53 protein-coding genes, 2 tRNA genes, 2 pseudogenes and 2 riboswitches are annotated in these 57,671 nt (G+C 33.3%); of the genes and pseudogenes, 22 read left to right on the plus strand and 35 right to left on the minus strand.

Going from position 1 to position 57,671, the window contains the following annotated elements:
• Positions 1-186: 186 nt before the first annotated feature.
• Together ETI37_RS00810 and htpX are read left to right on the plus strand one after the other, a co-directional pair.
• Entirely contained in the window at positions 187-747 is a 561-nt protein-coding gene (locus ETI37_RS00810; protein WP_006586123.1) for a LemA family protein, read from the plus strand.
• A 3-nt stretch (positions 748-750) separates the two neighbouring features.
• On the plus strand, positions 751-1,647 hold the full coding sequence (htpX, locus tag ETI37_RS00815; protein ID WP_006586122.1) for a zinc metalloprotease HtpX: 897 nt from the start codon (positions 751-753) through the stop codon (positions 1,645-1,647).
• Positions 1,648-1,689: 42 nt separating this feature from the next.
• Here the strand turns inward: htpX and ETI37_RS00820 are convergent, their stop codons facing one another.
• The 6 genes and pseudogenes from ETI37_RS00820 to ETI37_RS00845 form a co-directional block, all read right to left on the minus strand.
• The gene (locus ETI37_RS00820) at positions 1,690-2,004 is read right to left on the minus strand and encodes a metal-sulfur cluster assembly factor (RefSeq protein WP_006586121.1); all 315 of its coding nucleotides are present in this window, start codon (positions 2,002-2,004) and stop codon (positions 1,690-1,692) included.
• A gap of 9 nt (positions 2,005-2,013) precedes the next feature.
• Positions 2,014-2,900 (minus strand): annotated as a pseudogene (gene sdaAA, locus ETI37_RS00825) (L-serine ammonia-lyase, iron-sulfur-dependent, subunit alpha).
• A gap of 8 nt (positions 2,901-2,908) precedes the next feature.
• A complete protein-coding gene (gene sdaAB, locus ETI37_RS00830) occupies positions 2,909-3,571 on the minus strand; it encodes an L-serine ammonia-lyase, iron-sulfur-dependent subunit beta (RefSeq protein ID WP_006586119.1) in 663 nt (220 codons plus the stop codon).
• A gap of 185 nt (positions 3,572-3,756) precedes the next feature.
• Entirely contained in the window at positions 3,757-5,559 is a 1,803-nt protein-coding gene (locus tag ETI37_RS00835; protein WP_006586118.1) for a DUF2207 domain-containing protein, read from the minus strand.
• Positions 5,560-5,577: 18 nt separating this feature from the next.
• The gene (locus tag ETI37_RS00840; protein WP_006586117.1) at positions 5,578-6,519 is read right to left on the minus strand and encodes an AraC family transcriptional regulator; all 942 of its coding nucleotides are present in this window, start codon (positions 6,517-6,519) and stop codon (positions 5,578-5,580) included.
• Between the two features lie 41 nt (positions 6,520-6,560).
• A complete protein-coding gene (locus ETI37_RS00845; protein ID WP_006586116.1) occupies positions 6,561-8,033 on the minus strand; it encodes an MFS transporter in 1,473 nt (490 codons plus the stop codon).
• Positions 8,034-8,119: 86 nt separating this feature from the next.
• Positions 8,120-8,209: riboswitch (TPP riboswitch) on the plus strand.
• Between the two features lie 31 nt (positions 8,210-8,240).
• Between ETI37_RS00845 and ETI37_RS00850 the strand changes: the two genes are divergently transcribed.
• Both ETI37_RS00850 and ETI37_RS00855 read left to right on the plus strand, forming a co-directional pair.
• Positions 8,241-9,617, plus strand: coding sequence for an ATP-binding cassette domain-containing protein (locus tag ETI37_RS00850; protein WP_167494281.1), 1,377 nt, complete (start codon positions 8,241-8,243; stop codon positions 9,615-9,617).
• Positions 9,607-10,263 (plus strand): energy-coupling factor transporter transmembrane component T family protein, encoded by a 657-nt coding sequence (locus ETI37_RS00855; RefSeq protein ID WP_006587547.1) that lies wholly within the window; start codon positions 9,607-9,609, stop codon positions 10,261-10,263. Before ETI37_RS00850 ends, ETI37_RS00855 begins: the two co-directional genes overlap by 11 nt.
• 54 nt (positions 10,264-10,317) lie before the next feature.
• Here ETI37_RS00855 and ETI37_RS00860 read toward each other — a convergent pair whose 3' ends face one another.
• The 13 genes and pseudogenes from ETI37_RS00860 to yycF all read right to left on the minus strand — a co-directional run bounded on the left by ETI37_RS00860 (position 10,318) and on the right by yycF (position 23,925).
• A complete protein-coding gene (locus ETI37_RS00860; protein ID WP_006586113.1) occupies positions 10,318-10,860 on the minus strand; it encodes a hypothetical protein in 543 nt (180 codons plus the stop codon).
• A gap of 117 nt (positions 10,861-10,977) precedes the next feature.
• Positions 10,978-11,823, minus strand: a pseudogene (locus tag ETI37_RS00865) (Rpn family recombination-promoting nuclease/putative transposase).
• Between the two features lie 136 nt (positions 11,824-11,959).
• Positions 11,960-13,531, minus strand: coding sequence for an ATP-binding cassette domain-containing protein (locus ETI37_RS00870; protein WP_143458356.1), 1,572 nt, complete (start codon positions 13,529-13,531; stop codon positions 11,960-11,962).
• Positions 13,532-13,636: 105 nt separating this feature from the next.
• Positions 13,637-14,353 carry an ABC transporter permease gene (locus ETI37_RS00875; protein WP_006586109.1) on the minus strand — a complete coding sequence of 239 codons (717 nt, stop codon included), beginning with the start codon at positions 14,351-14,353 and terminating at the stop codon, positions 13,637-13,639.
• A complete protein-coding gene (locus ETI37_RS00880) occupies positions 14,353-15,090 on the minus strand; it encodes an ABC transporter permease (protein WP_006586108.1) in 738 nt (245 codons plus the stop codon). Before ETI37_RS00880 ends, ETI37_RS00875 begins: the two co-directional genes overlap by 1 nt.
• Positions 15,091-15,092: 2 nt before the next feature.
• Positions 15,093-15,863 (minus strand): ABC transporter ATP-binding protein, encoded by a 771-nt coding sequence (locus tag ETI37_RS00885; protein WP_006586107.1) that lies wholly within the window; start codon positions 15,861-15,863, stop codon positions 15,093-15,095.
• A 179-nt stretch (positions 15,864-16,042) separates the two neighbouring features.
• A complete protein-coding gene (gene rlmH, locus ETI37_RS00890) occupies positions 16,043-16,522 on the minus strand; it encodes a 23S rRNA (pseudouridine(1915)-N(3))-methyltransferase RlmH (protein WP_006587545.1) in 480 nt (159 codons plus the stop codon).
• Between the two features lie 466 nt (positions 16,523-16,988).
• Positions 16,989-18,269, minus strand: a complete 1,281-nt coding sequence (locus ETI37_RS00895) for a S1C family serine protease (protein ID WP_006587544.1) — start codon at positions 18,267-18,269, stop codon at positions 16,989-16,991.
• Between the two features lie 78 nt (positions 18,270-18,347).
• Positions 18,348-19,145: an MBL fold metallo-hydrolase gene (locus ETI37_RS00900; protein WP_006586103.1), complete on the minus strand. Its 798-nt coding sequence runs from the start codon at positions 19,143-19,145 to the stop codon at positions 18,348-18,350.
• 10 nt (positions 19,146-19,155) lie between these two features.
• Entirely contained in the window at positions 19,156-19,968 is an 813-nt protein-coding gene (locus ETI37_RS00905) for a two-component system regulatory protein YycI (protein WP_006586102.1), read from the minus strand.
• A gap of 3 nt (positions 19,969-19,971) precedes the next feature.
• Positions 19,972-21,324, minus strand: a complete 1,353-nt coding sequence (locus ETI37_RS00910) for a hypothetical protein (protein WP_006586101.1) — start codon at positions 21,322-21,324, stop codon at positions 19,972-19,974.
• A complete protein-coding gene (walK, locus tag ETI37_RS00915) occupies positions 21,314-23,167 on the minus strand; it encodes a cell wall metabolism sensor histidine kinase WalK (protein ID WP_006587542.1) in 1,854 nt (617 codons plus the stop codon). The genes ETI37_RS00910 and walK overlap by 11 nt, the downstream gene beginning before the upstream one ends.
• 44 nt (positions 23,168-23,211) lie before the next feature.
• On the minus strand, positions 23,212-23,925 hold the full coding sequence (yycF, locus tag ETI37_RS00920) for a response regulator YycF (RefSeq protein WP_006586099.1): 714 nt from the start codon (positions 23,923-23,925) through the stop codon (positions 23,212-23,214).
• A gap of 134 nt (positions 23,926-24,059) precedes the next feature.
• On the opposite strand from yycF, the gene ETI37_RS00925 reads away from it, so the two are divergent.
• The 5 genes from ETI37_RS00925 (at position 24,060) to ETI37_RS00945 (ending at position 27,478) form a co-directional block, all read left to right on the plus strand.
• Positions 24,060-24,132, plus strand: a tRNA-Lys gene (locus ETI37_RS00925).
• A 183-nt stretch (positions 24,133-24,315) separates the two neighbouring features.
• Positions 24,316-25,530: an ammonium transporter gene (locus tag ETI37_RS00930; protein ID WP_006586098.1), complete on the plus strand. Its 1,215-nt coding sequence runs from the start codon at positions 24,316-24,318 to the stop codon at positions 25,528-25,530.
• Positions 25,531-25,783: 253 nt separating this feature from the next.
• On the plus strand, positions 25,784-26,983 hold the full coding sequence (locus ETI37_RS00935) for a CPBP family intramembrane glutamic endopeptidase (protein ID WP_143458357.1): 1,200 nt from the start codon (positions 25,784-25,786) through the stop codon (positions 26,981-26,983).
• 73 nt (positions 26,984-27,056) lie between these two features.
• Positions 27,057-27,129 (plus strand) — tRNA-Lys (locus ETI37_RS00940).
• Between the two features lie 118 nt (positions 27,130-27,247).
• A complete protein-coding gene (locus ETI37_RS00945; protein WP_006586096.1) occupies positions 27,248-27,478 on the plus strand; it encodes a cytochrome b5 domain-containing protein in 231 nt (76 codons plus the stop codon).
• Positions 27,479-27,523: 45 nt separating this feature from the next.
• On the opposite strand, the gene ETI37_RS00950 is transcribed toward ETI37_RS00945, so the two are convergent.
• Complete coding sequence (locus ETI37_RS00950) at positions 27,524-29,371, minus strand: flavocytochrome c (RefSeq protein ID WP_006586095.1); 1,848 nt, start codon at positions 29,369-29,371, stop codon at positions 27,524-27,526.
• Between the two features lie 132 nt (positions 29,372-29,503).
• Here ETI37_RS00950 and ETI37_RS00955 point away from each other — a divergent pair, with 132 nt between their 5' ends.
• Positions 29,504-30,427 carry a LysR family transcriptional regulator gene (locus ETI37_RS00955; protein WP_143458358.1) on the plus strand — a complete coding sequence of 308 codons (924 nt, stop codon included), beginning with the start codon at positions 29,504-29,506 and terminating at the stop codon, positions 30,425-30,427.
• A gap of 51 nt (positions 30,428-30,478) precedes the next feature.
• Here ETI37_RS00955 and brnQ read toward each other — a convergent pair whose 3' ends face one another.
• A complete protein-coding gene (gene brnQ, locus ETI37_RS00960) occupies positions 30,479-31,858 on the minus strand; it encodes a branched-chain amino acid transport system II carrier protein (RefSeq protein WP_006586093.1) in 1,380 nt (459 codons plus the stop codon).
• Between the two features lie 155 nt (positions 31,859-32,013).
• Positions 32,014-32,130: riboswitch (FMN riboswitch) on the plus strand.
• A 119-nt stretch (positions 32,131-32,249) separates the two neighbouring features.
• Between brnQ and ribD the strand changes: the two genes are divergently transcribed.
• The 9 genes from ribD to ETI37_RS01005 all read left to right on the plus strand — a co-directional run bounded on the left by ribD (position 32,250) and on the right by ETI37_RS01005 (position 41,849).
• Complete coding sequence (ribD, locus tag ETI37_RS00965) at positions 32,250-33,308, plus strand: bifunctional diaminohydroxyphosphoribosylaminopyrimidine deaminase/5-amino-6-(5-phosphoribosylamino)uracil reductase RibD (RefSeq protein ID WP_006587539.1); 1,059 nt, start codon at positions 32,250-32,252, stop codon at positions 33,306-33,308.
• Positions 33,301-33,906: a riboflavin synthase gene (locus ETI37_RS00970; protein ID WP_006586091.1), complete on the plus strand. Its 606-nt coding sequence runs from the start codon at positions 33,301-33,303 to the stop codon at positions 33,904-33,906. The genes ribD and ETI37_RS00970 overlap by 8 nt, the downstream gene beginning before the upstream one ends.
• A gap of 2 nt (positions 33,907-33,908) precedes the next feature.
• Positions 33,909-35,084, plus strand: coding sequence for a bifunctional 3,4-dihydroxy-2-butanone-4-phosphate synthase/GTP cyclohydrolase II (locus ETI37_RS00975; protein WP_006586090.1), 1,176 nt, complete (start codon positions 33,909-33,911; stop codon positions 35,082-35,084).
• Positions 35,085-35,102: 18 nt separating this feature from the next.
• Positions 35,103-35,567, plus strand: coding sequence for a 6,7-dimethyl-8-ribityllumazine synthase (gene ribH, locus ETI37_RS00980; RefSeq protein WP_034535734.1), 465 nt, complete (start codon positions 35,103-35,105; stop codon positions 35,565-35,567).
• 167 nt (positions 35,568-35,734) lie between these two features.
• Positions 35,735-36,736, plus strand: coding sequence for a D-2-hydroxyacid dehydrogenase (locus ETI37_RS00985; RefSeq protein WP_006586088.1), 1,002 nt, complete (start codon positions 35,735-35,737; stop codon positions 36,734-36,736).
• 351 nt (positions 36,737-37,087) lie between these two features.
• On the plus strand, positions 37,088-37,807 hold the full coding sequence (locus ETI37_RS00990; RefSeq protein WP_006586087.1) for an MIP/aquaporin family protein: 720 nt from the start codon (positions 37,088-37,090) through the stop codon (positions 37,805-37,807).
• Positions 37,808-38,059: 252 nt separating this feature from the next.
• The gene (locus ETI37_RS00995; RefSeq protein ID WP_006586086.1) at positions 38,060-38,908 is read left to right on the plus strand and encodes a helix-turn-helix domain-containing protein; all 849 of its coding nucleotides are present in this window, start codon (positions 38,060-38,062) and stop codon (positions 38,906-38,908) included.
• A 204-nt stretch (positions 38,909-39,112) separates the two neighbouring features.
• A complete protein-coding gene (locus tag ETI37_RS01000) occupies positions 39,113-41,197 on the plus strand; it encodes a hypothetical protein (RefSeq protein ID WP_224783247.1) in 2,085 nt (694 codons plus the stop codon).
• The gene (locus ETI37_RS01005) at positions 41,190-41,849 is read left to right on the plus strand and encodes an ATP-binding cassette domain-containing protein (protein WP_006586083.1); all 660 of its coding nucleotides are present in this window, start codon (positions 41,190-41,192) and stop codon (positions 41,847-41,849) included. The genes ETI37_RS01000 and ETI37_RS01005 overlap by 8 nt, the downstream gene beginning before the upstream one ends.
• Here ETI37_RS01005 and ETI37_RS01010 read toward each other — a convergent pair.
• The gene (locus ETI37_RS01010; protein WP_006586082.1) at positions 41,834-42,706 is read right to left on the minus strand and encodes a helix-turn-helix domain-containing protein; all 873 of its coding nucleotides are present in this window, start codon (positions 42,704-42,706) and stop codon (positions 41,834-41,836) included. The genes ETI37_RS01005 and ETI37_RS01010 overlap by 16 nt on opposite strands.
• A 103-nt stretch (positions 42,707-42,809) precedes the next feature.
• On the opposite strand from ETI37_RS01010, the gene ETI37_RS01015 reads away from it, so the two are divergent.
• Entirely contained in the window at positions 42,810-44,066 is a 1,257-nt protein-coding gene (locus ETI37_RS01015) for an MFS transporter (RefSeq protein ID WP_006586081.1), read from the plus strand.
• A 95-nt stretch (positions 44,067-44,161) separates the two neighbouring features.
• Here the strand turns inward: ETI37_RS01015 and ETI37_RS01020 are convergent, their stop codons facing one another.
• The 8 genes from ETI37_RS01020 to ETI37_RS01055 form a co-directional block, all read right to left on the minus strand.
• Positions 44,162-44,488, minus strand: coding sequence for a hypothetical protein (locus ETI37_RS01020; RefSeq protein WP_006587536.1), 327 nt, complete (start codon positions 44,486-44,488; stop codon positions 44,162-44,164).
• A gap of 106 nt (positions 44,489-44,594) precedes the next feature.
• Positions 44,595-45,308, minus strand: coding sequence for a DUF975 family protein (locus ETI37_RS01025; protein ID WP_006586079.1), 714 nt, complete (start codon positions 45,306-45,308; stop codon positions 44,595-44,597).
• Between the two features lie 82 nt (positions 45,309-45,390).
• Positions 45,391-46,248: an aldo/keto reductase gene (locus tag ETI37_RS01030; protein WP_006586078.1), complete on the minus strand. Its 858-nt coding sequence runs from the start codon at positions 46,246-46,248 to the stop codon at positions 45,391-45,393.
• A 49-nt stretch (positions 46,249-46,297) separates the two neighbouring features.
• Positions 46,298-49,108: a DUF3427 domain-containing protein gene (locus tag ETI37_RS01035; protein WP_006586077.1), complete on the minus strand. Its 2,811-nt coding sequence runs from the start codon at positions 49,106-49,108 to the stop codon at positions 46,298-46,300.
• A 46-nt stretch (positions 49,109-49,154) separates the two neighbouring features.
• Positions 49,155-49,982 (minus strand): exodeoxyribonuclease III, encoded by an 828-nt coding sequence (locus tag ETI37_RS01040; RefSeq protein ID WP_006587534.1) that lies wholly within the window; start codon positions 49,980-49,982, stop codon positions 49,155-49,157.
• 68 nt (positions 49,983-50,050) lie between these two features.
• A complete protein-coding gene (locus tag ETI37_RS01045) occupies positions 50,051-51,193 on the minus strand; it encodes a trans-sulfuration enzyme family protein (RefSeq protein ID WP_006586075.1) in 1,143 nt (380 codons plus the stop codon).
• A gap of 239 nt (positions 51,194-51,432) precedes the next feature.
• Complete coding sequence (locus ETI37_RS01050) at positions 51,433-52,239, minus strand: GDSL-type esterase/lipase family protein (RefSeq protein ID WP_006586074.1); 807 nt, start codon at positions 52,237-52,239, stop codon at positions 51,433-51,435.
• 79 nt (positions 52,240-52,318) lie between these two features.
• Positions 52,319-53,059: a LysR family transcriptional regulator gene (locus ETI37_RS01055; protein ID WP_006586073.1), complete on the minus strand. Its 741-nt coding sequence runs from the start codon at positions 53,057-53,059 to the stop codon at positions 52,319-52,321.
• Between the two features lie 102 nt (positions 53,060-53,161).
• On the opposite strand from ETI37_RS01055, the gene ETI37_RS01060 reads away from it, so the two are divergent.
• Positions 53,162-53,560, plus strand: coding sequence for a tautomerase family protein (locus ETI37_RS01060; protein ID WP_006586072.1), 399 nt, complete (start codon positions 53,162-53,164; stop codon positions 53,558-53,560).
• Positions 53,561-53,576: 16 nt separating this feature from the next.
• On the opposite strand, the gene ETI37_RS01065 is transcribed toward ETI37_RS01060, so the two are convergent.
• The 5 genes from ETI37_RS01065 to ETI37_RS01085 all read right to left on the minus strand — a co-directional run bounded on the left by ETI37_RS01065 (position 53,577) and on the right by ETI37_RS01085 (position 56,781).
• Positions 53,577-54,209 (minus strand): DUF1129 domain-containing protein, encoded by a 633-nt coding sequence (locus ETI37_RS01065; RefSeq protein ID WP_006587531.1) that lies wholly within the window; start codon positions 54,207-54,209, stop codon positions 53,577-53,579.
• Between the two features lies 1 nt (position 54,210).
• Positions 54,211-54,540, minus strand: coding sequence for a PadR family transcriptional regulator (locus ETI37_RS01070; protein WP_006586069.1), 330 nt, complete (start codon positions 54,538-54,540; stop codon positions 54,211-54,213).
• A 136-nt stretch (positions 54,541-54,676) separates the two neighbouring features.
• On the minus strand, positions 54,677-56,038 hold the full coding sequence (gene celB, locus ETI37_RS01075; RefSeq protein WP_006587530.1) for a PTS cellobiose transporter subunit IIC: 1,362 nt from the start codon (positions 56,036-56,038) through the stop codon (positions 54,677-54,679).
• Between the two features lie 26 nt (positions 56,039-56,064).
• Complete coding sequence (locus ETI37_RS01080) at positions 56,065-56,451, minus strand: PTS lactose/cellobiose transporter subunit IIA (RefSeq protein ID WP_006586067.1); 387 nt, start codon at positions 56,449-56,451, stop codon at positions 56,065-56,067.
• A gap of 12 nt (positions 56,452-56,463) precedes the next feature.
• Entirely contained in the window at positions 56,464-56,781 is a 318-nt protein-coding gene (locus ETI37_RS01085) for a PTS sugar transporter subunit IIB (protein WP_006586066.1), read from the minus strand.
• A gap of 146 nt (positions 56,782-56,927) precedes the next feature.
• Here ETI37_RS01085 and ETI37_RS01090 point away from each other — a divergent pair, with 146 nt between their 5' ends.
• Positions 56,928-57,659 (plus strand): GntR family transcriptional regulator, encoded by a 732-nt coding sequence (locus tag ETI37_RS01090; protein ID WP_006586065.1) that lies wholly within the window; start codon positions 56,928-56,930, stop codon positions 57,657-57,659.
• The last annotated feature ends 12 nt before the right edge of the window (positions 57,660-57,671 follow it).

Here is a 57,671-nt window from a genome sequence, read left to right on the forward strand (position 1 = left end):
AGCCGGTTGGAAATTGCAATTTTAGCTTATAATTTGGCTTATTGTCTAGAAAGATTTAACTAGCACCACGCGTATTTCAATATTTAATTTAAAGAAGACATAATTGTCTTCTTTTTTCTTGTAAAAAAAATCCTATTCTATACAATTATCTTAAGGACTAAATTAGTTAATTAAGGAGAAATTACTATGACTATTTGGATTATTTTAGCAATTGTAATTATCTTGGCAATTGTTTATATTACAACTTATAACGGCTTACAGAATGCCAAAGTTTACACTGAAGAATCATGGAGTCAAATCGATGTACAATTAAAACGAAGAAATGATTTAATTCCTAATTTGGTAGAAACTGTTAAAGGTTATGCCGCTCATGAAAAAGAAACTTTAAGTCAAATCGTTGAATTAAGAAACCAATTAACTCAAGTTCCAGCAGATGATCACGAAGAAAAGATGAAAGTTTCTAATCAAATTACCGATTCTTTAAAGACTATCTTTGCTTTAAGCGAAGCTTATCCTGATTTAAAGGCAAATCAAGAATTTGGCAAATTAATGGAAGAACTTACTAATACCGAAAACAAGATTGCATATTCACGTCAACTTTACAACTCAAGTGCTGCTCTTTATGACAGAAAACTATTAACTTTCCCTTCAAATATTGTCGCTAACATCCATCATTTCACTAAGGTTGAATATCTAGTAACCCCAGAAGCTGAAAAGGAAGCTCCTAAAGTTTCATTTAAGGACTAATCTATGCTATTTGAGCAAATATCAAAAAACAAACGCAAAACTGTCTTAATTTTAACGATTTTCGTTTTAATATTGGCATTAGTTGGGGCAGCTGTAGGTTACTTCGTTGCCAGCAGTATGGTAACAGGGATAATTATTGCTCTAATTGGAACAGGTATTTATTTAGCAATTGTTTTACATGATCCTGCACAACTAGTCATGAGCATGAATAATGCAGAAGAAATTCATGAACAAGACAATCCAGAACTTTGGCACATAGTTGAAGATATGGCGATGGTGGCACGTGTTCCAATGCCTCGCGTTTACATTATTGATGATGATAGTCCCAATGCCTTTGCGACAGGACGAGATCCAGAACATGCTAGTGTTGCTGTGACTCATGGTTTACTTGAAATGATGAATCGTGAAGAGCTTGAAGGAGTCCTAGGTCACGAACTCTCTCACGTCCGCAATTATGATATCTTGGTATCAACTATTGCGATTGCAATGTTAACAGTTATTACATTATTAACCGACTTTACCTCCCGCTATTTATTCTGGTTTGGGGGAAGTAGGCGTGAACGCGATGATGACGATAATGACAACAAGAACTTAGAAATTTTAAAGGTGGTACTCTTCGTAATTACTATTTTGCTAGCACCTTTAGCTGCAACTTTAATCAATTTGGCATTATCACGAAATCGAGAATATTTAGCTGATGCTGGAAGTGTTGAATTAACTAGAAATCCTCATGGTTTAATTTCAGCTTTAAAAAAGATTGAAAGCAGTCAACCAATGGAAAATGTTAGTTCTAGTAGCCGGGCTCTTTATATTGAAGACCCTGTAAAGAAAGAACATGGTAGTTTATTTGACACTCACCCACCTACAAGTGAACGAATCAAGCGTCTTGAAAACATGTAAAAAGCGAATCCAGTTGGATTCGCTTTTTTACGTACTATTTTATTAACTTACTCCCAAGGCAAATTTAGCATAATCTGACATCCGTTCTTTAGTCCATCTAGGCTCCGTCCTAAATTCAACGTCAACGTTTTTAACTTCAGGAACCTTTACTAGTACTTCTTTAATCATTTTTGCTAAAACAAACTCTAATGGGCAGCCTAAAATTTCTAATGTTAATTCAACTAAACAAATACCATCTTCGTCTAAATCAATACTATAGACAAATCCCATATTAACGATATCTATTCCTAATTCAGGATCCACAACAGTTGCTAGTTGTTTGATAATTTCATCTTTAATAACTTCTGGTGTTCTCATTTTTCACCGCTATGCATCTTTACCAAAAATCTTAGCCTTAATTGCTTGACCGGTAGGAGTTCCGGCTAAACCGCCAATCCCAGTTTCACGTAAAGCTGCTGGCATTGATTTTCCTACCTTATCAAGGGCCATAATACATTCATCTGCTGGAATTACACTTGCACATCCTGCTAAAGCCAAATCAGCAGAAACTAATGCATTCGCTGCTCCAATGGCGTTACGCTTAACACAAGGAACTTCTACTAACCCAGCAATCGGATCACAAACTAAGCCTAATAAATTACTAATTGCAATTGATAAAGCTTCGGCACATTGCTGCGGTGTTCCACCAGCTGCTTCAACTGCCGCCCCGCCGCTGCTCCCATTGCAGAAGCACTTCCCCCTTCTGCCTGACAACCTCCAGTTGCCCCAGCGATTCCTGCGTGATTAGCAATTACCCAACCAAAACCTGCAGCTGTAAATAAAAAACGTACTAAAGCATCTTCATCTAAATTAAGTCGCTTTTCTAACGAAGCAATTACACCTGGTAAAGTTCCAGAAGAACCAGCTGTTGGCGTAGCACAAATAATCCCTAAGGCAGCATTAACTTCATTAGTTGCCATTGCTGCTTGAACAGCCCCCATCATAGTATCGCCTGACAAGGTCCTGTGCGTTTGCCGATATTTTGCAACTTTTACAGCTTCACCACCCGTTAAGCCAGTTGAAGAAAGTACTCCTTTACCAGATTCACCTCTTTTTACAGCATTTTGCATGGTTTGCAGATTAAAGCGCATTTTTTTCCAAATTTCTTCCCGACTCAAACCAGAAGTTTTGATTTCTTCTTCAATTATTAATTCTGAAATGGGCTTACCAGTATTGTTAGCTGCTTCAACAATTTCTTTAACACTATCAAACATAATTTTTCCTACTTCAAATAAATAATACCCTTAAACTTTTCTTGTAGTTCTGAAAAGCGTTTAGGTGATAAATATTTAGCAATATCAAATTCAAATAATTCACTATCACCTATCGGCCATTTTTGGACCTTTTGTAAACTTGCTTCTTGTTCTAATATCTCATTTAATTCATTAACCAGTGGATTATTTTTTCCATGAACTAAATATAAAATCATTGGCAAGGGGCCTGTTAAGTTCATCTTATTACCTTGAAATTCAATTAATCGAATTTCAATTATTCCACCACCAATTGAACAACCACCAACTGTAATTTGCTTCTCATCATCTGACATAGAGATAATTGCAGTATTAGGGTGATTAATCGGACTTGGTCCATCTTCTTCAACAAAACGCAATTTAATACCTGCTTCAGCTAATAATTTAGGAGCATTGGGTATTCGCTCATCATCTGGAGTCATACCTAATAATCCACCTGCAATAGCAAAATCAGTTCCGTGACCACGATGCGTTTTAGCAAAAGATTCATAATAATGAACTACTACTTTTTTAGGAGTTTTTTGAAAAATTAAGCGCGCAGCATTTCCAATTGCAACTGCTCCAGCTGTGTGCGAGCTTGAAGGGCCTACCATAACTGGCCCAATGATATCAAAAACACTGCGATAGTTTGCCATACCTTTTCTCCTTTAGATACTTTACTATTTTAAGTGTAAATATATTTAGGAAAAAAATGAAGCAATATAGGAAATTTATAACTTTTATATTACAACCAAGAAAAACCATATTCCGAAATCTTATCGAAATATGGTTTTTCCTTTTTCATTATTGTTGACTACTATTTTTGGACTAGTAAACAGCGTTAAAAGGCGCCTCCACCACTTCCACCACCAAAGCCACCAGATGAACCACTTGAAAAACCACCTGATGAGCCTGAATCAGAACTAATACTTGAGCCTGCATTAAAAGCAGAAGTAAAACTATGTTCAAAATTATTGCTACTACTATTATTTAAATATAGAGCTTGATAAACAACTAAATCACTAGTTGCTAATTCACTTTCGCTAAATTCCAATCGGAGTTGTTTTAAAACTTTCTCAGATAGACCTAATGCTACTGCATAAGGCATAATATCTTCCCAAAGAATAAGCTCGCCAATATCTCTCATTTTAAAATTACCAATATTTTCAAGCATCTTCTTAAAACTACGTACTTGGTTTGTAATTTCGGCACCTTTTTCTGTATAAATGCCTAACCGACTAGCAGCTACCAACCACGAAATACCATTTAAAATTGCTAAAATAATTGCTAATACTAATAATTGCCATGAAATTATACTTAACATACATGATAAGAAAATAATTATTGCATTGATAGCAACCAATATTCCAGCTAAAGCTACTATATTTTGCTTCTTTTCTCGGATTTTATTTGAGAAATAATTTCTTTGATAAGCTTGCTTGTAATATTGATTTCTCCAAGCTTGATACTTCTCACTTAATTCTTTAGGATCATCAAATTTCTTTAATTCATATGTAGAAAAACTTGCACCGTTTCCTACTTCATCAAATAAAAATCTTAATAGTGGTTGCTGACTTAAAGCAGTTTGATCTTTCAAAAAAATTCGATAGCTCGACTTTTTTATAATCTTGCCAATTTTTTCTTCTCTAATTTCTAACTTATGCTTTCCGGTCAATTCAGTAATTAAAGCCATCAATGCTTGAGTATCTGGCTTGGAAGTATTATCAAGAATTTGAGCCATAATAGGACTTACTTCAGGAATTTCATAACTATGAGCCAAGGCAGACATTTTCTTAGGTTTTGATCCTTGTTTCTTTACGAATAAACTAGCAATTATCGCCAAAATAGAAACAATGACGCTAAAAATTAAAATATATCCCGCTCTTTTTCTTCTTCGGTTAGCTTCTTCTGCAAGTTGTTTTTCTTGTTTTAAAATAAATTGCTTACGCTTTTCATTTGAGACATTTTTATTATCTGCAGTAACACTTGTTGGAAAAATTGCATGGACCTCAATTCCAGTATTTCCAGCTACATTATCAGCAGTCATAATGATTCGTCCCTTATCTGGCAATACTTGAATACGACCTGATAAGTCACCGTGTGCCCAAGCTTTTAACATCGAGACCTTACTTGGAAATACAACCTCAGCTTCAACATGATCTAAATCAGTTTCCCAACCATTACCAATAATTTTAAAATTAAGCTCAGCTGTATCCTGCCAATTTTTTATAGCATTTGTTATCTTGTAACGATATACAATTGTAAAACGATTACCTGCTTTTACTTTGTGAAATACTTTAAATTGATAGCCGTTTTTATAACTAAGTTGATAAGTATCATTGCTTCCACTGGAATTATTAATTATTGTCTTTGTTACACCTTGATTGATTATCTTTACTTGAGGATTAAGCAACTTTTGATTTTTTAACAAATTCTGCCGATAATAAACCCCACGAGCAGAACTATCAAACTTATAAGTAATCTTTCGTTCAATTGTTAAACTGCCATCAGCTTGAATATGACTTGCTACTTTTACATTAGTAATATCATAACTAGGACTATCTGCTAATACTCTTTGTCCCGTTATAGAAAACAAAAGCGTTATAACACCCAACATCAATAAAAGATTGATAATTTTTTTCATTCTTATACCTTATTAGCCCTATTTCAAGTTAATATTTGCCTGTCTAAATAATTCTTCTCTCATCAATGCCGGAGTAGTACCATAATATTCACTAAATTTTTTATAAAAGAATGACTTACTTGAATATCCTACTCGGCTAATAATTTCTTTCAATGACAAATTAGGCTGTGCCAATAACTCACGCGCTTCCTGCATTCTTCGTTCATCAACATGTTCAACAAAACTTTTACCAGTTTTTTGTTTAACTAAATTAGAGAAATAATTTTGATTAAATCCAAAATATTCCGCTGCTTCTGCTAATTTAATATCAGCAAAGTGCAAATCTATATACCTATCTAGGTCACTACCTATAAAATTGACCTTTTTAGTCTTTCCTGCCGTGCGATTAAATGTTTGCATTCTAAGTGATAAAGCAAGTAATTGACTAAAAGTTCCAGCCATCATTGGCGCCATAAATAAGTCACCATTTAAATATTCGTTGATAATATTTTCAATCAACTGGCTTTGTTTCATCAATCGACTGGTCTTAATAAAAAGATAGCCTTCTTCAGCTAATAAATTTTTAACTGTCACTAAAATTTCATTTTCTTTATCATCTAAACTTAGATAATTTTGAAGTTCTTTTTCAAAATTATAAATCGCTTTAACACGCATCTTAACAACTACTGTTTCGGAAGTTTGCTCTTTAATTTCAAACGCTTGTCCTGCTTTAATCAGAACTAAATTTCCAGCTGTTAAATCAAGTATTTGATTATGGAATTTAATAGAACATGTCCCATTTTCTACAAAAAGCCATTCTTCTTGTGAATGATAGCGGTGAATACCGCCATTATGATTTTCAACATAAATGGCAAAATCTTTTTGATCTTTATTTTTGGAGTCTAATTTTAAATCATTAGTATTTTGTTTAGTATTTTTAATAACTCCCTTTAAGTATTGGTCTAATGTAAAAATTGCCACTTAAATCACCGCCTTAATATCATTATACAATTAATGGTTTCTTATTTGCTGATGGAATGCTTTTCTTTTTGCCGAGCGTAATATCCAATAAAGAATGAAGCAATAATTAATATTGTTGCGACAATCATAATATTGTGAATTCCACTATAAAGAATCTGCCTCATTTGTGGTAATAATGCTTGTGGCAATAACTTACTTGTTTCAGCATCAGATAAATGATTGAGCATATTTATCGTTATACTACCTCTACTTTCCCTAACACCTTTAAAAAGTGAGGCATTCATAATCAACCCAAAAACACTAGCCGCCACGGCAGAAGCAATCATTCTAATCAAAAATGAAAACGAAGTTGCTACTGGGACATCTTGTTTCTCAACATCTTGTTGGACCTTAACTTGTAATTCATTAAAGACAATCCCATTACCAACACCTTGAAACATCCCCGCTAAAATAATTAAAAAATAAGGCATTGTAATAGGTCCAAACATCATTATGAAATAACCTATTAGCAGTGAACCAATCCCAATTAATACCACTTGACCTGCCGACCAATGTTCTCGCATTTTAGCAACTGATAAAGAAGCGCATAAATCAGTAAATGCACCCGGAATTTGTGTAGCTCCACCAATAAAGGCACTAGTAGCTAGTAATCCTTGAGCCCACATTGGTGCATAAACACTAAATGCCATCATTGCTGCCCAAATTAAAACAAACAAAGCAAAATCAATATTTAAATCTGAGTTTTTAAATAAACGTCCTGGAATAACTGGATCTTCAGCTCTTTTTTCAATAATGATTAACATTCCAAAGAATATCAAAGCTGCCGCAAATAATATTAATAAAGTACCAAGTTGTGTTTCACCAATTAAATCCACACCAATTAACATAATAATTAAACCCAAAGTTAAAGTGATTGCTCCACCTAAATCAACCTTTTTCTTTGGTCGCTCAACTTTTTCATCGATAAAGTAGATTTGCACAAGAATAATTGATATCAAAGCAACTGGAATATTAAGGTAAAATACCCAGCGCCACGACAAAGTATCAACTATCCAGCCCCCTAGCATCGGTCCCATGATGGTTGCTGAAGAATAAAAAGCACTAACTAAACCCAGAGTTCTCATTCTTTTAGCTGGATTAGGATACAAGTCTGAATAAATAATATAAGGAATCGAAACCATTCCCCCATTTCCTAATCCACAAATTAATCTCGCCAGCAACAAGATAAACATATTAGGAGCCATCCCTTGAAATAATGCTCCTAATAAAAAAGTTAATGCCGCTAGCTGATACGCTAGCTTATTACTAGTACGTTCACCTAGCTTACTCCATAATGGCGTTGCAACAGCTGTTCCTAATAAAAATACACTAACCATCCACCCCATATATTCAATCCCTTTAAGATCTGCAATAATTCTAGGAAGGGCGGTATTAATAATTGTATTGTCTAATCCAGACATTGCATTAGATAGTAACAAAGCCATCGTAACAATAGTTATTCTCTTTTTATTCATACTTGCTCTCTTTTCAACTTATTTTAATTAACTATACAACGTCTGAAAGCAATTGAATAGACAATGACAGCGTTTTTATATATAATCAAGACGTTTAGGGGTGCCGTTAGGCTGAGATGATACCCATTGAACCTGGTCTAGGTAATGCTAGTGAAGGGAAAATGACTTTTGATTACTTAATGCCACCTCATGAAAGGTGGTTTTATTTTGACTTCGATTATGTTATCTCATGTAAATTTTGCTTACGATAAGCAATCCATTATCCAAAATTTATCTATTAACTTTGCACCTGGTAAAATTCATCTCTTAATTGGAGAAAATGGTGCTGGTAAATCTACTTTACTTAAAATCATGGCCGGTTTATTACCAAAATTCGGTGGCAAGCTAACTGGTAAAATTTCAATTGATGCAAAAACAAATATGATGTTCCAAGATCCAGAACTTCAATTTGCTTTACCTACTGCTTATAATGAATTAATTTTCACGATGGAAAATCTAAAAGTTTCACGTGAAACTTATAAAGATAAAATAAACCATGTAGCTAAATTTCCTGGAATTAGTCACTTATTAAAGCAACCAATTGCTCAACTCTCTGGCGGAGAAAAACAAAAAGTTGCTTTAGCTATTTTATTGGCTATGGATAGCGACTTACTTTTACTTGATGAACCATTTGCAAATTGTGATTTAGCTAGTAGAAGAAATATTTTAATTAAACTAAAACAATTAGTTAAAGCTGGTAAAACTGTGATTATTGTTGACCATGATTTACCAGATTATGAAACTCTAGCAGACGAAATTTGGCTGTTTAAAGACAAACAACTCCATCCGCTAACTAATGAGGAAAGAACCAAGCTATTTAAGCAACTAAAACAACCTTATAAGGTTAAATTTTCCTTACCTCAAAATCAAAAATCAATCTTTAACTTTTCAAATACAGTTATCAAGCAACACCTCCCTTTGATTGAAGTTTCCACGCAAAAAATTTATCAAGGGAAGATTACCTTGCTTACCGGCGAAAATGGAGCTGGCAAAACAACTTTATTTAAAACTTTAACTAAAATGCATCCCTATTATGGAAATCTAACTTATAAATCAAAAGAAATAAAAGGCTGGCACCTAAAACCTTATCTGGCGAGTGTTGCTCAAGTTTTTCAAGAAGCTAACAATCAATTCTTAGAAATCACTGTCCAAGAGGAATTAACACTAAGCCAAAAAAAGCAAGTAAATCCATATTTTACAAAAGAGAAATTAGCTAAAAGCTTAGAAAAATTAAGTCTAAACAAGCTGTTAGATCATAGCGTTTATACCTTATCTGGAGGTCAAAAAAAGAAACTCCAAATCTTATTAATGCTATTAAATAATCATGATGTATTACTACTAGATGAACCACTTGCTGGTCTTGATACAGCTTCAAGACAAATAATCATTAACCTGCTATCTGATATTCAAAAGCAAACTAATCAGACTTTTATTATCATCAGTCACCAAATTTGCGAACTTACACCAATTTGTGACTACCATTTAGTTCTAGCTAAAAAAGGCTTAACTTATGTTCAAAACGGAGGAGAAAATCTTGAATCCTAGTTTTAAATTTCTACTTTTATTAATCATTGCATTAGTTATATCCGCAACCAATTCTGTTGAACTGAACCTGATTGTTATCTTTGCCTGTTTTATCTATTTAATTAAATACCATTTAAAGCTAACGCAATTTTTCAAACTTTTACTTTATCCGGCCTTGGCAGCAATTTGCGCTTTCGTTACGATTGCTTACTTTAGTAAGAACTCAGTCTATGATGCCACAAGCTTAGCTAGCCGCATCTATGTCTATGTTTTTACTGGAGCATGTCTAACTTTAACAACTGATATGACCACTCTTGCCAGATCTTTTGAACAAAATCTCCATCTACCTGCCAAATTTGCTTATGGTTTTTTAGCCGCCGTCAACATTTTGCCTAAGATGAAACGACAAATTAAACAAATTAGATATGCAGGATTAATGCGGCAAACTCCACTTTCACTTTTTTCACCCAGACTCTATTTCAAAGCATTACTTGCGGCTTTAGCCAATTCAGAGTTACTTGCTCAAGCGATGACTTCTCATGGCTTTAACGAAGATAAAAAAAGAAGCGTCTTGCAAGTTGTGCAAGTCCGCTTCAGTGATTACCTCTGGTTCGGAGGGATTTTAGTGATTTTTATTGTATTAGTGTTTTTTAGTTATTTTCTTTAATCTACTAAATCAGAGAATTTCACTCCAGCATATTTCTTAGCTAGTTCAGGAGTCTTAAAAAAATACACACCGTTCTGATAATGGCCCATGAACCCAGACAATTACCTGATTTCCATCTTCATTATGCAGACGATAATTAAAGCTATCTGTACCTGATAAAAGCCAGTGAACTAAACTTATAACTTTATCCCCTTTATAATATACAAGCTTTGTATCGTACCAAGATTGAATATCGGACGGAAAATCTTTCACTCTTGGGTCATCTGAAGCAACTTGAAAATTAGGATCTTTTATAAATAGTAAATCTTCATTAATTGTATGTTCTGATATCCTTAAATCTATTATTTTTCCATTTTCCAGTGCCATATACCATGTTCCTTGAAACTCTTTAGGTACATCAAAAGAGCCTATTTTTCCATAATTAGTTTCTATATCATCACTCGAAGATGATTCAGAAATAGTTTCTTCAACATTTTCTGCCTTATAAACAGAACTGATTTCATATTGTTGCTTAGAGCTCTGACTATTTGTATGTTTATTTACTTTTAAGTTTCTTACATTTTCAGACTTAGTTTCATTATTCAGTCTAAAGAGCATAAAGCATAAAAATATAACTGTTACTATACAAAGTAGATATACTCCAACTTTATCATTAATATCCCTACTTTTTAATTATTAAATATAAAAACTATAAAAGATTTCTCCTTTTGGAGTTTATTTCATATTTTGGTGGATTATTGCTTTGATGTCTGAGTCACTTAAACTGAAGTTTGAACTCACAGAATCTTTGATTGCCGAAAATATTTCCTCCTCACTCATTTGAGCTTTACTCCGTTTAAAAAAGTTGACAAAAGATTGTACCGTATTCTTGTCGCCTTTTTCGCGACCTCTCTTTTCAGCTATTGCTGTTTCTTCTTTCATACGTAATTCTGCTGTTCTCATAAGATTTCTCCTTTTCGGATCATCATTGTATTCTTGGATTTTGTTCTGAATCTCTTTAAAGATTCCTTTTGATTCTATTTTATCATCGTTCATTAATCTTTGGAGATTTAACAAATCGACATCTTCACTGCCACTCCCTTTAGAGTTAATGATAATATTTTCGGCATTGTTCTTTAGCTGAATACTTTTATCTTCGTCATCTTACAAGTGAAAACTATAGCGTAATTTCCCTTTACCGAACGGGTCAAATGCACAAAGAAAAATTAGATAAGTTCTAGACAGCGAAGTATATGGTTCTCCCCGGTCCAAGGTATCCCTGTCCATCGACGATTGATAGTACCTCATTCGTGGCCCAATATCATGGTTGTTATTAACTTGCATTTCACAATCGTATAAGTTACCAGATTGGTCTTTAACCGCAATGTCTAAGCGAACGGACTTGCTTCTCTTATCACTTTTAGTCCCTAACTCTTTTTGCGCATCGATACTCTCAACTGAAACAACATTCACATCAGGTAGTGCCGCTTGAATAATCGCCTTACAAAATCGCTTATTTTGCATAATACTGCCAAAGATCTCATCATTTGTAAAGCCATAGTACTTATTATCTTCTAGCATTCATCTTCCTCCTATATTTTTGCGTACAAAATAAAATACGAAAAAACAGAGGATTTTATTCATGTAAATCAAAATAGCGGCGAGATTCATCTCAACCGCTATTTTTGACTCTATAATTTTTCTGTTGATAGTTTATTTAAGCTTTAGCTAATTCTACTACTTGAGTAAATTTGGCCTTTTCTTTTTCAGAAACTTTATGAGCAACTTCGATTACCGTACCTGGGAAATCTTCTAAAATAGTTTGATGAATCTTTTCAGATAAGTCTTGATCTAAAGCACTAGTAGCTTCATCAGCAATCAAAATTGGCCGATTGGCTATAATTGCCCGAGCAATTTCAACCCGTTGATTTTGACCACCAGACAGGTTCTTCCCATTTTTTCCAACTTGGTAATCTAATCCTTTATCTGCAACTAGCTCTTTTAATCCTGCTTTAGTAATTGCATTGTCTAAAACTTCAGCAGAAACTTTTCTTCCTAAAGTTATGTTAAAGCCTAAAGTATCATCTAAAATTATTGGCTTCTGATTAATAAAGCTAAAGTACTGGTGCAATTGATTCCAATTACCATTTTCTTCTTTACCATTAAACAGATAATCACCAGTAGTTAACTTATAATTACCAATTATCACATTTAATAAAGTCGATTTTCCCCAACCTGATGGCGCATCAAGTAAAATTTTTTCACCTGATTTAACATCTAAATTTACGTTAGAGAAAATTTGCTTATCATTAATTTTAATTGCAGCATTTTGGATTTTTAAGTTAGTAAATTTATTTGTAGCTGATTCTGTAGATTCTTCAGTAAGTTCCGGAATTGCTAAAAATTTATTCCAAATTGGATTTGTTGACTTAACATTATTAATATCACCAAAAATACCAACAATAGGATTAATAAAGTTATTTGCTAATTGGGCAATCATCATGATAGTACCCAAAGTTATTTGCCCATTAACTACCAAATATACCCCAATCGCAAAAGATAATAACATTGAACAAATAAATGCTAAAGTCATAGTTAATTCATTAGCAATCTGTTTAACACTATTGGTCTTTCTAAGGGCTAATTCCATGTTTTTAGCTGCTTTATACAAGCGATACATCAGTGAAGGTTCAACATCATAAAGCTGAGCCATAGGTGCGATAGTTAAAGAATCATCTACTGTATTAGTATATTTTCGATTTTCTTTTTCCCAGACATCGGAACTTTTTTCAATCATTGGTCCAAAGATATTCTGTAATAATGCTGGAGCAAAGGCAGCAAATAAGAATACTAATGATAAAATCCATGACCCTAATAAAGCTGAAACAAAAGCTGAAATAAATTGAATGGCATTCATGATAATATCTAGTTGTGCTTCAATGCGATTAGTTTCAAGTTGCTTTAAGTCATTAGTCATGAACGATACATCAATTTCAGAATTAGAATTTCTATTAACAAGTAAGTATTTTGCTGCTTTAGCCTTAATATTTAAATTAATCTCAGTCACAATATTGGCATACAGCAGTTGATATAGCACTCCCGCTATTCCCAATAGAACTAATACTCCAAAAGCAGCAAGTACAATATTTAGCAAACTACCCTTGGGTTTATTAGCATAATCAATAAACAGTTTAAAAGTATAAGCAACAAATACCATTTCAAACGACTTAATTATTGCCAAGATTAAGTACATAAATAGTTTGAAAGGATGAGCATATTTTAGGGTCATAGTTGTACCTCCAAGGTTATCTGTATTCAATATATTTCTTTTTAGTATCATATTGTTTCTTATTGCAAATATATTTTACTTAGTTTCTTATATTTGCTTAATTTGCTACCTATTTCTTACATACCAATTATGATAAAGTCGCATCCCACCAGCTAAAATAAACCAAAGTCCCAGCTTAAAAAGCGCAACTGCCAAAGCTTGATTAAAATAACTCCCAGCTAAAATCCAATCAAGTAAATCACTAACAGGAAAGACTTCTGCTACTACCCTTAGCCAAGTTGGATACTGACTCACAGGAATAATCACTCCAGCTACAAGTACCAAGCTAGCAGTTGCAATATTAGTTAGCCAATATGGATTTTCTCTTTGATCTCCCGCAAGCGCACATATATAAGCTAACAAACTAGCAAAAACAATCATAATTAAAAATCCACTAGCCAATTTTCCTGCATAAGCTAGCATCCCCATACTAGTTAAAGCAATCAAAGCCAATATCAACAATTCCAATGCTGCAGCTACACTAGCTATCACAATCTTGGGTAACCAATATTGGCTAAACTTGGGCTTAATGGAAATAATTTCTTCACTAGTGCCAACATTTTGGTCATAACAATATGATCCTGTAATAATCCCAATCATCGTAATGATTGCTGTTGTAACTAAACTTCCAATTAATACTCGACGAAAGTCTTGTTCAGTACCATAAATAATCAGCAAAAACATAACTAGTGATACAACTGGCAAAATCAAATAATTAACAATAATGGTTCGCAAATTTTCAAAATCACCAATTGTTGAAAAAGTAACTTTATAATTTTCCATTAGAATACCCCCAATCTATTTTCTTTGAAGGCTCGTTTAATAACGACTTCGGTTAGTATTTTGGAGATATAGACAAAAAATATAGTTACTAAAAGATAAGTAATAATAAGTTCTAAATTTAATTTTTCTTGATAAATCAGCTTAATTGGCAAAGTCAACGGGCTTAGTATTTGCACTGGTTTCAAATATGGCAAGGCAAAACTTGGAATTGTTAACAAGCCTGATAAAAGCAAGATGGGAGTTAAGACTAATTCTTCATAGGCCATCGCATTTCGAGTTAAGATGAAAAGCAAACTAATGAAATAGCTCAAAACTGTTGCAGTCAGCCATAAAATTACAATCCCTAGCCCAAGAGTCCAACTCAAATTAGCTACTGGCATCCCTAACACTAAAGCTAAAACACCAGCTAAGGGAAAAGCAACTAAGCCATAAATTGCTGCTGGAGATAAAGTCGCAAGTAAAACTAGCTCGCGGCTAATTCCTGAATTTAATAAATACGGCAAAGTTCCTTGCCATCTTTGATAAGCTAAAGCGCCAGCACTAGTCGTACAAGAAGCCCAGGTTCCCATAATTCCAGCAATCAGCCATTCCTGCCCAGTATAAGTTTGATTCACATAATGGGCTAAATACTGATATAGCTCCATTGTTGCTGTAGTTGTAATTACCAACATAACAAAATAACTATTTTTAACATACAGTTTGAGCTGGAATTTAACTAAATTAATGAAGCGAAGCATCTTTACAGCCTCCTCTTCAACTTTGGCGCAATTGCTAAGTAGGCTTTTTCTAAGCTAGTATTAGCATCCACTCCAGCAAGTTCTTTAATCTGATCAGTATTACCACTAAATACTAGTTTTCCCCCACCAATTAAATAAATTGTATCTGCTAAAGTTTCAATATCAGCCATATCATGACTAGTTAAAATAATTCCATGACCTGTTTCTTTTAAGTTTTTAATCAACTCTCTAACCGTATAAACAGATTCCACATCTAAACCAGCAGTCGGCTCATCTAACATTAGAATTTCAGGTTGATTAACTAATCCGCGAGCAATATGCAATCTTTGCATCATCCCTTTAGAAAAAGAACCAACGTACTTATCTTTAACATCAAGTAAGTTAACAATTTCTAAGGCATTCAAGACATTATTTTTAATGTCTTTTTCTTTAACGTTAAGTAGCCTTGCAAAAAATGCCAAATTATCATACGCAGAAGCTGAGTTATAAAATCCTCGATCCCCACCAAAGACAACCCCCATCTTTTGCCGCGCCTCTCGCAGTTTTTTAGCTAAATTTAAGCCCATAATTTCGATCTTGCCACTAGTAGGAACTAAATAACCTGAAATAGACCTAATTAGGGTCGTTTTCCCCGCTCCATTAGGCCCGACAAAGGAAATCACCTCACCTTTATGAAGGGTAAAGCTAATTCCATCAACAGCTTTGAAAGTAGTTTTATTCTTTCCTTTGAAGTAGCGTTTTATCGATTCTGTCCGCATTAAAATTTTGTTCATTATACTTCGCTTTCTCTAAATATCTTATCGTTACCATCTCTGTTCTCTGTAAATTTTTAAAAGCAATCATATGACATGTACCTCTATTAAATATAATTTTTAATCATTATAATATATTTTTCATTTTTAGCAAATAAAAAAGGAACTGAATGTCAAAATTCGGTTCCTTTTAGCTTTTTCTACTTATGGTATGGACTACCTGAATTAATCATAAATGCCCGATATATTTGCTCAGTGAGAACTAATCTCATTAACTGGTGGGGCATCGTCAATTTTCCAAAGCTTAATAAATCATCAGCTCTTTTATTCACAGCTGGACTCGTTCCTAAACTACCACCAATTACAAAGGTAATATCTGAATGTCCATAAGTACCTAAGTCTGCGATTTCTTTGGCCAATTCTTCACTAGCCCGCTCGCGCCCTTTAATAGCCGTTACAATCACATACTCCTTATCTTTAATCTTGCTAAGAATCTTTTCTCCTTCCACTTCCTTAACATGCTCTTGCTCAGCTTCACTCATATTTTCAGGAGCTTTTTCATCAGGTACTTCCACAATCTTAAACTTCGCAAATCGACTCAAACGTTTTGCATATTCTGCTATACCATCTTTAAAATACTTTTCTTTTAGTTTTCCAACGCATACTATCTTAATATTCATAATTATTAATTTTACCCCAGAATCTACAACTATTCCGCATATGTTATCCACAGCTGTGGAAATCCCATTTCTATATATTGTATTCTATCTCTAATATCCACTACTAATAGCGGGAACGCACTTTCTTAAAAAAATTTTGTACTTTTTTTCGACATTTTTCCTGTGTATATCCACATTCACAAACTTTGGGTCAAAATTGCTGTTATATCAATATTTATAGCCTTTTTTAAACTTACTAGCTAATTTTAATCCACTTATTATCCACACTTTATCCCCAAATATAAAGCGCTTTTTTGGTGACTTATACACAATCCACAGAGTTTTCCACATTTTCCCACAAGTTCCTTTCTTTTGCTTTCCCCTTGACATATTTAAAAAGCGAACTTAACTTAGTTTCACATCCTTTTTATTAAGAAAAAACTGCCAAAGTGCTTAACAATGCACCTTAGCAGTTTTTACATTATTCTTAATTTGATTTAAGTGTTACATCTAAATTAACAGTTTTACCATTTCTATCCACGGTAACCGTTACTTTGTCGCCAATCTTATGCTTGTATAAGATTTCATGGAGTGAAACAACATCAGAAACACTAGTACCATCTACTTTGGTAATAATATCTCCACTCTTCATCCCTGCCGCACTAGCTGCACTATTTTTAGTTACACTAGCTACATAAATTCCACTCTTCAAATTAGTTTTGATTCCTAATTGTTCTTTATATGCAGAACTTAATTCACTTAGTGAAATGACCTTAATACCTAATTGTGGCCGAGTTACTTTTCCATTTTTAACTAATTGATTAATGATAGTTACGACTTCATTAGAAGGAATTGCAAAGCCCATTCCTTCAACTGATGTACCATCTGTAGACTGTGACAACTTCATAGAATTAATTCCTATTACTTGCCCAGCAGAATTTACTAATGGCCCACCTGAATTTCCTGGATTAATAGCCGCATCTGTTTGAATAACTGTTTGTTGGTTAGACGAAGTTGTAATTGTTCTACTTGGCGCAGAAATTATTCCTTGCGTTACTGAAGAAGCATATTCACTTCCCATTGGTGATCCTACAGCAATTACAGTTTGACCAGTAATTAATGACTTGGAATCCCCAAAACTAGCAGTTTGTGTTACATATTTGGCATCAATTGATAAAACAGCTAAGTCACTAGTCGAATCCTTACCTACTACCTTAGCATCTACTGTTTTACCTGAAGCTAATACTACTTGTACTTTATCACTACCACTAATTACGTGATTATTGGTTACAATATAGCCTTTACCATTTGATTTTAGATAAATTACCCCAGAACCTTCAGAATAAGTTGTATATTTCGTAGTTGATGAGCTTGATGATGAACTTGAATCATCATCACTACCACCGAATAGATCATATATACTATTTGATTTACGAGTAGAGTTTTTCTTTAAATTGATTACCGAAACAACGGCTCCCTTAACCTTGTTATAAGCACTAGTCATAGTACCGGAATTTTTAGCACTAGTTTTGGAAATACTTGCACTAGAGCTAGAAATAGAAGTTTGGGCGGAACTAGAACCAGCATAATTAGAATACTGTTCAAGTCCAACATAAGAAACTCCACCACCTAATAGTCCTGCCACTACACCAACAATTGCAGCTTTCGTTAAAAGTTTATTTTGACTCTTATCGGCAGTATTTAAATTAGATCGAGAAGCTTGATTTTGTGACTTATTTTGAATATTTTGATTTTTATCTTCTGTCATATTCTCGCTCTCCTTATCTTCATAACTAAGCATACTCTCTAATTTTGAACATTATATGAATATTATTTGCTAAAAATTTTAAATTTTTATCAAGTCTGTGGGAATATCTGGATCAGTATCAATAATTTTTAATTGAGGATTATAATCCACCTCATCTCTTGCTAGATTATTTACCAATGTATCATGAGCTAAACGCAAAGTATTATTGTGCTGACTTCGATGAGTTAAAAATATATGCTTGGTTTTAGCTGTTAATACGTCTTCAAAAACTTCACTAGCTTGTTCATTAGACAAATGTCCATAATCTGACATAATTCGCTGTTTTAATTGCCAAGAATACGGGCCATTTCTTAATAATTCATTATCATAATTAAATTCCAACATATATGCGTCACTATCTTTGATAACATCACGCACTTTTTCTGAAACATAGCCCGTATCTGTCAAAAAAGCAATCCGCTTACCAGCACTTGAAAAAACATAATACTGAGGTTGAGCAGCGTCATGACTAGTCGCAAAAGCCTGAATTTCTAAATCATCAAAAGTTCTCACTTGTCCAGGTTCGATGGCATTAATCTGCTCAACTGGTAACTTACCAATTTTATTTTCATCAATCAAATACTTCCAAGTTCCGCTATTAGCAAAGGCGTTTATCTGTGGATATCTCCGCATCAAAACGCCTAATCCCTTAGAGTGATCACTATGATCATGACTTAAAAAAGCCATATCAATATCTTTAATATCTACTCCTACTTGTGCTAGTAAATCTTTGATTTTCTTGCCAGATAAACCCGCATCCATCAAAATTTTATGCTTCTTAGTTTCAATCAAACTTGTATTGCCAGTCGATCCACTAGCTAAAACAGAAACTCTCACATCAATCCCCTTAGTCTGTCACATTATTATTTTGAATCACTTGTCCGGTAAAGGCATTAACCCGTTTAATAGAACTCATTTTGGTTGTTTTATTTTCTATTTCTACAACCCAAGTTGGTAACAAAATAATACTATTTCTAACCTCAGTCAATTTAGAATATTCTAACTTTATCCAAAGAACCTTGGAATTATTGGTTAGTTCTCGATAAACATATAGATTCTGAATAGCCTTCCAAGATGAAATTGTTGATTGCAACTCACGAACCGCCGACAGTTTTCCTAAATAACCCTGTTGATAGCTAACTATTTGATGTTTCTGGACTTTAATAATTAACTCAGCTGACGCATCATAAACTTTTCCAAATTTTGAATTTTGAACAAATACATAGTTATTATCATCTGACAATTCATCAACATAGACATATTGCTTACCAAATGGAACGTAATGACTATTATTTTTAAATGCTTTAACTTGAGCCAATGCCTTGTTGCTATCGGTGCTTAAATTAACTGCTTTTTGTAACACTGCATAAAAAGTTTTATCCGTTGTGGAATAATTAGTGTTCACATTCCGAAGATTTTTCACGTTTTTAAAGTAATTCTGATCACTAGCAGCTAAATAATAACCCGAAGCTGTATCTTCTGAAAGAGAGGGTAAATCAATATTATCAGCCTTTATTTCATCACTAATATTGGTTGTTGTATTCGGATCAGAACTAGTTCCACTAAGCTGAATAGGTGTCCGCCATAACTCAATTCCAAGAAAAACACTAATCGCAAAGAAAATAACAAAAAATAACCATTCAATTCTGCGATGATCCATGGCTTACTCCTCTCTAGTAACATTTAATCCATTAGCACTGCTAGTAGTGCTAGTTCGATATTTAGCTAAGTTTGCATTTTGCCATTCAGATAATGACAACCAATGATTATATATCTTAATGTAGTATGTCGGTATTAAGTCTACCAAGCTATCGTGAGCACTATCACGTACTAATTCAAAACCAATAGTCATTCTTTGAATATCACTTTTAGCAATGCCTTTGGCCTGTAAAGTTTTAATTACAGTACTAGTTTTAGGAATTTTTACTGTTCTTCCATCAAATGGAACGGGAATTTGTAAGTTCGTACTATTAAATTTGATTGTTATATTATCCGTACTATATCTAATTTGAATTTGTGGTCCTTGCGTTTTAATAAATACTGGATAGCCTTCTATATAATTGGTATACACAACTGATGAACCCTCTGCATCAAAAAAGCGCAAATCTTGTTCTACTAAACCTAGCTTGTGAACATAAGTCACACTATCACTTAAACGAGTATTTGGATTAGGAATTGATGACTTTTGGTAATTAATATAAGTGTAGTTATGATAATCCTTACTATTAGATTTGGGTACTTCTAAGTGATTATATAAACCGGCAGTATAAGTTGTAACATTACCTGTAGTTTTTGAGGAAACACCAGAAGTTCCTAATAATCGCGAAACAAAGTAAGAATCACTTGGATTACTAATTAAGTAGCTATAAACATTTACTGTTAAATCATTCTTATATGAAACTTCATATCCTTCACTTAATCTAATTAGTGAAACAGCAGTCTTACTTTCTGCTTTTTGAGCATATTTTAGCAACTTAGCAAAATTACCATTTTTCAACGAAACTTCATAGATTCGAAAATTTAAATCATTACCTGCATATAATTTAAATTTTCCATCTTTTTGAGCAATAAAAATACGATTAAATTCAGAATTTTTATACTTAGAAACATTACTTGAAAAAATACCAAAAGTTATTTGATCTGGATAAGTTAGCTGCAAGTATGTCTTATTGGTCAAAAATTTCTGATAGTCTTTTTTGGTATTAAATATTGGCTTGATGCTTTCAATTTTTGCATTATTAAATTCTTTAGAAAATACCAATGGCAAGTTTTTATCAGAATCATACAGTTGATATAACTGATTATTGCGATAACCAAATACTTCGGTAGGTAAATATGCATCCTTAACAGATTTAGAATTTTTAACATGTGTAGTATCTGTATCAGTTGATTGATTTAATCCGCTAAACCTTTGATCACTTGTTAAGATAAAAATCCACAAAACGATTGAAGTTATGATTACTGCACCAGTCGCTATATGCAACGCTATATCAATTGCTCTATTTTTAGACTTCATCCCAGTCGTCCTCCTCACTCATTGGTTCAAACGGCAATGAAATGTAAAACGTTGAGCCTTTTCCTTCCTGACTATCAGCCCAGATCTTTCCTTTATGAGCCTCTACAATTTCTTTAGCAATCGCTAAACCTAACCCTGTACCTCCTTGTTCACGAGAGCGGGCTTTATCCACTCGATAAAAACGATCAAAAATTTTATTCAAATCTTTCTTAGGAATTCCAAGCCCTTGATCAGAAATACTCAAGATAATTTGGTTCTGCGATTGGGTTAAACCCACAGTAATTACACCACCATCAGGAGAGTATTTAATGGCATTATTCATAATATTATCAATAACTTGCATCATTTGGTCAGTATCAATTTCAACCCATAAGTCTTGATTGGTAATTTTTCTCTTAATCGAATATTTCTTTTGACCCGTCTGATCTTTTTCATCATTTTTGACTATCATATCAAAACGATTCAAAACATGACTCAAAAAATCGTTGAAATTAACCCATTCTAAGTCCATTTTTACAACTCCACGATCCATTCTTGATAATGACAAAAGATCGTTAATCATTCGAATCATTCGTTCAGTTTCTTCTTGAGTAACTTCTAAAAATTGCGGTGCTATTTCAGGATCTTTCCATGCACCGTCATTTAAGGCTTCGATATAAGCACGCAAACTAGTCAGAGGTGTACGTAATTCATGCGAAACATTAGAAACAAACTGCCGTTGTTCATTTTCATTTTTTTGTTGTTCGGTTACATCATGCAATACACATACAGCCCCTGAAACAAAGCCAGTTACTCGACGAATTAATGAGAAATTGGCATGCAATATCATTTCATCTGGTGTTCCTTCGTTGACTGTAATCATCATTTCCTGCTGATTACCAATCAATTCTTGCGCACTGACATCATCGTCTAAGCCTAAAATCTTTGTAATAGGCTTACTTACAGCATCTTTTTCTTTAATATCCAAAAAACTCAATGCCATTTGATTCAAAATAATAACATTTCCATGACGATCAGTCGCAATAACACCATCAGTCATATGTGACAAAACGCTATCTAATCTTCGTCGTTCACTTTCAGATTGTTCCTGTGAGCGTTCAACTCTAATAGATAAAGTATTAAATGCTTCAGCCAATTGTCCTAATTCATCATTAGAATAAATCTTTACCTGACCGGAATAATCGCCATCAGCTACTTGTAAAGCTTGCATTCGCATTTCTTCAATTGGCTTAGTTATTGCCCGGGAAATAAACAATGCCAAAATTGCACTTAAAATTGAAGCGGCAAAAGAAGCGGTTAAGAACATATAAGAAATGTTCCTCAAATTATCAAAAACTCCTTGCATATTAGCTCGGACATAAATAGCACCTAAAGTCGAGTTAGTCCCTGTTCCAATAGTTAATGGTGTTATTTGGACCATGTTACTACCATTATTGTTACTATCAATCCAAGTAATTTGTCGTCCAGTTGACGTAACTTGTTTTATTCCAACATTAGTAGCTCTTTGTCCAACACGACTTTTATCATTTAAGTTAGAAACAGCTCTTATAACATCTTTATTATCGACAACAATAATTTCACTAATTGCACTATTATTATAATTGCTTACAATTTGGCTTAACTGCTCATCTGCTTTTTTGGTATTTTTAGACAGTTGAGTTGCTAGTGAATTAGTAATAATTGTTGGTATTTGAATTGAAGTTTGAAAACTTTCAATTGTACTTTGCTCTAATTGTCGTGTGAAATATGCACCAATAATTTCAATAGTGGCTAAAATCATCAGCATAAAAACGACAGCAATCTTTGTATTAAGAGAATTGAGAATACTTTTTATTTTTTTCATTTTTACCATACTAAAGAAAGCCACTAAATTAGTGGCTTTCGATTCTATTCTTCATTTGGATCTTTAACGTAATATCCTACACCACGACGTGTAACCAAAATCTTCGGTTGAATTGGATTGTCTTCAATTTTTTCTCTCAGTCGGTGTACAGTAACGTCAACAGTTCGTACATCACCAAAATAGTCATAACCCCAAGCTGTTTGAAGCAAATGTTCACGAGTCATTACTTGTCCCATATGTGATGCAAGATAATGAAGCAACTCAAACTCACGGTGGGTTAATTCAATCTTTTGCCCATCTTTTTCTACAATATAAGCATCTGGCATAATGACCAAATTCCCAATCGTAATATTTTTATTTTCGTTTTCATTCTCATCAACTTGCTTTTGAACAATATCACGTCGACGCAAGTTAGCTTTCACTCTTGCTACTAACTCACGATTAGAAAATGGCTTAGTTACATAGTCATCCGCACCCATTTCTAGGCCCAATACCTTATCAATTTCAGTATCTTTAGCCGTTACCATAATAATTGGCATATCATGTGTCTGCCGAACTTCACGAGCAACTTCAAGACCATCTTTTTTCGGTAACATTAAATCCAAAATCATTAAATCTGGATTAATTTCATTTACTTTTTTGACAGCTTCTTCGCCATCATATGCAGTATCAACTTCAAAGCCTTCCTTTGTTAAATTGAACTTAATAATATCGGAAATTGGCTTTTCGTCGTCAACAACAAGAATTTTCTTTGGCATCGGAAATGCCTCCTTCTATAGATACTTTATATTATAATTGATTTTTACAATTTTATCCAAAAAGTAATTTTTTCGAAAAAAGCTTGCAATTTCTTAAACATCTTGGCATAATATAGATTGCTTATTAATGCAATGGGTGGTTAGCTCAGCTGGCAGAGCAACGGACTCTTAATCCGTGGGTCCAGGGTTCGATCCCCTGACCACCCACTAGTTGAACCAGATTCTTCGGAATCTGGTTTTTTTGTACGCAAAAATCTTCACTATTAACTTTCATTACTGAATCTTGGCCTCGTTAAATTGGTATAGTTCTATCGGCAGAATTTTTATAAAAATATAGACTTTATTTCTAAAAGTGGTATAGTTATTGTTAATTATTCTGGAGGTACTATTATGAACGAGGTTGACACATCATTTATTATTTTCTCTAGTATATTGGTCTTATTTATGACACCTGGTTTAGCATTTTTCTACGGTGGATTGGTATCAAAGAAAAATGTAGTTAATACTATGGTTTCAGTTTTCTTTATTACTGGTTTAGCTATTTTGCTCTGGTTAATTTGCGGTTATTCTTTAGCTTTTTCTGGAAATATCTGGGGAATTATCGGCAACGGCCAACATTTTTTCTTTCAAAATTTAAATTTTGAAAAAACAACTACTGGTGGAATCCCTGTTGGCCTTTATTCACTATTCCAAATGATGTTTGCGATTATTACTCCAGCCTTATTTATCGGAGCAGTTGTTGGAAGAATTAATTTCAAATTTCTTTTCTTCTTTATCATCTTTTGGTCTATCTCTATTTATTATCCAATGGTTCACATGGTCTGGTCACCAAATGGATTATTAAGCAAATTAGGAGCTTTAGACTTCGCCGGTGGAACCGTTGTTCACATCGATGCTGGTATTACCGCACTAATTTTAGCCATTTTTGTTGGGCCAAGAACAAAAAAAGAACCTCACCACTATAACTTAGCCTGGGTTTTATTAGGTACTGCCATTTTATGGATCGGTTGGTATGGTTTCAACGCAGGAAGTGCCTTAGCAGTTAACTCAAGTAGCGTTTTAGCTATTTTAACCACAACTATGGCAGCAGCAAGTGCAATGGCTACTTGGTCTATTTTAGAATTAATACATAATAAAAAAGTAACCCTTGTTGGAACTTGTACAGGTGTAATTTGTGGTCTAGTTGCAGTAACTCCAGCTGCAGGCTACGTTTCAAGCATGGGAGCATTTTGGATTGGTATTATTGCTGCTGGACTTAGTTTTTCATTTGTTACTTTCATTAAGCCTAAGCTCAGAATTGATGACACTTTGGATGCTTTTGGTTGCCATGGAATAAGTGGTATCTGGGGTTCGATTGCTACTGGGTTATTTGCAAGTAAGTCTGCTAACTCTAATTTAACTTTAAATGGACTCTTTTACGGCGGAGGACTTAGGCTCTTTTTAATTCAACTTTTAGTAACAATTATTACGATTATTTTTGTAGGCTTAACGGCTACGACAATTACGATATTGTTAAAGAAATTTGTTACTATTCGAGTTACCAAAGAGCAAGAAGCATCAGGTCTTGATTTAAGCCAACATGGGGAGATTATTGAACAAAATTAATTAAATTCGGTATAGAAGAAAAAGATCTCAAATGAGATCTTTTTTATTTTATTATTGCATTATAATTAGCCTATAATTAAAATATAAATAAAAATAAATAATATATCTTTTTGAATTGGAGGATATTAATCATGAAACAAATTATTTTATTTACCTATATTGGGAAATGGCGTAAATAATCCATCAGACCTAAATTCTCCTCATAGCAGAGGGTTTATTATACCCGATCCACATTCTAAAGGAAATTAAAACTATGAAAACATTAAACTCATCATTACACCCAGTGATTTTATTTCAGACAATAATCTCACTATTAGTAGAATTTATTTTTATTTTTCCTACTGCCAACCGTCAATTTAAAACACTTAATCTTTTCAATATCAGTCTTAGCATTGTCTTGCTTATTGCTTTAGTCTTAGCTATTTTAAGTAAAAGATTACATTTTTTATCTTGGTCAAATACTGTAGTAATTATTATTTTCCCGGCATTCAACTTATTCTTAATACCTATTTTTTTCAGAACAATGAATGGTTTTTTGAAGTTGGGAATCTTTTCAGAATTAGTTTTTATATTGAGTTTATTTTTAATTAACATCCCATTATTTAAATTAGAACTTGATACTTTAGAAACACCAGTGATTCGATTTCTTTTTATTTTTGTATTTTACACAGCTGCTAGATATAGTCCTTTATATTATCCAACATACTTACCTAAAATATTAAATCAGTTTCTAGACACTTATTTCTGGTTCTCAATTTTCATGCTTTTTTCCTGGGTATTAATCTTCAATGCTTGGAGCAATACTTGGAAATTTAATATAAAAGTTCTTCCAAATAATAATTATCAAATTTGGGCAGTTATTATTTTAGTATTCTATATGATTTGGTTCTCCTTTTTTGACCAATTCATTAACTTAGGAACTTCTTGGTCAGAGATTTTTGGGAGTTGGAGTTACCCTATAAGTCAATTACATTTTAGCTGGTATAACCTGATGTATGCACTATTTACTGGTATTTTAGAAGAATCATTTCGTTGGGCTAATTTGCAAATATTATTGCCTTACTTCCAAAATAAATTTTTACCTATTTTGGGGCCTATTTTAATATCAGCATTTTTCTTTGGAATATATCATTACACTCTATCTTATACCCTCAACTTAAATTCTATACTTTATGTAATCGACGCTTTTGTCATGGGATTAGTTTTGGCAGGAATTTATTTATATACTGGTAAACTATATATTACAATTCTTTTCCATGCTGCAATTGATTTAGTGGGATTCAATCTGGGGTCATTGGTAAACTACAATTTGGGATTACTAGATTATCCACAACAATTGGTATTGATAATCTTAATCAATATGATTTTCTTTATTTTTCTATTTACAGGAAAGCGAAGGAAAGGCATAGCTATCAATGTTTCAAAGCTAATAAAAAAATCCAACTTGACTTAAACAAAAAAATTCAAAAAAACACTTGCCAGCCTAACCAAATTTTGATATTATTATTTCTGTTGTGAAAGACAACGGGTGGTTAGCTCAGCTGGCAGAGCAACGGACTCTTAATCCGTGGGTCCAGGGTTCGATCCCCTGACCACCCACTATATGAAAGCTGCACTGCGAGAAGGCGGTGCTTTTTTCTTGCATTGATAGTGACACGGTGTTACCATTTACTTATAAAGATTAATGACACAGTGTCACTAAAAGGAGCGATATTTTATGAAAGAATTTACAAGAGAAGAATTAGCAAAATTTGATGGTCAAAATGGTAATAAAGCTTATGTTGCTGTTAACGGTGTAGTATATGATGTTACTGGTAATTCCCACTGGACTAATGGTCAACACCATGGTGTATTAGCTGGTAAGGATGTTACAGAAGCACTTAGTCACTCACCACATGGCGATTCAGTATTGGCAGGCCTTGAAAAGGTCGGTACTTTAAAAGACTAAATCATTGTAAAGTAAAAGCTGTCGGAAAAATCCGACAGCTTTTTATTATTTTATTTCGTCTGCAATTGTTTCAGCCGCAATTCTTCCAAAGGTAAAAATATCTGCCAAGGAATTTCCGCCTAAGCGATTACCCGCATGCAAACCTCCAGCATTTTCTCCAGCACTATAAAGACCTTGAATTATTTTATTATCATCATTTAAAACATGGGCTTTTGTATCAATCACTAAGCCACCCATTGTATGGTGAATAGCTGGCTTTCTTGGTGTGGCATAAAATGGTGCTTTTTCACATTTTAAATTAAAGACACTTTTACCAAATTCGGGATCATGACCCTGTTCTACATAAGAATTATACTTTTTAATTGAATTAACAAGAGTGGTTGGATTCATTCCGGTTTCTTTAGCTAATTCTTCCAAAGTATTAGTTTTATATAACGTACCAGCCTTTACCTGGGCATCTATTGCCTCTTGACTAGTATTATATGCGGTTTCTTTAATTTTATCATCAGCAATTAAGTAAAATAAACCACCTTGGGCAATTGCCGCACTCGCTAAAGTATCACGTTCAGCATATTCGTTAACAAATCGCTCACCTTTTTGATTGACCATTATATAGTTTTCTGGTGGTGTTTGTAATCCTGTAAATAATTCACCAGTAACCGGATCAGAAACTGGCATTAGTTGAATAAAGCCCATTCCTACTAAACCTGCTCCAGCAGCAAGTCCCAACTTAATTCCATCACCTGTTATAGCTGGAGAATTAGTAGTTGCTATATCATCGGCAATTTCTTTCCAGTAAGTATTGTACTTCTGACACATTTGAGTATTTGCACCAAAGCCACCTGCAGTCAACATCGTAGCCTTAGCATGCACGGTTACTTGTGAACTATCACTTCTCTTAGCAATTGCTCCCTTAACTCTTCCATCGCTAATAAGCAACTTTTCCGCTTTAGTTTCTGTTAATATTTTTCCACCATGAGCTTTAACCCAATCTCCTAATACATGGATAAAAGCATATCCCATTGGTTCAACTGGTTTATGTCCTCGCCGCCATAAAGCTCCAACGGGCATCGTTACATTATCCTTATCAAACTTAACACCTAGTTTTTCTAACCATTTTACAGAATCTAGAACATTATTAACTAATGTCGTTACTAATTCATACTTACCATGAATTTCATGGCCTTTAAGGTCTACTCTCTTTCCACCTAAATAAGTTTGAATTTCATGAAGCAAAACAGAATCAAATAAATAATTAGCATCACTATCAAGATATTTTTGAATTTGCTTTTGTAGTTTTTTAAAATCAGCTTGATATTCTTCATCAATTTCAGAAATTGGCATCTCTATCAGTTGCTTTAGAGTTTCTTTTTCACCTGGTAAACATTCAAAATTCTTTTGCCAATCCGGTTCAGCAGCATTCATTGGGCCACCTGCCCGTGCTGTATTGCCACCAATTTGAGGATATTTTTCTAAAATTATTACTTTTTTGCCTAACTCAATTGCTCGAGCCGCTGCACTTAAGCCTGCACCACCTGCACCAATGATTAAAACATCAGCAGTTAATTCACTATCTGCTTGTTTATGATTACTTGGCTTAGGTCGTTTCTTCCATTCATTACTATCTCCACCAGCTTCATCTATTGCCTGGGAAATACCATCAATGACTCCATGGCTTGAAATTGTTGCACCGGAAACAGCATCAACATTCAGCGTTTGATTTTTTACAATTTCTTCAGGTAACCGATGAAAAACTTCATCAGCAACCCCTTTAGTTTCACCTTGTGCATCAACTTCTATTTTTTCTATTTTATTATCAGATAATGTCACTTCCATTGGCATAAAACTAGCGCCGTGACCTTTAGCTCTTACTTTATATTTTCCAGCTTTCATTTTTAATCTCCTTGCCCTACTTTCGTTTCAATAACTTTACGAAGTTTATTTTAAAGTCTTTATTTATACTTGTGAAATAGCTTTCATCAGTCTATACTATAATAAAATTGTTATGGGCTTGAGGCGAATAAAATGAATGATCCAGAAACTGTATTACATTACCTCGATGTATTACTAAAAGAGAGTAATTTTACCAAGGCTGCACGAGAACTCTATATTTCTCAGCCTTACTTGACACAAACTCTAAAGAGAATTGAGAAAAAGCTCGGAGTTCAAATATTAAATAGAAATATACCTTTTAGTCTAACTGAAGCAGGAACTAAGTATTATAAATATTTAGAAAAATCTGTTAGTCGAAAAAATAAACTTGAACAAGATTTATTGAAATATAGTCACCCTGATCGAGAAATTATTAAAATAACTGTTCTCGAGAGTTTAGGTACATTTCTTCTTCTCACTTTACTCCCTTCTTTTTTAAAAGAAAATTCTAATATAAGTATCCAAATAATTGAATGTAGTCCTCGAAGAAGCGAAAATTTACTACTAAGTGAAGAAGTTGACTGCTATCTAGGTCAAACTCCCAAATCATTAAGCAAAGGAATCTTACCATATTTAAACGGAAGCGAAACCTACTATGTTGTAATTCCACAAAGTTCACCGTATTTCACTCCAGGGAAATTTATTTTGCCACAAGATTCATTATCACTAAAAGAACTACTCAAAGAACCATTAATCTTATCTACTGGTGGCTCTGCTATTCGTCATCAAGTCAACGGTTTACTTCAAAAATATAAAATTACACCTAACATTATTTTGGAAAGCAAGAGCGTATTAACGGCTACTGGCCTATCAATTAACGGCTTGGGTATCACCATTTCTTCTGCTTCAATTTTAAAACGTTATAATCAAGTACCGATAAATTTACTACCTTTAGAGTCTAATCTTATTTCTATTAACTACTTCCTTGCTGTAAAGGCTAATCGTAAGTTAACTCCTGGACTAAAAAAATTAATTAGTCATTTTAATAAATTAAATTTAAATGAAGATATAAAATAAGAGCGAAGAATAATTTCTTCGCTCTTATTTCCTAGGAAATATGTTTATGTATTAAGCTTGTTTAGAAACTTGTTTTTTCTTTACAAAGAATAAAACTAATCCAATCATCAAACCAATTAAAGCTGGCAAAAGCCATGACATACCTACATCTGACAATGGTAAAATGCTTCGTACTTTTAATAAAGCTTGTGCCCATGCTTGATTTCTTGCGATATCTGGCAATGCATTGATGAAATCTAGTAATGCTGGTGGAACTGTGAATAGAACAGTAAAGAAGTATACTGTTGAATCCTTATTAATAATTGGAGCCATAACTGATAAAACAATCAATACCATAGATAATGGGTATAAAAACATCAAAAATGGCGTTGACCATGCAATAATTTCATTCAAACCTACATTAGCAATTAAAAATGAAGCAAATGATGACATAAACAACCAAAAACGGTAACTAAAACGTGGAAAATGCTTGTGGAAGTCTTGTCCAAATGCTGCAACCAATCCTACTGCTGTAGTTAAACAAGTAATAGTCATTAAAGTTGCTAAAATTGCTTGTCCAACAGATCCAGCATAGTGTTGCACAATTTGACTAAATGCTACACCACCATCTGCAGATAAAGTAAATTTACCTAATGACATTGCACCAATTAAAATCAAGAAGAAGTAAATCACAGCAACTGCACCCATTCCTAATATACCTGAACGAGCTGTAACAACCGCTACACTACGATCTTCTTTTTTACCCAATTGCTTAATTGCAGTAACAACTGTAATACCAAAAGCTAATCCTGCCAAGGCATCCATTGTATTGTACCCTTCTAAAAAGCCGTTTAAAAAGGCACTACCTGTATTAGAATATGCACTAGTAGCATGACCTGCTGACGCAGATCCTAGCGGATTAATCATTGCTACTAAAAACACTAAAAATAGAAGTAATAAGAAAATTGGATTTAAAACTTTTCCCAAACGATTTAGGATATCTTTTTCGTTATATGAAATCCAACAAGCTGTACCAAAAAACAATGCAGAATAAATCAACAAAGCTAGCTGTTCATTACCTTTACCAACAAAAGGTGCAATACCTACTGTAAAGGAAACAGTTGCTGTTCTGGGCGTACCAAAAAATGGTCCAATAGTTGCATGAATTAAAGCCATAAAAGTTACAGCGAATCCAGCACCTAATGGTAAACCAATATCGTAAACACCTTCTGAGCGAGTTAAAGCAATAGCCATAATTGACAACAATGGCAATACTACCCCTGTAATTAAGAAACCAAGTGTAGCAATGAACCAATTATGTCCTGCTAATTGCCCTAAATGCAATGGGAAAATCAAGTTCCCGGCTCCAAAGAATAATGCAAACAACATTGAACTAACAACGAAATAATCTTTTTTCGTTAACTTACGTTCAACTTTTTTTAGTTCGTCCATTAATTCACCCTCTTTATTTATAGAATTTAATCTTTTAATAATTTTTACTTATTTTCTCATATTTAAATTAAAAAATCAAGCTTATTTTTTCATTTGGAATCGTTTACTTGAAAAACTATTTTTTAATGTGTATTATAATCTTTGAATTAAATATAAATGTTCTTCGGGGCAGGGTGAAATTCCCGACCGGCGGTAAAGTCCGCGACCCACGCAAGTGGTTGAATCCTAATTAAAGGTACCGATAGTTAGAGTCTAGATGGGAGAAGATTAATGGCACTAGTGAAGCTAGTCTTTTTTGACTAGCCTTCTCTTTTAGTGTTATTTAGCTTTGAATATAATTTTAGCCTCGAGAATTGTCTCGAGGCTTTTTTCATGCAAAAAAGGAAGTGATTTGATGAATAAAGACGAACAGTTTATGGCCTTAGCAATTAACTCTGCTAGTAAAGGCCGCTACCATACTTGGACTAATCCAATGGTTGGCGCAGTAGTTGTTAAAGATGGAAAAGTTTTAGCAACTGGTTACCACCATAAATATGGTGATGTCCATGCTGAACGTGATGCAATCAGTAAATTAACTCCAGAACAATTATTTAATTCAACCCTTTACGTAACGCTTGAACCTTGTAATCACACTGGTAAACAACCTCCATGTAGCGATTTAATTATTGCTAGCAAAATTAAACGTGTTGTAATTAGTGAAATAGATCCACATGGCTTAGTTACCGGTAAAGGAATAAAAAAATTAAGATCACATAATATTTCGGTTACTACTGGTGTATTAACTCAAGAAGCTAAAAAGCTAAACAAGCACTACAACTTCTTCTATGAACATAAGATGCCATATATTTGCCTAAAACAAGCTCTTAGTCTTGATCATAAGTGTAGTTATCCAGATAAACGTATCCAAATTACTGGTAAAGCAGCTTATGAACAAGTTCATAGAGAACGTGCTGATTATCAAGCAATTATGATAGGAAGTTCAACTGCTTTGATTGATAACCCCACTTTATTAACTAGTGTTAAACAAGACCATCCGCCTATTCGCATTGTTCTTGATCGTCGCGGTCGCTTGTTAAACAAAAATTTGGCCTTATTTTCAGATAAACATGCACAAACTTGGCTTTTTACTCAAAATACCAAACTAACTAAATTTCCTTATCCACCACATATTAAAGTTTTTCTTTTACACTCTGGTTCTTTAAGGGAAGTTTTGCAACTGTTGACTCAAAATAATGTGCAATCGATTTATGTAGAAGGAGGTCCTACCCTCATGAAAACTTTTATTGAGGAAAAACTTGCTCAAGAACTCATAACTTATTTTTCACCTACTTTTCTAGGTAATAACGCCTTAGATGGCTTTGAAATTACAGAAAATATCAATTTAATAAAGCCTGATTATCAAGTACTTGATAAAGATATTCGAATTAGCGGGAGAATAGATTATGTTTAGTGGATTAGTTACTGGTGATGCCACCATTGCCACCATAAAAAAAGATACTCAAACTATTACAATGACTATTAAAACTAGTACTAGCAACTTAAAAGGCCTAAAAGTCGGCGATTCAATAGCTGTCAACGGTTGTTGTTTGACTGTAGAAAGTTTTACCGAAACAAAATTTGTAGTTACTATGATGCCACAAACATTTAAGAAAACTACTTTCAAAAATTCTAAAATTGGCGATCAAGTAAATATAGAACGTTCTCTACAAGTAACCAGTCGCCTAGAAGGTCATATTGTAACTGGTCATATTGATGACGTAGTTTCTTTAATCAAAAAGCAACAAAATGAAAATGCGATTGAACTTTTCTTTAAGTTACCAGATCGTTTAACAGCTCAAGTTGTCCCTCAAGGGAGCATCGCTATTAATGGGACCAGCTTAACGGTTATGGATATAAATAAAAATATTTTTTCAGTTGGACTAATCCCCCACACCCAGGAAAATACTAATCTTACTCAATTAGCTGTCGGTGACCAAGTCAACGTTGAAACAGATATCTTAGGAAAATATGTAGCTAAAAATCTTATACTTTTTCAAGGAGCAAAATAAATATGGATGTTAAAAAAATTCAAGCAGCAATTCAATGGATGAAACAAGGTGGCTTAGTAATTGTAGCCGATGATGAAGACCGTGAAAGTGAAGGTGACATAATCGGTCTAGGTTCTAAAGTTACTCCACAAAAAATTAACTTTATTACTCAAACAGCCCGTGGTTTGCTTTGCACAAGTATCGGTCGCAGTATTGCAGAAAGACTTAACTTAACTCCTATGGCTCAAAATAACACTGACCCCTATGGTACTGCTTTTACAGTTAGCGTTGATTATAAAACTACAACAACTGGAATTTCCGCTTTTGATCGCGCTACTACAATTAAGGCTTTAGCTGATTCTACTACAAAAGCTGATGATTTCTTCAAACCTGGTCATACTTTTCCTCTAGTCGCCAAAGATGGGGGCGTTTTAGAGCGTAATGGCCATACTGAAGCTTCCATTACATTAGCTCGCCTAGCTGGTGAAGCCGAAGTAGCTTATATTTGCGAAGTAATGGATGCTGATGGTCATATGGCAAGAAGACCCCGACTAAAAGAAATAGCAGCTGAATATAATTTGCCATTTTTAACAATTGCAGAATTGCAAGAATATGTTAAAAATCCTACAAGTAAAAATAATCAATTTGTCGACCTACCTACTGTATATGGCAACTTCAAAATAAAAGCCTATGTTGGCGAAAACTTGGCCTTAGTTAAAGGCCCAATTGACCCTAATAAGCCAGTATTGGTGCGGTTACATTCAGAATGTATGACTGGCGATGTTTTCGGCTCAAAAAGATGTGATTGTGGTGAACAATTACATAAAGCAATGCAAAAAATCGACCATGAAGGAGGAATTCTAATTTATTTACGCCAAGAAGGCCGTGGAATCGGCTTAAGCAATAAGCTAAAAGCCTATGCCTTACAAGATCAAGGGCGCGACACTTATGAAGCTAATAAAATATTGGGTTTTGAGCCAGATGAACGTAAATATAATATTGCAAAAGAAATCTTGACAGATTTAGGAATTAGTAAAATCCGTTTATTAACCAATAATCCTGATAAGGTTACCCAACTAACAAAATACGGCATTGAAGTAACTGAGCGGGTTCCACTGGAAATACCGGCAAATGAGATAAATAAATTTTATTTACAAACTAAACGAGATAAATTTCATCATTTAATTATGGGAAAATAAATGCAAAGGGGAAAAATAATGATTAAACAAGGTGATTTCATTAATGTTCATGGTAAAGTCGCAATTGTCGCTTCCCAATTCAATGAAACTGTTACTAAAAATTTAGTAGATGGAGCAACTGCAACTCTCAAAAAATTTGGTATCAAAAGTGAAGATATTGATATTTATTGGGTTCCTGGCGCATTTGAAATAGGCTTTACAGCAAAAAAAGTCCTTAAAACCAACAAGTATACTGGAATTATGACCTTAGGAGCTGTAATCAAAGGTGAAACTGATCACTACACTATGATTATTAACAATGTGACTTCTGCCATTATGCAATTAAACTTAAAAGGCCAAATTCCAATTACTTTCGGTATGCTGACTACTGAAAATATTGAGCAAGCTATGCAAAGAGCTGGATTAAAAGCTGGTAATGAAGGAAGTGCAACTGCTCAAACTTTACTTGAAATGATGAGTTTAAATGAACAAATAACTAAATAAAGATAATTAAAGACTTCACTAATTAACATTTTTTCTTAAAAGATATATTTTAAAGTCTGTTTTCAAACTTGAAGCGCTTACATATTAAAATATGATAGTTATGTGTTCTGCTTCACAATAAATCATGTATAATAAAGGTATCCGATTGTAATATATGGAGGTACAACATGACAAAGATTTTTGCTTATGCAATTCGTAAAGATGAAGAACCATTCCTTAACGAATGGAAAGAAGCCCACAAGGATGTTGAAGTTGATTACACTGATCAATTATTAACTCCTGAAACTGCAAAACTTGCTAAGGGTGCAGATGGTGTTGTTGTTTACCAACAATTAGACTACACTGCTGAAACTTTACAAGCATTAGCTGATGCTGGCGTTACTAAGATGTCATTACGTAACGTTGGTGTTGATAACATTGACATGGATAAGGCTAAGGAACTTGGCTTTGAAATTACTAATGTTCCTGTTTACTCACCAAACGCTATTGCTGAACACGCAGCAATCCAAGCAGCTCGCGTATTACGTCAAGACAAGGTAACTGACTTGAAGATGGCTAAGCGCGACTTACGTTGGGCACCAAACATTGGTCGTGAAGTTCGTGACCAAGTTGTTGGTGTTGTAGGTACTGGTCACATTGGTCAAGTATTTATGAAGATTATGGAAGGCTTTGGCGCAAAGGTTATTGCTTTCGATATCTTCCACAACCCTGAACTTGAAAAGGAGGGTTACTACGTTGACTCACTTGACGAATTATACAAGAAGGCTGACGTAATCTCACTTCACGTACCTGATGTTCCAGCAAACGTTCACATGATTAACGACGATTCAATCAAAGAAATGAAAGATGGCGTTGTTATCGTAAACGTATCACGTGGTCCACTTGTTGATACTGATGCTATCATCCGTGGTCTTGACTCAGGTAAGGTCTTTGGTTTCGTAATGGATACTTACGAAGGTGAAGTTGGTGTATTCAACGAAGACTGGAAGGGTAAGGAATTCCCAGATGCACGTTTAGCAGACTTAATTGACCGTCCAAACGTATTGGTAACTCCTCACACTGCTTTCTACACTACTCACGCTGTAAGAAACATGGTTGTTAAGGCATTTGACAACAACTACGCTATGGTTGAAGGTAAAGAACCTGAAACTCCAGTTAAGTTAGGTTAATTTACTTTGATGAGCGTCAGCCATATTATACTTACACAGCTCCTCACAAACTACTCAATTAAAGTTATAGCGTGATTTAAAGTTTCACGTGTAACTTTTCATAAATTATCTAAAAGAGATTTAGCCTTGCTAAATCTCTTTTTTCTATCTATATAATAGCTTCCAAGCAAAATATTTGACATATTCAAAAATTTTTGTTCCCTTTCAAAAAGAAATATGCTACACTTGTGAGCGGCGTATGTGCAACACCTTTAATAGACCTTGTGGTTGAAGTTTGTTCAGCACTTATTCCAAACTAAATTCATGCTCTATAGCATAACTTTGATAACTAAATAAAAGGGGAATTTTTACATGAATAGTTTTATTGGGGAATTCGTCGGCACCATGGTCTTATTGGTGCTCGGTATTGGTATTGGTGCTGGTTCTAACTTGAAAGGCTCAATCGCAAAAGGCGCTAGTTGGCATCATATTACCATGACTTGGGGCTTAGCAATTACTTTTGCCGTTTATGTAGCCGGCAGTCTTGGTTCTAAAGCACACCTCAATCCAGCTGTAACTTTGAGTTTTGCTACTTTTGGTCTTTTCCCATGGAAAGACGTTTTACCATACATTACAGCTCAATTTTTAGGAGCATTTGCAGGAGCTGCAATTATTGCAATCCACTACTACCCTCACTTCAAAGCTACAAAGAATGAAGATGAAGGTAACCACGTTGGTATTTTTACCACTGGTGCTGCAATTGACAATCCTATTTTTAACTTCCTCAGTGAAGTAATTGCGACATTTATTTTTGTTTTAATTCTTTTAAACTTAGGTGACTTCACTACTGGTCTTAAGCCACTTATTTTAGGTCTATTAATCATGGTAATTGGTCAAGCATTTGGTGAAACTACTGGCTTTGCTTTAAACCCAGCTCGTGACTGGGGTCCACGTTTTGCTTATACTGTATTGCCAATTCCAAATAAAGGTAACGCACATTGGAGTTATGCATGGGTTCCTATGTTTGGTCCATTAGTTGGTGCATTCATGGCAACTGGTTTGCAAACTCTCGTTTTATCAATGATGAAATAAAAAATAGCTAATTTTAAAAGAGTTTCTAGGAAACTCCTATAATAAAAATGTTGATAATCTAGGTTAACTTCAGCCTGATATATCAACATTTTTTATTTTTACCATTTTTTAGGTATCTATATAAAACATACTATGATCTTTACTTGTAGAGGACTGGGCTCTCTTTTTCATTTTATCGCCCTATTGATTTATGCTACCATATAAAAATACTACCGAAGTTTTTAAGTAACATAACATTTATGAGGAGATTTTATGACAATTGGCGATGCGCTAAAAGAAGTACAGGTAGAATTAGGGTTAACAGCGGAAGAAATGACTGCTGGAGTTATATCAAAAGGAACGTATTCAAAAGTTATTAATAACAAAACTAGATTAAGTTCTGATTTATTATTAAAAATTTTATTCTCTCATGGTATTGACATTGAAGTGTTTTTTAATAAAACCAAAGATACATATGCACCAAAAAACATAATTATTGAAGAAAAATTATCTCAAGAATTTGGAGCTGCATTTAATAATCATGATCTTGTTAGTGCTACTGATTGTTTAAAGAAAATACAAAAACAAAATAATAATCCCTATTTACTACAACGCGCACAAATTGGGGTTGCATTTCTGTCTAATACAATTGAGCAATTAGATAAAAATCTTGCTCAATTAATAGTTAACGAACTTAATACACATGAAAATTGGGTTTCTAACCTTCAAGCTTTAAAACTTTTTAGTAATTCGATGTTAGTTCTTTCTGATGAAAAAGTTGAAGTCCTTATGAAAATATTTTTTATAAGATTAAAAAGAATGAATATCAAATCTGAAACTATGATTGAAAGATATGCAATTATTTGTAGTAATTATCTTCACTGGAAGTATGATTCACTTAAACAAGCTAAGTCACAAGAAAAAAATAAACACAAAAGAAATATCTCCAAGTCCATAAAATATCTTACTAAGCTAGATAAATCTCCACGCTTTTTAATATACAAAATATTAGGTAATTATTATAAAAATATATTCACTGGAGATATAGATTCCGCTATAAATATTAAACATCATTTAAAAGAATTAGGGTTTACGAGTTTAACTAAAAATTGGCCGATTTAAAGAATAAAGTTTCACATATGAAACTTTATTCTTTTTATATTATCTTTTAACGTATACTCTTTATATAAAAATAGAAAGGATTTTTAATTATGGATTCTGGAGAATTTCTCTTATGCAACAGTAAGCTTATGCTTACTATGGTTGGTAAAAATAATAAAAAGGCGATATTGTTGATATCGCTTTTTGTGTTTATAAGGAATGCCTATGTTTAAAAAAAGTCTCAAATTTATTTTTATCTTGTTAAATATGATTGTTGCTAGTCTTTTTCTAATTTATAGCATCAACCAATACAGTGATACTCATAACCTAAAGCAATTCGATATCTCAGCTGACTATACACCTTTTCAATTACCTGAGCCAGCTTCAACTACCCATGACTATTTACACCAATTAGCAGTAATTAAGAAAACCAGTCAAAAAATGCAAATTCATTTTTTAAAAAGGTCTTATTTCACTGGTTATAATTCTGGAAGTAAATTTAGCTATAATACCTTCAAACAAAACGTCCTCTTTGAATCAGATAATTTATCGGATTCTTTACTTTCTAACTATTTTGGTCACCATTTTCAATCCGGAAAAGTATATTCAACTGCAGCTAAGTCAAACTCTTTGCGGTTAAAAAGCTACGGAACAATCGCTTTTACCATTAAAGAATTTAACTATCAACACGCTCCCCAATCGCGAGAAGGGATTTTCTTTATTCAAACAACTAATCCCAACCAAATTGAGCAGTACTTAGAGCTTCTTAGTCAAAACTATAACCATGAATTTGCCAGCAATTATTCAGTCAAAGATTTTCTCGCTCCTGAAATGTACCCTGCTTCAATTGACTTAAATTTAGATTCATCCAATTTGCGCACCCTTACTCTAGTTGCTATCTTATTTCAACTTATCTTCTTTATTGTTTATTTTCTAACTTTTAATTACGAAAATGGTGTTTACTCTTTATTAGGCTACTCACTTTTCCAAAAAGTTAACCAGTTGATTTTAAAAAGTCTAATCTGGGGTAATTTGCCAATTTTGCTACTCGGAATCTTTTATGAAGTAAGTAAGCAATATTATGATTTAATCTTCAATAGTCTTTCTGTCTTATTTGGTTTAGTTACATTAGAATATCTTCTTGCATTAGCTATTACCTTTATATTAGGTAAATTACCAACCAATCGCTTTTTAGTTAAGCGAGCCGACAATAAATATTTATTTGGCTTTGCCTTTTTAGCCAAAGTTGTTTTAGTTTTTTTGGTTTTTATTAGTGCCCAAGATTTAGCCGATTTTGCTGGACAAAACATCAAAACTGCATTTTCTCAGCAGACTAATTTCTATCATAAATATGTAAGTTTTTATCCCCTAGTTCAAGGCTATAATGAAACCCTTGACCAAATTAAGCAGGAAAAATATCAAACTAAGAACTTATATCCGACTTTAAATCGCGCTGGTGCAATTTATATTGACACTTCTCCCCTTAACTCTGAAAAACCCTATTTATTACAAAATGTAGATGTTAATGTTAACTACTTAAAATTAGTTCCAGTTAAGAAACTAAATGGGAAGAAGGTCATTCTAAGTGATCAAGACACAAACAAAACGATACTATTGCCCCAAAGAAACTTGCAAAATACAGATAAAATTGCGGAATTTTACTCCTCTAAACGCCATGAAAAAGTTAAATTCATTATTATCAAGAACCAGCAAGCATTATTTAACGAAAAAGGACAAAAAATTAACAACTATCAGTATATAACTGTTAGCCCCTTAAAAAATGTTCTGCAAAAACTTGATTTGAATATTCTTACTGGTGCTAGTGCAGATACTTTAAAAATTCCGCTAATCAAAAATCCATTAGCAACTTACAGGCATTATGAAAAACTATTAGCTAAATACAATTCTCGTGATAACTTGCCCCATTTAATTAAGGCAAGTGACAGTGACCTTGAAGAATTAAAAGATCAAGCAGCTAGTTTCTATCTTTCGGACTTTGACTTGTTTTTAAGCTTAGTAACTCTTATAACAGTTACCCTTTCAACGATTAATTTATATTTTTCAATCTTTGGTCGGGAATTTGCGATTAAGCAAGCTTTGGGTCGGCCACTTAGAGAAAAGACATATTTCTATTGGGCTTTAATTTTACTGCAAACTAGCATTCTTCTTGGTTTGATAATAGCCACTAAGATGCTGAATCTAAATAATCTAGTTCTTTTTGCAATACTGACAATTGGCGATATTTTATTTAGCACAATTGCCATTAAATCGTTTTCCAAAAACTTAGTAAGGAGATTTTTAAATGACTAATGCCATCGAGATTACTAACTTAACCAAAAGTTTTAAACACAAACCTGTTTTTCAGGAATTAAACTTAACGGTTCCAGAAAAAGCACTTACTGTTATTTATGGTAAAAGTGGTTGCGGAAAGTCAACTTTATTAAATATTATCGGCTTATTAGAACAAGCTGATGCTGGCACTATCAACTTACTAGGAGAAAAAGCTCCTAAAGCCGGTACAAGAAAAGCACAAAGTTTTATTAAAAATAACATTAACTACCTTTTTCAAAATTATGCATTATTAAATGAACAATCTATAAAGAAAAATTTAGAGTTAGTGCACTTAGTTTCACGTGAAACTAAAGCAGACTTTGACGAAAGAGCTAAAAAAATATTAGCTTCTCTAAATCTAGAAGTTGATTTAAATACTAACGTTGCTAGTTTATCTGGTGGTCAAAAGCAGCGAATTGCATTAGCGCGCACATTACTCAAACCAGGGAAATTAATTCTATGTGATGAGCCAACAGGTTCACTTGATCCCGAAAATAGAGATTACATATTACTAGCATTAAATAAAGCAAAAAATGCTGGTAAAACAGTTTTAGTTGTTACACATGATCCATATATTATCAAAAAAAGTGACTTCTCTTATGATTTAAAAGAACTTTATAAAGACGGGTAATTTGAGAGTTGTCGCTTTATAAATTCATTTAATCCATTTCCATATGCTTCCATACCAAGTTCCTTAAACATTGTAACTGCATTATCACATTTAATTAAATATTTTTTATCTCTCGTAATTTGATACATATTGGCACTTTCAAAGAAATAAATACAACATTTATAGAAGAAAATTGCTGGATTAGTTGAAATTTTGCTTGCAACTTTAGCAAAAAATTTAGCTAAGTCTGGCTTTTTATTTTCAATAGTTAAAATTAGCATATTTGCAATAATTGATAATAAAACTCTTTGAACATCAATATCGGTATCACTTTGATATTGTTTAATTATTTGTTTTGAAATGGCTATATTACTTTCTAAATCATAAAAATCCATAAAATTACAATACAATGCCATATTATTTTTATTAAAGTTAGGACTACTAAATACCTGCTCCTTTAATTTTTGCCGCAGTTCATCATCATTTGGTTCATCAGGCTTTTTTGTTGATTCAAGCCATCCTCTTGCTATCAATTTTTGTTGTTGCTTATCTTTTTCAGATAAGTTGCTTTCATCTATTAAATTTATAACATTAGCAAGTTTTTCTTTATCAGCAGCATAATATGCCTCAATCATTACTGTATCCAAATCATCAATTTCTTGCTTATGTAACCTTGAACCATGATTTAAGCGACTAAAAAATTCCCAAAGAGGAATATTGTTGTAATTTAACAAATCAATTAAATCTTCTGCTGTAATTCGATTAGCATTTTTTTCAACTTTTGAATAATAAGATTGACTTACCACTTCTCCCACAAACTCTTTTTGTCTTTTTCCTTGACTTAATCGATATTCTTTTAAAAGACTACCAATTTGCATAGAACTCCCCCTTTTTTTATTCAAATGTGACTATTTCTCTTAATATAATTATAATCCCTGTAAGATGAAATTAAAATTAAGCAACTTTAATAGGAGGAATAGTATGAACGTTTTTTTAAAGAATAAATCTTACAGGCGTTTTTCAATTGTTAGTTTTCTCTCAGGAACTGGAGATATCCTTTTTTACATGGCTTTGATGACTTATGCCAGTAAGTTAGAGAACTACTCACTAGCACTTTCTTTGATTGCAATTTCTGAATCATTACCTAAATTATTAGATACTTTTTCAGGATACTTAGCTGACAGAACCCGAAAGAAATTCAAAAATATCTTTTTAATGGCACTTATAAGATTCATCTTATATAGCTTAGTTGGTATTTTATTTGCAAGTAAACTATCTGACTGGACACTAGTTTTGATTGTAATCGTAATTAATCTAATATCAGATACTTTCGGCTCTTATGCTGGTGGTTTAGTTGTACCATTAATTGTTAATTTAGTTGGTGAGGAAGATTTTGGTGAGGCCGAAGGATTCACAAGTGGTGTATCACAAGTTATTGGTATTTCTGCCCAATTTCTAGGTTCAGGCTTACTACTTTTTATGTCTTATTCAAATTTAGCCTTTCTTAACGCATTTACCTTCTTATTTGCTGGCCTACTTTACGCCAGTATAGGTCGCAAACAGAAAGATGATAACCAACTAATTGAAAGCCAAGATATTAATCGTGAAAAATTTTTACCTACACTAAAATCTTCATACAACCAAGTTAAAAAACAACCTGGCTTATTAACAATCGTATTAGTTGTCGCTCTTATTAATGGCACTTTAAGTGCCCTACAATCCTTAATTCCAATAGTGATGGTCGCGTATAAAAAGACAATGATAATATCAAATTATAGCTTTACAATCGCAATTATCGGAATTGTAGTAAGTAGTGGATTCGCTCTTGGAAGTATCTGTGGACCACAATTATTCAAAAAAACTACCATATTTTCAATTGTAATTACCGCAATTATTCTTAGTATAGCTACTACTATAATCGCATTTATAGCAAATATTTATATTATTTTGCCCGCTTACTTCATATTAGCTGCAACTGCTAGTTTAGCTTCAATTAAGCTATCACAATGGTTGGTTATGGCTGTTAATCAAAAGATTTTAGCTTCAAGTATGGGCTTGTTAAATACAATCTTGACGGTAATGGCTCCTACTATGACCACCATCTTCACTACAATTTCGGGGAGCACTAACTTTATTGTATCTATGTCAATATTAGTAATTGTTGAAGTTATTATTTTATTCATTGCAATTAAACTGAATCTAACAGCTAGAGAAGCAACTACATCAACATTAGAATAAAAATTTTTAGTTAATTAAAATTCGTTTCACGTGTAACAAAAAAGAGACATCAGATGATGTCTCTTTCGTTTTATTCAAAATTTAAATTTTTGAATTTATTTTGCTAAAGCAGAGTCACTACTATTTGACATAAAAGTTAAGCCAAATAAAACAATGGCAATGATTAAAGCAAAAATACCAAATAAACTAATACTTGGAATTGACATAGTCATGAACCAGCCAATTAAATTCAAAACTAAACCAGCAATATCGCCAGTTAAATTATCCATATCCTTAGTTGCAATATATGCAATACCTGCAACTAAGAAAATAATTCCTGCAATCATCGCATTAGTTGCTAAATGAGCAGTTAAAGCTTGAAATAACATATAAAGTGACATAAGCACCATTACGATTCCTGCAAAAAATTTTGTGTTTTTCATATTTTTACCTCCGAGAGAAATATATCTTTCTCACAGAAGTTATTATAAACCAAATAGGTATTACTATGCAATACCTATTTTGAATACTATTTAAATTTATTTACGTCTAGTTTTCACTAGCAACTTTACGGTAAAACTCTGCCTTAGTTGTTTGAATATATGGTACTAGCCAAAGCCAGCCAATACCTAAAGCAAGTGTTGCTAAAATTCCCCAACCAATAAAGCTTAAATCCAAAACAAATAATTGGAACTTGTGTCCCTTCATCATTTGACGAGATTTAGTAATTGCTTCAGTTACACCTACTTCTTTTCCAGCCTTATGCATATCTTCCAAAATGTAAAAAGTCATTGCGTATGAATATGATTTTATAATACCAGGAATAATGAAAAGCAAAGTCCATAGTCCTGTAAAGATAGAAGTTAATAAAACATTGACGAAGTAGTTGTAAGTTCTACCACCTCTAAATGCTAAAAAGATATTTTTGAAAACATTATTTTCTTTTTGATTATCTACTAAATGTAAGTATCCTACTTGAACACCCGTATTAAACATTCCAGTAATAATTGAAATACCGAATGACAGCATGTAAATGAAACCTGCAAAACTTACAAATAAGGAAATTACAAAACCTGGATCTTCTGCTAAAGCACGTTCTGCCATCATAAAGCCGAAAATACCAGCAGAACCAAACATGAGAAACATAATCCCCCTGCTAACTAAATAGGTAATTATCATTAGCATTAAAGTCATTAAGGCTCCCCAAGCCCAATTATTAGATAATTTTTCCTTTGCATTAAATTTTAGTTCTGAGCGTTTCATAATTGCACCTCCGTACTATAAGCCTATTACACTTATAGTATATAAAAAAATCGTTGCTCTTGCAACGATTTTACATTTTTATTTAGAAATCTGCCTTGTCCGGATCTAAAGCTAAGTTACCTTTTCCTTCTAAGCCATCAAGTAACTTCATTTCTTCATTTGACAATGAAAAATCAAAAACTTGACCATTAGCTTTAATATATTCTTCGTGAACAGACTTAGGAAGTGGTACAAAACCATGTTCTAAACTCCAGCGAATTAAAATTTGAGCCGAACTCTTGCCATGTTCTTGAGCTAACTTATTAACAAGTTCATTACCTAGTAAATCACCTGTTCCAAGTGGTGAATATGCTTCACTTAAAATATTGTGCTTTTCATTCTCTTTACGGACATCAGTTTGTAAGTCACTAGGATTTAAGTAAATTTGGTTAACTGCTGGAACTACATCCGCATTTTCTAATAAGGCATCTAAGTGATGCTTTCTGAAATTAGATACACCAATTGCCCGAATCTTACCAGCTTTTTGGGCTTCTTCCATTGCTTTCCAACTTTCACTATTTAATTCGGCCCAATTATCCCGCATGGCAACAGGATTTGGCCAGTGAATTAGGTATAAGTCAAGATAATCAAGTCCCAACTTCATAAGACTGGCATCAATGGCTTTTTTAGTTCTTTCATAACCATGATCAGCATTCCAAAGCTTGGTTGTAATAAAAAGTTCATCACGTTTAATACCACTACTTTTGATGGCTCTGCCAACACTTTCTTCATTGCCATATGCTGCAGCGGTATCAATATGGCGATATCCACTATTTAATGCAGCTAGAACTGATTTTTCAGCAACTTCTCCATCAGGAGTCTGCCAAGTCCCAAAGCCGACAACGGGGATTTTTACTCCGTTATTCAAGGTATATGTATCACTTAATCCGTTTATAGCCATTTTCTAACCTCGCTTTTCTTACTTACTAAAAGTAATTATATCATCAAACTTACTTTTCACAAGTAAAAAGCATTTGATACATCGCACTAGATAGTGGTGTTTGTAAAAGTAATTCCATTCCCACAGTTGGTTTTTGTTTCGGACCTATTTTTTCTTCTTGAGCACTAATTATTTCAGCTTCTCCCAAGTAGAAAAATTCTCGACTAGCAGAATCACTCTTTTTAACAAACAAATGCAAGTTAATTTTTCCGCTTAAAAGACGCACTACTTCATCTGAATCCAAATGTCTTGGTGAGCGCGTATACCAATGCAAACTGCGTCCATCAGACAAAGTATTATGATATACACTGCTTCTTTTTTCTTCATCTTTATTGTAAATAATAAAAATTGGGCAGTCTTTTTCTCCTACTCGATATCCATACATTGGAGCACTAACATCTAATGGCCAATTAAGTAAATGACAGGCGTCTTTGCGATCATAAGACTTATAAAGTGTAAATTTTTGTTGATTATCATATTGACCATTTAAAGCTATCGCTGTTTTGATAAGGTCGGTAAATAACCTCTTAAAGTCTGCATTCTCTAACGCCTTTTTGATTGGCTCACTAAAAGTAAAATCAAATAAATTAAGCTGTTCAATCAATGGTGCATTGCCATATTGAACCTTTTTAGTGGTTTTACCTGTTTTAACATCGAAGAAATCCAACATCAAAAATTTCTGAATTGAGTCATAAACTTCACTATTATAATAAGCTCCCTGCTTTTTTAGTTCGCTTTCAAATTGATCTCTGTTAACTTTTCCATAATCTAAAATCAATTTTAAAAAGAGCAGTTCATGAATTCTTTTCCCGGGTAATAATTCTTTAGTTAAAAAGCTTAAAACTTTATGTTCAAATGAGCTGATTAAAATTTCAGCTCCCATCTTTTCTAAAAATTCAGCATAAGAAGATAAACTAGTATTTTGCGCAAATACCAATGGTGAAACTGAACCCAGGCGGTAAAAATCATACAATAACGGACTCCTACCTAACTTGTTTTTTAGCTCATGATAGGCGTTCCTTAATTGTTTCAAACCATCAAGTTTTACTTTTTCTAGAGAAGCTAAAATCTTTTCACTAGCAACTTTACTAAAATTAATTGTTGATAAGCCTATAAACGATGGAAGTTGTGCTTCACGCTTAGCCTGATCAATTGAAGCGGACCGATCATCAGTCAATGCTAGAGGAATAAGATAATTATTTTGATAATTACCGATAAAATCAATTACTGTTACATAATCTTTTCCTGGATATTTTCTTAATCCACGGCCAAGTTGCTGGATAAAGACAATACTTGATTGCGTATTACGCAACATAATAATTTGATTTAGACAAGGGATATCAATACCTTCATTAAATAAATCCACAGTAATAATATATTCAATCTTTCCAGCTTCTAAGTCCTTTACTGCCTTTTGACGATCTGTTTCATTATTTTGATTGGTCAAGCTAATTGCCTTATGCCCCCGGTTAGTAAACTCAAGCGCTAATTCTTTTGCTTCTGCCTGTCTACTACAAAAAACTAAGCCATGGGCTTTCTTACCGCAATATCCATAATAATCAATCTCTTTAAGTAGATAATCAACTCGTTTTTCAGCAGTTAAATAGGCTAAATCAGACGTTTCATCTATAGTTTGACCGTTAATTTCATAATCTTCTACTCCAACATAATGAAACGGTGTTAACATCTTTTCTTGCAATGCATCTTTTAATCTAATTTCATAAGCTAAATTATAATCATAAATTTCAAAAATATTTTCTTTATCCATCCGTTCAGGTGTAGCTGTTAACCCTAAGCAAAATTGGGGTTCTAAATAATTTAAAATTTTCTGATACGATGGCGCCGCAGAGCGGTGAGCTTCATCAATTAAAATAAAATCAAACTCTGCTGGATCAATAGTTTTTAACAGCTCATCTTGACTTAAAGTTTGAACAGTCGCAAATAAGTATTTAGCACTATAGTCATGATGATTACCTGAAAGTAGCCCATAATCTTTTTTATGTCCGCCTATTACCTTTTGAAAACTGGCCATCGTTTTTTTGGCAATTTGCGTACGATGAACTAAATATAAAAATCGCTTAGGCTTATATTGCTTAACTGCAAAAGCAGCTAAATACGTTTTTCCAGTTCCAGTTGCTGAAACAACTAAAGCTCGTCTTTGGCCTTGATTGATAACTTCAAATAAATTATCTAAAGCTTCACGCTGCATTTTATTAGGCGTTATTTCCTGGGGAATAAGTGGTTTAGCAGCTTTAGGCTTTATCCAATTCTTTTTATAAGCTTTTATCCAATCAGTTGATAAAGCAATAGAATCTGAATTTAGTTTATATAACTCATTCTTAAATTGTTCAGTTAAACTAGCATTCTCAGTTGAACTTACTTTTAAACACCATTCACTATTAGCAAGCATCGCTGAGCGTGTAAAGTTTGCTGAGCCAATAATTGCTGTTTGATAATTCTCATATTTAAATAAATAGCCTTTAGCATGAAAGCCAGCTTTTGTGCTTATTTTTACAGTTAAATTAGGGATTTTTAGTAACTCATAAAAGACCTTTGGACTATTAAATTGTAAATAAGAGCCAGTAATTATTGTCCCCTGAATTTCAGTATCTTCTAAAACCTGTTTAAACGGGACCAGCATATCCTCGCTAATAAATGCAACTGCCCAGATAAAGGACTTGGCTGATAATAGTTCTTGACGCAAACTCAACCAAATTTTTTCATCACTATTTGACAACAGTTGTGGCGTTAAATTAACTTGCCCTGGATAATTGGAATTATACAAGCCATTTAAAACTGCATCTTTTAAGACTTTATCCATAAAAAACTCTCCAAAACAAAAGGCATCAATTACGATGCCCTTATTCTTACAAATCGATTTCCAGCACAATTGGACAGTGGTCAGCACGCTCACCAGTATCCATCATTTCAGATTTCTTAATCTTATCTGCAATTCGATTGCTTGTTAACCAGTAATCTATTCTCCAGCCTGAATTATTAGCCTTAGCTGTTTTAATTCTCTGTGCCCACCATGAATAAACTTCTGGAATATTTCCATGAATCTTACGAAAACTATCAGTAAAACCAGTTGAAAGTAATTCCGTAAAATCAGCTCTTTCTTCATCGGTAAAACCAGCTGAATGATGATTGTTTTCTGGGTGTTTCAAGTCAATTTCTTCATGAGCTACATTGTAGTCCCCACTAGCTAAAACAGGTTTTTCTTTATCAAGCTTTTGTAAATATTCAATATACTTCTTATCCCAACCTTGACGATCGCCAAGTCTCTTCAACTCACCACCAGCATTTGGTGTGTATACTTGCGTTACAAAGTATTCTGGAAATTCTAAAGTAATAATTCTCCCTTCAAAATCCATGGTATCTGGAGCACCGATTGTTGGATACGTTACCACTGGTTCCAAGGTATTTTTATACAAATACATGGTTCCAGCATAACCTTTTCTTGCGGGTTCTTCAGATGAACGCCAAACATACTCATAGTCAGGAAACAGCTTAGCCAAAATTTCAGCATGTTTTTTAGTTGGACCTGTAGCGCGCAACTTAGTTTCTTGAATTGCTAAAATATCTGGCTTTTTTTCCGCAATTTGGGTTAAAACGTGTCTAGTTTTTTGTGCACGAGCTGAATCACTAGTTAGTGCAGCATTAAGTGAATCAATATTCCATGAAATTAAAAGCATTGAAAAATCTCCCTTTTTTCTTCTTAATTTTATTATAGCGAATATAGCATTTATTGGGAGAAAAAAGCTCAATCTAAAGTCTTAAATGCTTGATCTAAATCAGCTAAAATATCTTCCTTATCTTCTATTCCTACAGATAATCTAATTAAGCCATCGCTGATACCATTTTTCAAGCGGATTTCTCGCGGAATTGAGCCATGAGTCATTACTGCAGGCACTTCAATCAAGCTTTCAATTCCACCTAAACTTTCTGCTAAAGAAATCATATGTAATCTATTAACAAATTCCTCTGCTCTATATTGATCAGCCAATTCAAAAGAAATCATAGCTCCAAAACCCTTCATCTGCTTTTTAGCAATTGAAAAACTAGGATTAGTTTCTAAACCCGGATACATAACTTTTTTAACATATTTACTATCTAAAAGATATTTCACTACTGCTTGTGCATTATCTTCATGCACCCGCATTCTAGCACCTAATGTTTTAATCCCTCGCATCAACAGCCATGAATCATCAGGTGATAAAACCGCACCAATAGAATTTTGTAAAAAGGCTAACTGCTCAGCAATTTTTTCATTTTTAGCAACTGCTATCCCAGCCACTAAATCTGAATGACCACCAAGATATTTAGTGCCGGAATGAACAACAATATCTGCACCTAAATCAAGGGGCTTTTGATTATATGGACTAGCAAAAGTATTATCAACAATCATTAACACGTCATGTTTTTGAGCAATTTCTGCAATAGCTGCTAAATCTGATATTTCAAGTAAAGGATTCGTCGGTGTTTCCAAGTAAATTGCTTTGACATTGGAATTGATAGCTGCAGATACTTCATCAAGATTGCGAGTATCAACTACTGTAAAATTAAGTCCAAACCGTTTCATTACTTGATTAGCCAACCTAAAAGTGCCACCATACACATCTTTTCCAATAATGACTTCATCACCAGCTGAAAGCAGCGAAAATACAGCATGAATTGCGGCAGACCCTGAACTAAAAGCAAATGCGGAGTTTCCATCTTCTAAATCTGCCATTAAACTTTCCAATGCTGCTCTAGTTGGATTACCAGATCTTGAATATTCCCATTTTAATTTGCTGCTTAAAAATGGCTTATGATACGTTGAAGCCCGATAGATTGGCATTGAAACTGCCCCTGTTTCTTCATCTTCATTAATTCCGCCATGAATCAACTTACTATCAAATTTCATAATTACCTCCTGAAAAACAAAAAAAGACGCCAATTCATTTCTGAATTAGCGTCATAGATAAAAAATGCTTACTTTTTGTGTGGATTAATTTATAGCATGCCAAAAAGTGGAGCACATCATCTGTGACGCTCCACTACAACAAATATTAGCATTAATAAATGTTAAATTATTCATTGTTTGGCTCTCCTTAATAATTATGACCACTAGTTTAAACTTACTAAAAAGAAGTGTCAATAATTTTATCTAAAAGTAGATATAAATAGCCATAATAATCCCAGTACACCTAAAATAATAATCTTATTTAAAGAAAGACCCCAATTAGGATTATCTAAAATTCTTTCTTCAATTAGCTCCATCCGTTTTATAACAATATATAAACAATCACGAATATTACAAATAAGTATCCTTAAAGGCAGTTTAGTAACTGTATATGTAGCAGTTTGAGACTTATTAATAATTTTTTGATGCCATTTTTTCGGTCTAATTTCATCAATTAAGGCATCACCAAAAATTTGATACCCGATTTTTCCAAAGTGTAGCCCGTCATTTCGAAGCCCATGACATATTTCTTCTAATTCATGTTCATCAGTTTCCATTTCATGGAACAAGTTTAAATAATGCATTCCATAGTCATTTGCTACCCTTTGGACCCAATTGGCATATTTTTCAACCGTTTCATTATCACGAACTCGTTGTTTTTCCTCATCTACTGCAGGCGGACTAACCAAAATAACTTGCTTGGCATCATATTTTGTTAGAATTTTTTTAGCAACTTTATTTAAATTAGTCCAAAATTCTTCTTCCTCAATTTTTTTATGAAACGCACAATCATTGGTTCCAATTAAAATCACCAAATAATCAGCTTTTTCTTGCTTCAAAATTAATTCATCTACGTGAGCTAATAAATAGCGACTATTAATGCCTGGCACAGCAGTATTTAAGATTTCTATATCTGAAAAGTTTTCTTTTAAATAGGCATTAATATGCGGTTCTTTTAAGCCTTCATATCGAGCAACAATACTGTCTCCTGTAAGCAATACCTTCATTATTAGCTCTTTAATCCTTTCAATTATTTATTTACTTGATTGTATCAAATAAATTTATCAAATGATTATTTTTTACGTTTCACATGGAACATTGATTTCGTGAATATTTTTTATAAGGTATTCGCACTTCTCGTTTATCACTTAAACAAATTAGCTTTTCACGTTCACCTATATATTTGGGCAATAACGCGATTCCTTTACCTTTTTTAACTAATTCGATGATATTGTCCCATGATGCCAATTCTATTATTTTTTTATTTTTTATTATCTTCAAAGTTCTAATTCTAAATGGGCAATTATGATCACTGTTAACAATTATCGGTATATCTTTAGATAAAGAATTAGTATAAAAATCCGCTATCAAATAGCCCACTCCCACTTGATGATAATCTTCATGACTAAATGAAGCATAAGTTATAATCGTATCGTATTTAGGCTTCTCTATTTCTGTAATTTGTGAACTAGTTAAAACAGTTATATTATCTTTAACAATATCATAATCATTATGTTCAACTATTAACCAATCAAACAGCAATTTAGGCATAACTATATTTTGAGACTTACTTGTTTTAGTCACCGTTTTTAAGAAATCATCTGTTAAGTCAATAACTTTTTTAGCATATTTATAAAATTCAGTTCCTGCTTCAGTAGGTACTAACCCTTGATATGTTCTTTGGAAAAGCAGTAATCGATATTCTTCCTCAATTTTTTTCAATCTTGCCGTAATATTTGATTGAGCATATCCTGTTATCTTAGCAGTTAAGTTTATTGAACGAGTTTCATACAAGTATATAAAAGTTTCAAAATCATGTAATTGCATTTTTACCTCATCACCTTTTATGATAACTATATCCTTTTTTAGTAATACTTAAATAGATTTTTTAATGTTATTCTATTTTCAGTAGAGAAAGGAAGGATTTATATGCCGTACTTAAGAGTTAAATTAGCCTGTCAAAAATCTAACCAAAATATAAAACAAATTGTTGCCAAAGAATTAACCCATTTAGCAGTAACTAAACTAAAAAAAGATCCTAATGCTGCTACAGTTGATATAAAATTATGTGAACCAGAGGATTGGTTTATCGCAGGGAAACCAATATCTCAAACCAACTTAAATAGTTTTTATTTAGAAATAAAAATAACATCTGGTACTAATACTCGCGAAGAAAAAAGCCAATTTGTTCAAGCAAGTTTTGCTAAAATGCAAGAGCTAATCGGGCCTTTAGCCACCACTAGTTACATAGTTATTCAAGATGTAGCTTCAGATTCTTGGGGCTTTGGTGGAAAAACACAAGAATGGCGCTATATTACTAATAAATAAGAATCAGTAATGATTCTTATTTTTTCTTTTTGATATACAAACTTCTCCAAACATTCCAAATTAAAAGCATGCAAAGTATACCGTTAAATAGCCAATTAATCCAATCATTTTTTGCAATTATAAATGGAGTTTTAACTAAAACGCCAACAGCGATTACTACTATGAACGCCAGTAACAATCCGGCTAATTTTAAATCGTTACGTGCCAATTCAACTCCTTTTTTGTTGTAAATCATTCCGGAAACAACATGATTACCATATATTGTAAGCCAGTAGCCTAAAACAGCTAGTATAATTGCGTTTCCTACATCTAAATTACTAAATTGAAAGCCATGTATCAGAAATACCATCGCAACAGCACCATAGATTCCATTAGATGTCAAAAAACCTTTTCGAGGAGTTATTTCAACAATCTCTTGGGCTATCTTTTCAGGATCTTTTCCAAAATATTCATCAGCATCTAATCCATCCTCTTGAGCTGCAATAATATCATCTAAAATTTCAAGCATCCGTTTTTCAAGGATATCTTGATCCTTATTTTTCGCAATATAGCTAGTATAGGTAACAAATTTACGGAAGAATTCTCTATTTCTGAAACTTAATTTTTCTTGCTTATCTTTAGTTTCTGAAATAACGCGATTATATAACATACTACTCTCCTCCTAAAACCTTATTGACTACTTCTTCTAACTGTTGCCATTCTTGTTGAAATTCTAGCTTAGCTTGTTGCCCAGCTGGCGTTAAATAGTAATATTTACGTGCTGGACCATCAGGTGATTCTTGCATTCTTCCTTCAATTAATTTTTTCTTCTCCATTGAAGCTAATAAAGGATAAATCGTTCCCTTGGGTACATTAGTTAAGCCATAATCATCCAACTTTTTACTTAAGCTATAACCATACTCAACATTTTTTTCAAGAATAGTTAACATTACTCCTTGTAAAATGCCTTTAAGAATTTGACTAGAGATATCACGTTGCATTGCGTCACCCTCCCTAATAACTAATTTGCTTTACCTACTAGTAGAATACCATTAATTTAGCTATTTTGTAAAGCATACTAGCTATTCAAAAAAAGTAGCCGATTAAAATCGGCTACTCTTAATTGAGGTGTTAAGCTTATTTTTGTTCACTTGTTTGATTAGCTTTTTCTTGAGCAAGTAACTTATTATCATACATCTTCATGAATGGGTACCAAACAAGGAAGGCAAGAAAAACATTAATTACTGCCAATACAGCAGCTTTCCAATCACCACCGGTACCAATAAAAGCACCTATACCTAATGGAGAAGGCCAAGGCATCTGCGCAATAACCTTACCTACCAAGCCTAATTTAATAGCCCAATAAGAGGTAGTAGCAGTTACCATTGGAGCAAGAATGAATGGGAACATTAAGATAGGGTTATATACAATTGGACATCCAAAAACAATTGGCTCATTAATATTGAAGAATGCTGGTACAATTGCTGTTCTACTTAAAACTTTAAGTTGGGCTGAACGTGCTCTAAAGGCCATCCAAATAACAATCCCTAAAGTTGCACCAGAACCACCAATAATTACAAACATGTTCATAAATTCACCAGCAAATACATAATGAGCACCTTTGTAGTTAGCGGCAAAGTTAGCTAACGCAATTGGAGTATAGAAGGCACCTATAATATTAGCACCATGTATTCCCATTACCCATAAGAAATGAACTAAGAAAACAATTACCAAAATTCCTAACCAGGTATTAGTTAAGTTAGTTACAAAGCTAAATGGTAAAGCAATAACATTAAAGATATCAGTTCCTACAAAAACTAATAATCCTTCAATGATAACTACTACAAAACCAACTAAGAATGCAGGAATTAATGCAGTAAAGGCATTTGCTACACCTGTTGGAACTTGCGGTGGCATCTTAATAACCCAATTGTGCTTTACAGCTAATTGATATAACTTTACAGCTAATACAGCCATAATAATACCAACAAAGATACCTGCTGTACCTAATCGATTAAGTCCAGATGATGTAACACTAAAACCACTGACTGTTCCTGCACCATCTTTGACCGCTTTTGAAATAACTTCTACCGTACCATTTTTTACAACTAATTCTGGTAAAGTCATAAAGAAAGCGAACATCGACAAAAGTGCACCATTCATTGGTGTCATATTCAGCTTTTCTTCAGTAGCTATAATTTTGGTATATTCATAACCTAAAACTATATTAAAGTATAGTGCTAAAGCTCCCATACTAGCATAGTTGATAGTCATATAAAGTGGCGTAAAGTGAACAAAGCTAGCATTCCAAATACCTTGTAATTGTGGGAAGGCCATTGGAATAACATTTAATACCAGCATCATTGATCCAACAATAGTAAATGGAATTGATGCCAGCCCTGCTGCCATAATTGCTCGAACGAATCTAAAGTTGGCCATCTTACCCATTGGCCCTAATAGATGCTCGTTCATAAACTTAATTATCTTATTGTTTTCCATATTCATTTCCCCTACTCAAGCATGAACTATTTCTTTAATTCAGCCATTTGCTTATATACATCAACTAGTTCTTGTGCCAAATCAATATATGTGATTGCTGTCATCAAATGATCTTGAGCATGAACTACTAGTAAGGTTAATTTGGCATGATTTCCTCGTGCTTCCTCTGTAAGCATTCCGGTTTGTGTATTATGCGCATCAACTAACGCTTCATTTGCTGCCTTAATCTTAGCTTCTGCTTTATCAAAGTCACCTTTTTTAGCTGCATCAATTGCTTCTTTGGCAAATGCTTTAGCATTTCCGGCATTCATAATCAACATCATCGTTTGCTGCATCGAAAGTTCATTAGCTTCTTTTTCTTTCTTTGCAGCGTCATTGACTAAATCCGCAACTTGCTTTGGATCTTTATCCATAATTAAGCCTCCCTATTTAATTAAGCTTAAACCTTGTTTCAAGACCTTTTCCCCGTCCATCATGCCGTAAGCTTGCATATCAATAACATCAACAGGAATGTTTTTATCGCTTACTTTTTGTTTAAAAGAATCAAGCATATAACGAACTTGTGGTCCTAACAAAATAGCGCTTACATTTTCTTGCGCAAGTTTATCATCTGCTTCAGCTGCTGGACATGCAAAAATTTCTACATCTTCTCCATCTGCCTTAGCAGCATCTTGCATTCTTGCAACCAACATACTTGTACTCATACCAGCAGCACAACATAACATAATCGTCTTTTCAGCCATAATAAACACCTCCGAAAAAAATAATAACTTGGCTGACTGAAAGCTTCTTTTATTGATTAAGTAACCGCTTTCATTTACAATGTAAGTGTAACATGTTGGTACAAATTTAGCAAATACCAAAAAGAGTATTTATTGGGAGAAGGAAAATGAGAAAATATATGGAGATTGCTCGGAATATCTCCGAGAAAATATTTTATAAAGATTTTAAAAAGCAATTACCTAGCGAAAATGAACTAATGGCGCAATATCAAGTATCACGTAATACTATTCGAAACGCGATTGCAATTTTGGCTAATCATGGCATAGTTAAACGAGTCCAAGGGAGCGGCTACTTTATAAATCAACAACTTATTAATAATAATGAATTAATGTTAATGGCTAGCAAAGATGGTATTCACCCAACGCGTCCTCAATCATATGAAGATAAAAATACGATTTTAAAAAAGCTTAAAACCAAAATTCTTTCATTTAAGACTCTTAAAGCTAACGAACTAACTGCAGAAGCATTAGGCTGTGAACTGGGCACAGATTTATATTATATTGAGCGATTGCGTTACTTTAATGATGAATTATTTTGCTTAGAAAAAACCTACTATCTAAAAAAGATAGTCCCTTATTTAGATGAAAAAATTTGCCAAAGTTCTATTTTTGAATTTATTCAAAAACAATTCAATATTGAAGTTAATGATGCAGATGAATTTATCAAAATGACCTACACTGATAAGAAAGATTCTGAAAAGCTGAATATTCCAGCTAAAACGCCTAATATTCAAATCACAGAAATTAACTACTTACGAAATAATATTGCATTTAATTACTCAGTTATTAATTACTTCAATTCAGATATTTCATTCTATAATCATGTAACTTGTTTATAGTCAAAAGTGTCT

The sequence above is a fragment of the Lactobacillus mulieris genome (assembly GCF_007095465.1).
Lineage (GTDB): Bacteria > Bacillota > Bacilli > Lactobacillales > Lactobacillaceae > Lactobacillus > Lactobacillus mulieris.

Bases quoted from the DNA above. Each gene is read 5' to 3' on its own strand.
- yycF (WP_006586099.1), bottom strand. From the start codon at position 23,925: ATGCCAAAGAAAATTCTTGTTGTTGACGACGAAAAGCCAATTTCCGAT.
- ETI37_RS01085 (WP_006586066.1), bottom strand. From the start codon at position 56,781: ATGGCTGAAAAGACGATTATGTTATGTTGTGCTGCTGGTATGAGTACA.
- celB (WP_006587530.1), bottom strand. From the start codon at position 56,038: ATGGAAAACAATAAGATAATTAAGTTTATGAACGAGCATCTATTAGGG.
- htpX (WP_006586122.1), top strand. From the start codon at position 751: ATGCTATTTGAGCAAATATCAAAAAACAAACGCAAAACTGTCTTAATT.
- ETI37_RS00835 (WP_006586118.1), bottom strand. From the start codon at position 5,559: ATGAAAAAAATTATCAATCTTTTATTGATGTTGGGTGTTATAACGCTT.
- rlmH (WP_006587545.1), bottom strand. From the start codon at position 16,522: ATGAATATTAAGATAGTATGCGTTGGAAAACTAAAAGAAAAGTATTTT.
- ETI37_RS01000 (WP_224783247.1), top strand. From the start codon at position 39,113: ATGTTTAAAAAAAGTCTCAAATTTATTTTTATCTTGTTAAATATGATT.
- sdaAB (WP_006586119.1), bottom strand. From the start codon at position 3,571: ATGGCAAACTATCGCAGTGTTTTTGATATCATTGGGCCAGTTATGGTA.
- ribH (WP_034535734.1), top strand. From the start codon at position 35,103: ATGATTAAACAAGGTGATTTCATTAATGTTCATGGTAAAGTCGCAATT.
- ETI37_RS00820 (WP_006586121.1), bottom strand. From the start codon at position 2,004: ATGAGAACACCAGAAGTTATTAAAGATGAAATTATCAAACAACTAGCA.
- ETI37_RS01020 (WP_006587536.1), bottom strand. From the start codon at position 44,488: ATGAAAAACACAAAATTTTTTGCAGGAATCGTAATGGTGCTTATGTCA.
- ETI37_RS01045 (WP_006586075.1), bottom strand. From the start codon at position 51,193: ATGAAATTTGATAGTAAGTTGATTCATGGCGGAATTAATGAAGATGAA.
- ETI37_RS00905 (WP_006586102.1), bottom strand. From the start codon at position 19,968: ATGGATCATCGCAGAATTGAATGGTTATTTTTTGTTATTTTCTTTGCG.
- ETI37_RS00895 (WP_006587544.1), bottom strand. From the start codon at position 18,269: ATGACAGAAGATAAAAATCAAAATATTCAAAATAAGTCACAAAATCAA.
- ETI37_RS01050 (WP_006586074.1), bottom strand. From the start codon at position 52,239: ATGAAGGTATTGCTTACAGGAGACAGTATTGTTGCTCGATATGAAGGC.
- walK (WP_006587542.1), bottom strand. From the start codon at position 23,167: ATGAAAAAAATAAAAAGTATTCTCAATTCTCTTAATACAAAGATTGCT.
- ETI37_RS00970 (WP_006586091.1), top strand. From the start codon at position 33,301: ATGTTTAGTGGATTAGTTACTGGTGATGCCACCATTGCCACCATAAAA.
- ETI37_RS01040 (WP_006587534.1), bottom strand. From the start codon at position 49,982: ATGCTTTTAATTTCATGGAATATTGATTCACTTAATGCTGCACTAACT.
- ETI37_RS01005 (WP_006586083.1), top strand. From the start codon at position 41,190: ATGACTAATGCCATCGAGATTACTAACTTAACCAAAAGTTTTAAACAC.
- ETI37_RS00995 (WP_006586086.1), top strand. From the start codon at position 38,060: ATGACAATTGGCGATGCGCTAAAAGAAGTACAGGTAGAATTAGGGTTA.
- ETI37_RS00860 (WP_006586113.1), bottom strand. From the start codon at position 10,860: ATGCTCTTTAGACTGAATAATGAAACTAAGTCTGAAAATGTAAGAAAC.
- ETI37_RS01030 (WP_006586078.1), bottom strand. From the start codon at position 46,248: ATGGCTATAAACGGATTAAGTGATACATATACCTTGAATAACGGAGTA.
- ETI37_RS01015 (WP_006586081.1), top strand. From the start codon at position 42,810: ATGAACGTTTTTTTAAAGAATAAATCTTACAGGCGTTTTTCAATTGTT.
- ETI37_RS00885 (WP_006586107.1), bottom strand. From the start codon at position 15,863: ATGAACAAAATTTTAATGCGGACAGAATCGATAAAACGCTACTTCAAA.
- ETI37_RS00935 (WP_143458357.1), top strand. From the start codon at position 25,784: ATGAAAACATTAAACTCATCATTACACCCAGTGATTTTATTTCAGACA.
- ETI37_RS00990 (WP_006586087.1), top strand. From the start codon at position 37,088: ATGAATAGTTTTATTGGGGAATTCGTCGGCACCATGGTCTTATTGGTG.
- ETI37_RS00870 (WP_143458356.1), bottom strand. From the start codon at position 13,531: ATGACCCTAAAATATGCTCATCCTTTCAAACTATTTATGTACTTAATC.
- ETI37_RS00945 (WP_006586096.1), top strand. From the start codon at position 27,248: ATGAAAGAATTTACAAGAGAAGAATTAGCAAAATTTGATGGTCAAAAT.
- ETI37_RS00985 (WP_006586088.1), top strand. From the start codon at position 35,735: ATGACAAAGATTTTTGCTTATGCAATTCGTAAAGATGAAGAACCATTC.
- ETI37_RS00845 (WP_006586116.1), bottom strand. From the start codon at position 8,033: ATGAATAAAAAGAGAATAACTATTGTTACGATGGCTTTGTTACTATCT.
- ETI37_RS01080 (WP_006586067.1), bottom strand. From the start codon at position 56,451: ATGGATAAAGATCCAAAGCAAGTTGCGGATTTAGTCAATGACGCTGCA.
- ETI37_RS01090 (WP_006586065.1), top strand. From the start codon at position 56,928: ATGAGAAAATATATGGAGATTGCTCGGAATATCTCCGAGAAAATATTT.
- ETI37_RS01070 (WP_006586069.1), bottom strand. From the start codon at position 54,540: ATGCAACGTGATATCTCTAGTCAAATTCTTAAAGGCATTTTACAAGGA.
- ETI37_RS01065 (WP_006587531.1), bottom strand. From the start codon at position 54,209: ATGTTATATAATCGCGTTATTTCAGAAACTAAAGATAAGCAAGAAAAA.
- ETI37_RS00910 (WP_006586101.1), bottom strand. From the start codon at position 21,324: ATGAAGTCTAAAAATAGAGCAATTGATATAGCGTTGCATATAGCGACT.
- ETI37_RS00930 (WP_006586098.1), top strand. From the start codon at position 24,316: ATGAACGAGGTTGACACATCATTTATTATTTTCTCTAGTATATTGGTC.
- ETI37_RS01010 (WP_006586082.1), bottom strand. From the start codon at position 42,706: ATGCAAATTGGTAGTCTTTTAAAAGAATATCGATTAAGTCAAGGAAAA.
- ETI37_RS00880 (WP_006586108.1), bottom strand. From the start codon at position 15,090: ATGCTTCGCTTCATTAATTTAGTTAAATTCCAGCTCAAACTGTATGTT.
- ETI37_RS01060 (WP_006586072.1), top strand. From the start codon at position 53,162: ATGCCGTACTTAAGAGTTAAATTAGCCTGTCAAAAATCTAACCAAAAT.
- ETI37_RS00875 (WP_006586109.1), bottom strand. From the start codon at position 14,353: ATGGAAAATTATAAAGTTACTTTTTCAACAATTGGTGATTTTGAAAAT.
- brnQ (WP_006586093.1), bottom strand. From the start codon at position 31,858: ATGGACGAACTAAAAAAAGTTGAACGTAAGTTAACGAAAAAAGATTAT.
- ETI37_RS00955 (WP_143458358.1), top strand. From the start codon at position 29,504: ATGAATGATCCAGAAACTGTATTACATTACCTCGATGTATTACTAAAA.
- ETI37_RS01025 (WP_006586079.1), bottom strand. From the start codon at position 45,308: ATGAAACGCTCAGAACTAAAATTTAATGCAAAGGAAAAATTATCTAAT.
- ETI37_RS00810 (WP_006586123.1), top strand. From the start codon at position 187: ATGACTATTTGGATTATTTTAGCAATTGTAATTATCTTGGCAATTGTT.
- ETI37_RS00950 (WP_006586095.1), bottom strand. From the start codon at position 29,371: ATGAAAGCTGGAAAATATAAAGTAAGAGCTAAAGGTCACGGCGCTAGT.
- ETI37_RS00975 (WP_006586090.1), top strand. From the start codon at position 33,909: ATGGATGTTAAAAAAATTCAAGCAGCAATTCAATGGATGAAACAAGGT.
- ETI37_RS01055 (WP_006586073.1), bottom strand. From the start codon at position 53,059: ATGCAATTACATGATTTTGAAACTTTTATATACTTGTATGAAACTCGT.
- ETI37_RS01035 (WP_006586077.1), bottom strand. From the start codon at position 49,108: ATGGATAAAGTCTTAAAAGATGCAGTTTTAAATGGCTTGTATAATTCC.